At 55.5% G+C, this 57,671-nt stretch carries 46 protein-coding genes (1 of these 46 cut by a window edge); 23 read left to right on the forward strand and 23 right to left on the reverse strand.

The window, feature by feature from the left end; translation table 11 throughout:
* Positions 1 to 308, forward strand: partial view of a gamma carbonic anhydrase family protein gene (locus VF639_RS02515; protein ID WP_331144305.1) — the 3' portion only. It extends 211 nt beyond the left edge of the window; 308 of the gene's 519 nt are visible here — the last part of the coding sequence; the start codon falls outside the window, past its left edge; its stop codon occupies positions 306 to 308.
* Positions 309 to 922: 614 nt separating this feature from the next.
* Here VF639_RS02515 and VF639_RS02520 read toward each other — a convergent pair.
* Entirely contained in the window at positions 923 to 2,257 is a 1,335-nt protein-coding gene (locus VF639_RS02520; protein ID WP_331144306.1) for a hemolysin family protein, read from the reverse strand.
* A gap of 210 nt (positions 2,258 to 2,467) precedes the next feature.
* On the opposite strand from VF639_RS02520, the gene VF639_RS02525 reads away from it, so the two are divergent.
* From VF639_RS02525 to VF639_RS02535, 3 genes are all read left to right on the forward strand, one after another.
* Positions 2,468 to 4,681 (forward strand): protein-disulfide reductase DsbD family protein, encoded by a 2,214-nt coding sequence (locus tag VF639_RS02525; protein ID WP_331144307.1) that lies wholly within the window; start codon positions 2,468 to 2,470, stop codon positions 4,679 to 4,681.
* Positions 4,682 to 5,336: 655 nt separating this feature from the next.
* Complete coding sequence (locus VF639_RS02530; RefSeq protein WP_331144308.1) at positions 5,337 to 5,807, forward strand: Lrp/AsnC ligand binding domain-containing protein; 471 nt, start codon at positions 5,337 to 5,339, stop codon at positions 5,805 to 5,807.
* Between the two features lie 203 nt (positions 5,808 to 6,010).
* The gene (locus VF639_RS02535; RefSeq protein WP_331144309.1) at positions 6,011 to 6,976 is read left to right on the forward strand and encodes a TonB family protein; all 966 of its coding nucleotides are present in this window, start codon (positions 6,011 to 6,013) and stop codon (positions 6,974 to 6,976) included.
* Positions 6,977 to 7,163: 187 nt separating this feature from the next.
* Here the strand turns inward: VF639_RS02535 and trxA are convergent, their stop codons facing one another.
* From trxA to dnaE, 5 genes are all read right to left on the reverse strand, one after another.
* On the reverse strand, positions 7,164 to 7,493 hold the full coding sequence (trxA, locus tag VF639_RS02540; protein WP_331144310.1) for a thioredoxin: 330 nt from the start codon (positions 7,491 to 7,493) through the stop codon (positions 7,164 to 7,166).
* Positions 7,494 to 7,686: 193 nt separating this feature from the next.
* The gene (locus tag VF639_RS02545) at positions 7,687 to 8,070 is read right to left on the reverse strand and encodes a hypothetical protein (protein ID WP_331144311.1); all 384 of its coding nucleotides are present in this window, start codon (positions 8,068 to 8,070) and stop codon (positions 7,687 to 7,689) included.
* 68 nt (positions 8,071 to 8,138) lie between these two features.
* Complete coding sequence (locus tag VF639_RS02550) at positions 8,139 to 9,074, reverse strand: TIGR01777 family oxidoreductase (RefSeq protein WP_331144312.1); 936 nt, start codon at positions 9,072 to 9,074, stop codon at positions 8,139 to 8,141.
* A gap of 128 nt (positions 9,075 to 9,202) precedes the next feature.
* The gene (locus VF639_RS02555; RefSeq protein WP_331144313.1) at positions 9,203 to 9,718 is read right to left on the reverse strand and encodes a GbsR/MarR family transcriptional regulator; all 516 of its coding nucleotides are present in this window, start codon (positions 9,716 to 9,718) and stop codon (positions 9,203 to 9,205) included.
* Between the two features lie 602 nt (positions 9,719 to 10,320).
* The gene (gene dnaE, locus VF639_RS02560; RefSeq protein WP_331144314.1) at positions 10,321 to 14,004 is read right to left on the reverse strand and encodes a DNA polymerase III subunit alpha; all 3,684 of its coding nucleotides are present in this window, start codon (positions 14,002 to 14,004) and stop codon (positions 10,321 to 10,323) included.
* A 189-nt stretch (positions 14,005 to 14,193) separates the two neighbouring features.
* Between dnaE and VF639_RS02565 the strand changes: the two genes are divergently transcribed.
* A complete protein-coding gene (locus tag VF639_RS02565; protein ID WP_331144315.1) occupies positions 14,194 to 14,727 on the forward strand; it encodes a hypothetical protein in 534 nt (177 codons plus the stop codon).
* Complete coding sequence (locus VF639_RS02570) at positions 14,720 to 15,391, forward strand: hypothetical protein (RefSeq protein WP_331144316.1); 672 nt, start codon at positions 14,720 to 14,722, stop codon at positions 15,389 to 15,391. The genes VF639_RS02565 and VF639_RS02570 overlap by 8 nt, the downstream gene beginning before the upstream one ends.
* A 144-nt stretch (positions 15,392 to 15,535) precedes the next feature.
* Here VF639_RS02570 and VF639_RS02575 read toward each other — a convergent pair whose 3' ends face one another.
* Positions 15,536 to 15,706 carry a hypothetical protein gene (locus VF639_RS02575; RefSeq protein ID WP_331144317.1) on the reverse strand — a complete coding sequence of 57 codons (171 nt, stop codon included), beginning with the start codon at positions 15,704 to 15,706 and terminating at the stop codon, positions 15,536 to 15,538.
* 192 nt (positions 15,707 to 15,898) lie between these two features.
* On the opposite strand from VF639_RS02575, the gene VF639_RS02580 reads away from it, so the two are divergent.
* Positions 15,899 to 16,969: a fatty acid desaturase family protein gene (locus VF639_RS02580; RefSeq protein WP_331144318.1), complete on the forward strand. Its 1,071-nt coding sequence runs from the start codon at positions 15,899 to 15,901 to the stop codon at positions 16,967 to 16,969.
* Between the two features lie 103 nt (positions 16,970 to 17,072).
* Here the strand turns inward: VF639_RS02580 and VF639_RS02585 are convergent, their stop codons facing one another.
* A complete protein-coding gene (locus tag VF639_RS02585) occupies positions 17,073 to 19,436 on the reverse strand; it encodes a LysM peptidoglycan-binding domain-containing protein (protein WP_331144319.1) in 2,364 nt (787 codons plus the stop codon).
* 283 nt (positions 19,437 to 19,719) lie between these two features.
* On the opposite strand from VF639_RS02585, the gene VF639_RS02590 reads away from it, so the two are divergent.
* The 3 genes from VF639_RS02590 (at position 19,720) to chrA (ending at position 21,397) form a co-directional block, all read left to right on the forward strand.
* Positions 19,720 to 19,830, forward strand: a complete 111-nt coding sequence (locus VF639_RS02590; protein WP_331144320.1) for a chromate resistance protein ChrB domain-containing protein — start codon at positions 19,720 to 19,722, stop codon at positions 19,828 to 19,830.
* Positions 19,831 to 19,856: 26 nt separating this feature from the next.
* Positions 19,857 to 19,964, forward strand: a complete 108-nt coding sequence (locus VF639_RS02595) for an AraC family transcriptional regulator (RefSeq protein ID WP_331144367.1) — start codon at positions 19,857 to 19,859, stop codon at positions 19,962 to 19,964.
* A gap of 101 nt (positions 19,965 to 20,065) precedes the next feature.
* Positions 20,066 to 21,397 (forward strand): chromate efflux transporter, encoded by a 1,332-nt coding sequence (chrA, locus tag VF639_RS02600; RefSeq protein WP_331144321.1) that lies wholly within the window; start codon positions 20,066 to 20,068, stop codon positions 21,395 to 21,397.
* Positions 21,398 to 21,476: 79 nt separating this feature from the next.
* On the opposite strand, the gene VF639_RS02605 is transcribed toward chrA, so the two are convergent.
* From VF639_RS02605 to VF639_RS02625, 5 genes are all read right to left on the reverse strand, one after another.
* The gene (locus tag VF639_RS02605; protein WP_331144322.1) at positions 21,477 to 24,431 is read right to left on the reverse strand and encodes a TonB-dependent receptor; all 2,955 of its coding nucleotides are present in this window, start codon (positions 24,429 to 24,431) and stop codon (positions 21,477 to 21,479) included.
* Positions 24,432 to 24,620: 189 nt separating this feature from the next.
* Positions 24,621 to 25,262 (reverse strand): O-methyltransferase, encoded by a 642-nt coding sequence (locus tag VF639_RS02610; RefSeq protein ID WP_331144323.1) that lies wholly within the window; start codon positions 25,260 to 25,262, stop codon positions 24,621 to 24,623.
* Between the two features lie 62 nt (positions 25,263 to 25,324).
* Positions 25,325 to 25,771, reverse strand: coding sequence for a YDG/SRA domain-containing protein (locus tag VF639_RS02615; protein WP_331144324.1), 447 nt, complete (start codon positions 25,769 to 25,771; stop codon positions 25,325 to 25,327).
* 120 nt (positions 25,772 to 25,891) lie between these two features.
* On the reverse strand, positions 25,892 to 27,124 hold the full coding sequence (locus tag VF639_RS02620) for a M16 family metallopeptidase (protein WP_331144325.1): 1,233 nt from the start codon (positions 27,122 to 27,124) through the stop codon (positions 25,892 to 25,894).
* A gap of 189 nt (positions 27,125 to 27,313) precedes the next feature.
* Positions 27,314 to 28,372, reverse strand: coding sequence for a glycosyltransferase family 9 protein (locus tag VF639_RS02625; protein WP_331144326.1), 1,059 nt, complete (start codon positions 28,370 to 28,372; stop codon positions 27,314 to 27,316).
* 203 nt (positions 28,373 to 28,575) lie between these two features.
* On the opposite strand from VF639_RS02625, the gene VF639_RS02630 reads away from it, so the two are divergent.
* The 3 genes from VF639_RS02630 to VF639_RS02640 all read left to right on the forward strand — a co-directional run bounded on the left by VF639_RS02630 (position 28,576) and on the right by VF639_RS02640 (position 33,556).
* Positions 28,576 to 29,871 (forward strand): aminopeptidase P N-terminal domain-containing protein, encoded by a 1,296-nt coding sequence (locus VF639_RS02630; protein ID WP_331144327.1) that lies wholly within the window; start codon positions 28,576 to 28,578, stop codon positions 29,869 to 29,871.
* A 339-nt stretch (positions 29,872 to 30,210) separates the two neighbouring features.
* A complete protein-coding gene (locus VF639_RS02635; RefSeq protein ID WP_331144328.1) occupies positions 30,211 to 31,674 on the forward strand; it encodes an OmpA family protein in 1,464 nt (487 codons plus the stop codon).
* A 307-nt stretch (positions 31,675 to 31,981) separates the two neighbouring features.
* A complete protein-coding gene (locus VF639_RS02640) occupies positions 31,982 to 33,556 on the forward strand; it encodes an OmpA family protein (RefSeq protein WP_331144329.1) in 1,575 nt (524 codons plus the stop codon).
* A 559-nt stretch (positions 33,557 to 34,115) separates the two neighbouring features.
* Here VF639_RS02640 and VF639_RS02645 read toward each other — a convergent pair.
* The 6 genes from VF639_RS02645 to VF639_RS02670 all read right to left on the reverse strand — a co-directional run bounded on the left by VF639_RS02645 (position 34,116) and on the right by VF639_RS02670 (position 38,387).
* Complete coding sequence (locus tag VF639_RS02645) at positions 34,116 to 34,664, reverse strand: DUF4252 domain-containing protein (RefSeq protein WP_331144330.1); 549 nt, start codon at positions 34,662 to 34,664, stop codon at positions 34,116 to 34,118.
* A 91-nt stretch (positions 34,665 to 34,755) separates the two neighbouring features.
* Positions 34,756 to 36,342, reverse strand: a complete 1,587-nt coding sequence (locus VF639_RS02650; protein ID WP_331144331.1) for a hypothetical protein — start codon at positions 36,340 to 36,342, stop codon at positions 34,756 to 34,758.
* A gap of 256 nt (positions 36,343 to 36,598) precedes the next feature.
* The gene (locus tag VF639_RS02655; protein WP_331144332.1) at positions 36,599 to 37,015 is read right to left on the reverse strand and encodes an EVE domain-containing protein; all 417 of its coding nucleotides are present in this window, start codon (positions 37,013 to 37,015) and stop codon (positions 36,599 to 36,601) included.
* Positions 37,016 to 37,064: 49 nt separating this feature from the next.
* Complete coding sequence (locus tag VF639_RS02660; RefSeq protein WP_331144333.1) at positions 37,065 to 37,457, reverse strand: hypothetical protein; 393 nt, start codon at positions 37,455 to 37,457, stop codon at positions 37,065 to 37,067.
* 60 nt (positions 37,458 to 37,517) lie between these two features.
* Positions 37,518 to 37,913, reverse strand: coding sequence for a hypothetical protein (locus VF639_RS02665; protein ID WP_331144334.1), 396 nt, complete (start codon positions 37,911 to 37,913; stop codon positions 37,518 to 37,520).
* A gap of 78 nt (positions 37,914 to 37,991) precedes the next feature.
* The gene (locus tag VF639_RS02670; RefSeq protein ID WP_331144335.1) at positions 37,992 to 38,387 is read right to left on the reverse strand and encodes a lipocalin family protein; all 396 of its coding nucleotides are present in this window, start codon (positions 38,385 to 38,387) and stop codon (positions 37,992 to 37,994) included.
* Positions 38,388 to 38,614: 227 nt separating this feature from the next.
* Here VF639_RS02670 and VF639_RS02675 point away from each other — a divergent pair, with 227 nt between their 5' ends.
* Positions 38,615 to 40,366: a helix-hairpin-helix domain-containing protein gene (locus VF639_RS02675; RefSeq protein WP_331144336.1), complete on the forward strand. Its 1,752-nt coding sequence runs from the start codon at positions 38,615 to 38,617 to the stop codon at positions 40,364 to 40,366.
* A gap of 86 nt (positions 40,367 to 40,452) precedes the next feature.
* On the forward strand, positions 40,453 to 41,511 hold the full coding sequence (locus VF639_RS02680; RefSeq protein WP_331144337.1) for a glycosyltransferase family 9 protein: 1,059 nt from the start codon (positions 40,453 to 40,455) through the stop codon (positions 41,509 to 41,511).
* Positions 41,512 to 41,615: 104 nt separating this feature from the next.
* Here VF639_RS02680 and VF639_RS02685 read toward each other — a convergent pair whose 3' ends face one another.
* Positions 41,616 to 42,248: an IS110 family transposase gene (locus tag VF639_RS02685; RefSeq protein ID WP_331144338.1), complete on the reverse strand. Its 633-nt coding sequence runs from the start codon at positions 42,246 to 42,248 to the stop codon at positions 41,616 to 41,618.
* Here VF639_RS02685 and VF639_RS02690 point away from each other — a divergent pair.
* The 6 genes from VF639_RS02690 (at position 42,234) to VF639_RS02715 (ending at position 50,912) form a co-directional block, all read left to right on the forward strand.
* A complete protein-coding gene (locus VF639_RS02690) occupies positions 42,234 to 42,422 on the forward strand; it encodes a hypothetical protein (protein ID WP_331144339.1) in 189 nt (62 codons plus the stop codon). The genes VF639_RS02685 and VF639_RS02690 overlap by 15 nt on opposite strands.
* Positions 42,423 to 42,726: 304 nt before the next feature.
* A complete protein-coding gene (locus VF639_RS02695) occupies positions 42,727 to 42,930 on the forward strand; it encodes a hypothetical protein (RefSeq protein WP_331144340.1) in 204 nt (67 codons plus the stop codon).
* A 268-nt stretch (positions 42,931 to 43,198) separates the two neighbouring features.
* Positions 43,199 to 49,678, forward strand: coding sequence for a T9SS type A sorting domain-containing protein (locus tag VF639_RS02700; RefSeq protein WP_331144341.1), 6,480 nt, complete (start codon positions 43,199 to 43,201; stop codon positions 49,676 to 49,678).
* Positions 49,679 to 49,859: 181 nt separating this feature from the next.
* The gene (locus tag VF639_RS02705) at positions 49,860 to 50,171 is read left to right on the forward strand and encodes a phosphoribosylpyrophosphate synthetase (RefSeq protein ID WP_331144342.1); all 312 of its coding nucleotides are present in this window, start codon (positions 49,860 to 49,862) and stop codon (positions 50,169 to 50,171) included.
* Between the two features lie 3 nt (positions 50,172 to 50,174).
* Positions 50,175 to 50,636 (forward strand): OsmC family protein, encoded by a 462-nt coding sequence (locus VF639_RS02710; RefSeq protein WP_331144343.1) that lies wholly within the window; start codon positions 50,175 to 50,177, stop codon positions 50,634 to 50,636.
* Positions 50,637 to 50,648: 12 nt separating this feature from the next.
* On the forward strand, positions 50,649 to 50,912 hold the full coding sequence (locus VF639_RS02715; protein WP_331144344.1) for a UBP-type zinc finger domain-containing protein: 264 nt from the start codon (positions 50,649 to 50,651) through the stop codon (positions 50,910 to 50,912).
* Here VF639_RS02715 and VF639_RS02720 read toward each other — a convergent pair.
* Positions 50,894 to 51,217, reverse strand: a complete 324-nt coding sequence (locus VF639_RS02720) for a hypothetical protein (protein WP_331144345.1) — start codon at positions 51,215 to 51,217, stop codon at positions 50,894 to 50,896. The two genes, VF639_RS02715 and VF639_RS02720, sit on opposite strands and share 19 nt — an antisense overlap.
* 146 nt (positions 51,218 to 51,363) lie before the next feature.
* Positions 51,364 to 52,644: a serine--tRNA ligase gene (serS, locus tag VF639_RS02725; RefSeq protein WP_331144346.1), complete on the reverse strand. Its 1,281-nt coding sequence runs from the start codon at positions 52,642 to 52,644 to the stop codon at positions 51,364 to 51,366.
* Between the two features lie 626 nt (positions 52,645 to 53,270).
* Between serS and rho the strand changes: the two genes are divergently transcribed.
* Positions 53,271 to 55,583, forward strand: coding sequence for a transcription termination factor Rho (gene rho / locus VF639_RS02730; protein WP_331144347.1), 2,313 nt, complete (start codon positions 53,271 to 53,273; stop codon positions 55,581 to 55,583).
* A 78-nt stretch (positions 55,584 to 55,661) separates the two neighbouring features.
* Positions 55,662 to 56,318 (forward strand): DsbA family protein, encoded by a 657-nt coding sequence (locus VF639_RS02735; protein WP_331144348.1) that lies wholly within the window; start codon positions 55,662 to 55,664, stop codon positions 56,316 to 56,318.
* 289 nt (positions 56,319 to 56,607) lie between these two features.
* Here the strand turns inward: VF639_RS02735 and VF639_RS02740 are convergent, their stop codons facing one another.
* The gene (locus tag VF639_RS02740; RefSeq protein WP_331144349.1) at positions 56,608 to 57,612 is read right to left on the reverse strand and encodes an ROK family protein; all 1,005 of its coding nucleotides are present in this window, start codon (positions 57,610 to 57,612) and stop codon (positions 56,608 to 56,610) included.
* Positions 57,613 to 57,671: the final 59 nt, after the last annotated feature.

Below are 57,671 nucleotides of genomic sequence, written 5' to 3' on the forward strand. Positions count from 1 at the left end.
AGAAAGCGCCTCTCACGATTGGTTCACGGGTTAGTATCGGCCACAGGGCTATCGTCCACGGTTGCACCATCGAAGACGAGGTGCTGATTGGCATGGGCGCTATTGTCATGGACCACGCTGTGGTAGGTACGGGCTGCATCATTGCAGCCGGGGCTGTGGTCCTGGAAAATACGCAGTGTGAAGCTGGTTACCTCTACGCCGGCATTCCGGCCCGCCGCATCAAGCCCGTTACCGAGGAGCAGCACGCCAACCTGAAGCGTACGGCGAACAACTATGTATTGTATGCCAGCTGGCTACAATCCAAATAAAAATAGCTTTAGGTTCTTTATTAGGCGGAATTGCCTTCGTAATATTGTATACTGACCGTACGAGTTATTAACGGTATTCTCTCATTTTAACCTATTATTCTCTGTGAAAAAACAGTACTCATTCTTAGCAAAAGGCTTGCTGGTTGCCGCAACTTTAGGTTCTTGCCAACGCGGCGTTTATACTCCAATAAGTAGCACCACTAGCTACCATTCCCAACCGGTACCGACTGTAGCCGAGCCCCTAGTATTAGAAGCCTCAGCCGCTCCAGCGGTAGCCGTTCCGATGATCGCACCAGCTAGGACTGCCACTATTTTGGCGCTACCAGCTGCCCCTATTCATTCGGCCAGTGCAAATTCAGTTGAGTTAGTACAGAGTACTAGCCTGCGACTTGAAACGCACGCGCAGCGTGTTAGCAGCGAGCCGTCTACCCGTCGGCCAACTGTAAAGCGTAAATCAAATGGTAAAACGGTGTGGATTATTGTAGGCGTGGCAGTACTAGCAGCGCTAGTTCGCATTCTAGCTGCATCAATAAGACAGGCCGTAATAGCCCAACAACAAAAAAGCCGTCGATACCGACGGCTTTTTTGTTGTTGGGCTATTCTAGAAAAGACCTTTACAAATCTAAGGTTTCGCTGCTTTCCACCTCCCGGCGCTCAGCGGAAGTCGTTACCCGGAGTTGCACAAGTTCGACGGAGCGGCCGGAGCGTTTCAACACTCGAAACTCGTAGTTGTCAAGCACGGCTACATCGCCTACTTCAGGAATGTTACCGTAGATGACGTTGAGTAAGCCACCGACAGTTTCATAGTCGTCGCCTTCGGGTAGAGGATGGGGCAGGTATTCGTTGGCATCGGAAATGGCGGTGGAGGTATTGACACGGTATTCGGTTTCCGAAACCTTCTCCACCACCGGCACCTCGTTGTCGTACTCGTCCTGAATTTCGCCCACCAGTTCCTCCATGATGTCTTCGATGGTGACAATGCCCGAGACGCCGCCAAACTCATCGCTCACAATGGCCATGTGGGTATGCTTGCGCTGAAACTGGCGCAGCAGCCGGTTGATTTTCTTGGTTTCGGGGACGAAATAGGCCGGCCGCATAATCTTAGCCAACACTATGGGCTCACTACGCCGAATAATTTGCAGCAGATCCTTCACGTAGAGCACCCCCACAATGTTGTCGATGTTACCCTCGTAAACCGGAATCCGCGAAAAACCTTCGTTGTATACCGTTTCCAGGATGCCGTCTTGCGGCGTGTTCACGTCGATGGCCGAGAGCTTGGTGCGGGGCACCATGATCTGCTTTACCATCCGGTCGTTGAACTCGAACACGTTTTCCAGTAGCTCGTGCTCCGACTCCTGAATTTCGCCGCTTTGCTTGCTCTGATCGAGCAACAAACGAAGTTCTTCGGACGTGTGCACTTCGGCTTCATGTGCCGAGCCTACCCCAAACATGCGCAGCACCAAGTTGGAAAGCCGATCGAGCATCCAAATGAAGGGGAACGTAATGAAGGCAAAGCCTCGCAGTGGTATAGCTATGGCCATAGCAGTGCTTTCGGGCTTTTGAATAGCCAGAACCTTCGGGGCCTGTTCACCCAGCACGATGTGCATGGTGGTGATGAGCGTGAAGGACGTGAAAACGGCAATGCCGTGTGCTCCGGATTGGGCCATATCATAGCCCAAACCATGCACAATGGCCAACACAAGCTCAACTACTACCTTCTCTCCAACCCAACCAAGTAGCAGCGATGCTACCGTGATACCTAGCTGCGTAGCCGACAAATAATAGTTCAGGTCATGCAACATGCTCTGCACGAGCCGCGCTATGCGGTTGCCACCCTGCGCCTTTATTTCTATTTGCGAGAGGCGAACCTTTACAAAGGCAAACTCCGCTGCCACAAAAAACCCATTCAGCAACACCAGCAGAATGGTGAAAAATATATTTAAAGCCATAGATGCGGAAGCATGACTCAACCGGCCTGGCTTCCTATGTAATTACAAAAGTACGGGATTCGCGCCAAGCAGTTCGGCATAGTTCGATCGAGAACTAAGTCACGGGGTCTATCTTGGCTCGGAAATCAAAGGAAACCGCTTAAGCAGTACAAGTGTTCCTTTTGTACCGACCTTTGTAGTAGAATCTTTTTTGTTGCTTTCCCCTACCTGATGCTTCGCACTAAAACTGTATTTGTCTCTTTGCTTCTGGTGCTACTCACAGCCCTGGGAGCTGCCGCGCAGGTGCTAACGCCTACCAAGCTTTCCACCGCGCTCAGCCAGCCTACAGCCAAGGTGGGTGAGGAAGTGGACCTTATTGTCAATGCCAGCATCGACGACAAATGGCACCTCTACGCCACTGACTTTGACCCCGACCTGGGGCCGACCACCTTCACGTTTAGCTTCACCAAAAGCCCCGCCTACGAGTTAGTGGGCAAGCCAAAATCCATCAATTCGAAAAAAAAGTTTGATGATGTTTTTAAAGGTGACATCACGTACTTCGAAAAGACCGGCCAAATAAAGCAGCGCATCCGGGTGTTGCAGCCCGGTCCGCTCACGGTGCAGGCTGCCGTGGAGTATCAAACCTGCACTGATATTGATGGGCGCTGCATTCCCGGCGACGAAACGCTGAAGTTTGGTCCTTTAACCGTGACGGGTACCGCAATTCCGGCCGCAACCCCCGGCAAAACGCCTAAAGCCAGTTCGCCCACCGGGGCAGTTGCAGCGCCCGGCGCACCTGCTACCGCCGTAGTTTCTCCCGCCGGCGATAGTGCTACCACAGCTTCTGCAACTGCCAGTACGCCTGCGCCTACTGCTGCTGCGTCAGGTTCTGCCACAACGCCAGAACAAGCCACTATGGCACCCGCAGCGGCCTTAGCTGGATCAGATGAAGCTGGGTCAGGTAAGGAAAGCTTGTTAGCCTTCGCTTTCGGGGCATTTCTTTTTGGTCTGGGGGCTCTTATTACGCCGTGCGTGTTCCCCCTGATTCCCATGACCGTGTCGTTTTTCACGAGCGGTTCCGACAGTCGGTCGCGCGGGATTCTCAAAGCCACTGTGTACGGGCTATCCATCGTTTTTATTTATGTGGTGGTGGGGCTGTTGGTTACGGTGCTGCTGGGGGCCGATGGACTAAATTTGATTAGCACTCACTGGTTACCCAATCTGATTTTCTTCACCGTATTTGTTGCCTTTGGGTTGTCTTTTCTCGGTTTGTTTGAGATTACGCTGCCTCATGGCATGGTCAACAAAATTGATGCGCAGGCCGACAAAGGCGGCTGGGGAGGGGTGTTTTTTATGGCCCTCACATTGGTCGTGGTATCGTTTTCGTGCACTGGTCCCATTGTGGCTACTATCCTGACCATGGCGGCTCAGGGGCAACGTCTTACGCCTATCATCGGGATGCTGGGCTTCTCTCTGGCCTTTGCTTTGCCATTCACGCTGTTTGCTATATTTCCGGCCTGGCTGAAAAGTTTGCCTCGTTCGGGTGGGTGGCTGAATACGGTGAAGGTGGTACTCGGCTTTGTAGAATTGATGCTGGCGCTCAAGTTTCTGAGCATGGCCGATCTGGCTTATCATTGGAACCTGCTCCCGCGCGACATTTACTTGGTGCTCTGGATTGCGCTTTCAGGGTTGTTAGGCTTCTACTTGCTAGGTCGCTTCAAACTCTCGCACGATTCAGATTTGCCGCATTTGAGCGTGGGCCGGCTATTGATGGCTGTGTTGGCCTTCAGCTTTATGACGTATCTGATACCTGGTCTGTTCGGGGCGCCCTTGCCCTTGCTGGCTGGCTATTTGCCCCCTCAAACCAGCCGCGACTTCACGCTGGCCGCTGCTAGCCTTCCTGCCAGCTCGACGGCATCAGTGCCCAATGCCTTGTGCGAAACACCGCGGTATGGCGAGTTTCTGGAGTTGCCCCACGGCTTGCCTGGCTATTTCGACTTAGAGCAAGCCAAACGTTGTGCCCGAGCTCAAAACAAGCCGATCTTCATTGATTTTACGGGCCACGCCTGCGTGAACTGTCGTAAAATGGAGGCTACGGTGTGGAGTAATCCGCAAGTACTGAAACGGTTGCGTGAAGATTATGTAGTTGTTGCACTCTACGTCGACGATAAGGCCGATCTGCCTACAGCCGAGCACTACACTTCCAAACACGACGGCAAAATTAAATCTACGCTCGGAAAGAAGAATGCCGACCTCCAATTGACGGGTTTCAATGTCAATGCCCAACCTTTCTATGTTCTGCTGGACCCTAATGCCCCCGCCGACCTGCAGCACACCCTGGCAACTCCCATAGCCTACGAACCAAACGCCGAGGCATTTCTGAAGTTTTTGGATGCTGGTCTGGCTACTTACCGGCAGCAGGGGCAACCTGTAGCAACTCGGTAGCAAATGGTCGGGCTCGTCTGTAAAATGGTGTTTTTCACCACTTGTTCTAATGACTTGCTTTCGTTTAATCTATAATTGCTGGCAGTAGAATAAAGGCTGCCAAAGTAAGCCGGTAAGCCTTGCCATGTGGACTTAACAAAGAAGGAGCAGCTTTGCGATTTTTATCACAAAGCTGCTCCTTCTTTGAAATTTAACGTAGTCTCTGCCGCAGGAATTCTGTTTCTTTGCAGCCAATTCAAAAGTGGGGCGTCTGTGAAGCAGGCAATTCTTTTCTCCACCATAAATGTATACAAACAAAAAGGCGGCACCCACCCAGATGCCGCCTCCCGAAAAAGGAACGCACCCACCCAGATACGCCCCGGTTTCCCTCATTGCTGTACTTCTTGTTGCTGTAGAAGAAGGATTCGAACCTCCACGGTGCAGTTAGCCGGCCGCCGGACCAGTTTTTCCCGAATCACCACCCCCGAGAGAGGAGGGTATGTCTGCCAGTTTCATCATTCTACAAAAAGAATCCTTTGCCGATTGCATCGGATTATGACAAATGTAGTAAGTTGATTTGAATTGTAAAAATTTAGCAGACATTTGCCTAAATATTTACAATTCTTTTTGATAACACTCGTTCTGATTTTAATATATATAATCAAGCTCCCTTAAGATGGCCAAGAATTACGAACTTGACGACACCGACCGCAAAATACTTGATCTGTTGATGCAGGACGCCAAGATGCCTTACACCGAAATTGCGCGCAAAGTGCACGTTTCAGGAGGTACAGTGCACGTGCGTATGGCGCGGCTAGAAGAGTTAGGCATCGTAAAAGGAGCAACCCTACAAATTGATTATCAAAAGCTAGGCTACGGAGTTAATGCTTTTCTAGGCATTTATCTCTTGAAAAGCTCGGTGTATAATAGCGTGGCCGAGCAATTGCGCGAGATTCCGGAAGTGGTTAGCATCCACTTCACTACTGGTGCCTACGGCATCTTCGCCCGCATCGTGTGCCGCGATACCCAACACCTCCGCGATGTGCTTCACGACCGGATGCAACTCATAGAAGGTATCGAGCGCACCGAGACACTTATTTCTCTGGAAGAGACTTTAAATCGTCCGATTCAGTTGCTGCCCTCCTAAAGCTGTCCTATTTAGAGAAAGTTAATTCCGTTTAATGGAATCGGCTTTTTCTTGATCGTTTGTGTGTAGAAACAGAAGCGGGAGAACTGAATTAGTAAAGGTATAGTACTATTATCCGAATTTTTCTGAACTATCGTGGAAGCGCTTGGGCAACTGCCGGCGGGGTGCTATATTTCCAGAACCCTCACGTAGCGTATCCATTTATGAAAGCCTATCTTATTGTGTTTTGTGGATTGCTACTGGCTTTGCCGGCTAGTTTATGGGCGCAAAGTATGCCCGCTATTTACTTAAACGAGCGAGATGAGGAGTCTGTGCCGGATAGTGCCACCCATTACCGATTGATCGATCAGAAGAACGAGTTGCTTGGGACCTACGCCATGCGCGAATACTCACTTACTGGGGCGCTACTACTACGTGGTACCCTATCTTCTATCGACCCACCCGTACGCGCTGGCATACTAACTTGGTATCATCCCAACGGCAGCAAAGCCGCCCAGGTACACTACCGGGCCGATGACGCCGATGGCATTTATGTGGCTTGGTACGAAGATGGCCGAGTAAGCCAACGCGGCGAATATGCGCAAGGCCAGCGTATAGGTTCCTGGATCAGTGTGCACCGCAACGGGCAGAAGCGCTCGAAAGGCACGTACACCAGCGGGCAACCCACGGGCGAATGGCGCTACTATTATGATACCGGGCAGCTCAGCGCCATCGAGCTGCTAAGCCGAGAGAAGGGGCCGGCGTTGGCGTTCTTCAATGAAGATGCTTCCCCTTACGTAGGCAAACTCCACAAGCGGCAATTACCGGAGTTTCCAGGTGGGGAGGAAGCTCTGCTAAATTTTGTGGCTCGCAATACCATCTATCCAAAAAACACACGGCGCAACGGCATTACAGGCACCGTGTACGTGCGTTATACGGTGGGTGAAGATGGCCGCGTGGGACAGGTAGAGGTAGTAAGAGGGCTGGCGCCTGAAGCCGACCAAGAGGCCCGGCGCGTAGTAGCCAGCTTGCCCGCTTTTCAGCCTGGCCGCGAGTACAACGTGCCTACGGCTATGACGTTTACTGTGCCCATTAACTTTGCGCCAGGCTTCTCTTTGCTAAGCGGAGTGCGCCCGCCGCAAATACCGCCCACGGAGGCTCGCGCTGCCAATCCCGATGAGCTATACTAGGTAATTCTGATGAGCGATTTCCAAGACTGCTACGCGCAAAGCACAATAAATTTCTGCTACGAAATAGCGTCTACTGCAATGGCAGAGAGGCCGTTGATTTATGAGCGACCCTAGCTCAGCTGCAAGCCAAAAAGCCCGTCCTTTTCGAAAAGGGCGGGCTTTATTATAAGCTCAACGGCTATTTAGCTTAGGCCGTTACCTGGGCGTCCAGCTTCTGAGCTAGCACGTGCTTTGGTACGGCACCTACCTGCTTGTCTACAATCTGGCCGTTTTTGAACACCAGCAGCGTCGGAATGCTGCGGATGCCGAATTTGGCGGAAGTTTGCGGGTTGGCATCCACGTCAACTTTGCCAATCACGACCTTGCCTTCATATTCGCCGGCTAGCTCTTCTACTACCGGACCTACCATGCGGCAAGGGCCGCACCATTCGGCCCAGAAGTCCACAAGCACGGGCTTATCGGAGTTGATGATTTCGTCGAAGTTAGCATCGGTAATTTCGATGGCTTTGTGTCCCATAACAGTAGGGGGTTGGTTGAAATGTGTACGCTTTTTACGGTCAAGCGGGCCGCAAGATAGCAGATTGGGTGTTCAACAAGACCCGGGCCGGAAAGTTCAGTTCGGACAGGTTGGCAGATTATTGATTCTGAATTCAACAAGGCCTTAAACAAAGGTGGCTGCGCTTAAACCACTTATCGAGGCCTATAAAAATTTACTGCTTGTTAACTACGAACTCCAAGTCCCGAGCTTCGTTTTTGGCCCGATTGCGGAGCTTATAGAACACGTAGAGGTTGAAGAAGTGCATCCCGCCTAAGATTAAGATGATGGTGCCAAGCTTGACACTCAAGGTTTCCACTGTCTGCTGGTAGTTTTCAACCGGAAGGTCGCTGCGAAGCATAAGGGTGGCGTAGCCGATGTTGATGAGGTAGAAGCCCGTCAGCAGAAGCTTGTTTACCGAGTCGGCCAGTGGCTCGTTGCCATGAAAAATGTCGACCAGGAAAGTCCGGCCGTTTGTGAATAACGTGCGCGCCACCCATACCGTGAGCAACACCGTGACGGGCAAATAAACTCCGTAAACCAGCAGAAGGTAGTTCATGATTTAAAGAAAGAAGAGGTGAGAAAAAGGAAAATAAGCGCGTTAAATCGAAGTAAGAAGAGTTGCTGCTATGCCAATTGCAGCAGGTCGGCTACCGCCCGTTCACAGGTAGCGTAGCGGAATCGGAAACCGAGATTCAACAGCCGCTGAGGCACCACTTTGCGGCTTTTCAGAATCAGTTCGGTTTCGGTGCGCAGCACGAAGGCGCCTAATTCTAGCAGCCACGTAGGCTGCGGAAGGCGGAGCAACGGGCGCAGCTCCCGAGCCAGCAGGGTATTGAAGTCGCGGTTGGTAAGTGGGGTAGGCGCGCAGACGTTGAAGGTGCCTGCCTGGTCGGTTTCATTGATTAAAAACTCTATGGCACGACAGAAATCCTCGATGTGGAGCCAGCTAATCCATTGGTAGCCGTTGCCTTGTGGGGTGCAAAGCCCGCGTCTGGCCAGTTTCGTCATTACCGGAAATGCGCCCCCATCAGCGGCCAGTACGATGGAGGTACGGAGTGCGATCCGGCGGGTGTTGGGAGTTGCAGGAGCCCAAAAAGCAGCTTCCCAGGCTTGGGCAACATCCACTGAGAAGCCAGTGCCTATCTTCCCGTCCGTTTCGGTGTTGGCTCGCTGCCACCCGTCGGAGTGGGCATAAATGGTGGCCGTTGACGAGTTCAGCCACACCCGCGGCGGATTCACACAAGCCGCAACAGCTTCTCCCAGGACCCGGGTGCTATCTACTCGGCTGGCTACTATTTCACGCTTATTTGCTGCGGTATAGCGGCAGTCCACCGTGCGGCCTGCCATATTAATCAAGGCTGCTGCGCCTTCTAGCTCAACTGCCCAGGCGCCCAAATTGCGGGCATCCCATGGCACCTGATTGGGGCGACCAGTGGCACTCCGGCCAATAATAACCACCCGATAGCCTAGCTCCTGGAAGTGGGCCGCCAGGTGTTGTCCTAAAAACCCGTTGCCCCCGGCAATAACAATTTTCGGCTGATTTTCAGGGAAGCTATGCATGATCAAAAAATCTTTAAGGCGGACAAGAAAGCCAAGGGCCGAAAGCATAAAAGTGAATTATGTTGCGTGTTTATAGAAATTTCAAAAAATATTGAAACATGTTTACAAAAAAATATCAAAGGCTCTAACTAGGGGCGCATCAGCTTCATAAACGTGCTCAGAAACCAGTTCTCATCGGCCTTGATGATGGTAGCGGCCGTACGGTCGGCGAGTTCGGCGAAGTTCTGGATGTTGCCAATGGTTTCGGAAAAAGCCCTGGCTTCGGCCTCGGAAACGGTAGCCGAAGGCTCTACCTGCTTGATTTCACCGAGCACACGCATGATGGGCTCCAACTCCCGGCGGCGCCGCTCCTTCATAATCAGGGTAGCTACTTTGTGGATGTCTTTTTCGCCTGAGAAAAACTCCCGCCGCTCCCCGGGCCGCAGTTCCTTGCGCACCAAACCCCAGTCCATGAGGGCCCGCACGTTCAGGTTCACGTTGCCCCTCGAAATCTGCAGCTGCTCCATAATGTCTTCGGTGCTCAATGCTCCTTCCGACACCAGCAATAACGCGTGCACCTGCGCCATCGTCCGGCTCACACCCCAGGCCGAGCCCAGGGTGCCCCAGCCTTCAATGAACTTACGCTTGGCTTCTTCGAGTTGCATGGCGTAAATGTAGTAGATCATTTTAAACTTTCAATAAAATTTGAAAGTTTATTTTCTTGATTGATGGCTATTGTTTTGTCTTCTCTGTGTGGTAGGTCTTCGTGAGGAGACGTTTATAGGCAAGATAATTTTCAACGAAAGTTGAAGAGTCCATACGTGTGAACTTCCCAAACCCCGGCTTTAATATTGAAAGCGTGTCTGGGCCTTTATCTGGAACTACTCGCAGAGTGATAGGAAGTAGGTAAACCATACAACCCTGTCGAAGAGTTAGTGAATCACCTGTTTCATTAAGCTCTGCTCTGTGATGGCCATAATAGGTTGTTAATAATAGAAGATTGCCGCGTTTATAAACAATGATATCATCAGGTGGGTCACTCACTTTATGTGTGTTGATACTGCGCCATGCCCCCACCAAATTAGATTCGGTAACACACACTTTATTCTCGCAGCCACTTGAAAGCAGTAGTCCTCCAAAGATGAAACACAAGTAACAGCGCATAACAGAGGATTAATGGAGACGTGTAAAAACTGATAACGCAGTTACAACCCCTTATTGGTAGTAATATCTGCGTTATCAGTACTAAGTCAGGATAGCATGCAATCTAAATCAGCTGGCAGGCGTCGATTTCCATTTCCCGCATCCGGGCAATGAAGGCTTTCGGCTCGATGCGGTAGCGGCGCGAGTAGGTGTCGACGGCGAGGTGCTCGTGGGGCTCGGCGAACTTGATTTCCAGCTTCTTGCTGCCCTGGCTTTCTTCCACGGCCAACATGAACCGGTCCATGAACGGCTCGGTGATGGTGCGCAGGTCGAGCTGCACCCGAACGCCGTTGGAGAGCTTTTCGGCCACGTGGAAGAGCGGCTCCATGGTCATGATTTTGAACTCGAACTGGTCGGAGTCGCGGAAGCGCTGCTGGAACTTGCCGCGGATGAACATGGGCGGCACCTGCTCTTTGTCGTAGTTGCGGGGGTTGATGAGGGGTGAGAACTTCGAGTAGTCGTCGCGGAACAAGGCTAAGTTCAAGCTTGACTCGTAGTCTTCCACGTTGAAGCTAACGAAGGGGTGGCCGGTCTTGGTGGTCTTGAACAGGACGTTGGAAATCAGGCCGGCCACTGAAATGTCGCGGTTTTTGTAGTTCTCAATCTTGTCGAGTCCGCAGGTGCAGTACGAGTCGATTTCCAGCTTGAAGTCGTCGAGCGGGTGGCCAGACAGGTAGAAACCGACCACTTCTTTCTCGCGGCGCAGCTTTTCGGTGGGGCTCCACAACTCCATGTCCTGAATCTTGGGCATCGGAATAGTCATCATGTCGCCGCCGCCGCCGAACAGGCTTTGCTGGGCCGATTCTTTGGCGGCCTGGTGCTGCTGGCCCACTTTCATGGCCTTCTCGATGACGTTCTGGTCACCGCTCAGGGCCTCGATGTACTGGCGGCGGTGATACCGCTCAAACGAGTCGAAGGCGCCGGCCTGAGCCATGCTCTCGAACGTTTTCTTGTTCACGGCCCGCAGGTTCACGCGGCGCGCAAAGTCGAAGATATCGGCGTACGGGCCTTTTTTAGCGCGCTCCTGCACGATTTCCTCTACGGCCGCCTCGCCAGCACCCTTCACGGCCGCCATCCCGAAACGAATCTGACCCTGCTTGTTCACGTTGAACTTCAGGATGGATTCGTTGACGTCGGGGCCGAGTACGGCCACGCCTTGCTTGCGGGCTTCCTCGATGAAGAACGTCACCTTCTTGATGTCGCCCATGTTGTTGGTGAGCACCGCGGCCATGTACTCAGCAGGGTAGTTGGCCTTGAGGTAGCCGGTCTGGTAGGCCACCACCGAATAGGCGGCGGAGTGGGAGCGGTTGAAGCCGTAGGCCGCAAACTTCTCCATCACATCAAACACCTCGTTTGCCTTCTTCGCGGGAATGTTGTGCAGCTTTTTGGCGCCTTCCGTGAACTTGTCGCGCTCCTGCGCCATCTTTTTGAGGTCCTTCTTACCCATGGCCCGGCGCAGCAAGTCGGCGCCGCCAAGCGAGTAGCCGGCCAGAATCTGCGCGGCCTGCATAATCTGCTCCTGGTACACCATAATGCCCTGCGAGTAGTTCAGAATGGGTTCCAGCAACTCGTGCGGGTACTCTACGGGCTCCTTGCCGTGCTTGCGGTTAATGAAGTTCGGAATGAATTGCATCGGGCCGGGCCGGTACAAGGCGTTCATGGCAATCAGGTCCTCGATGTTGGTCGGCTTGAGGTCCTTGAGGTACATGCGCATGCCCTCGGATTCAAACTGGAACGTCCCGATGGTGTCGCCGCGCTGGTAGAGCTCGTAGGTTTTCTGGTCGTCCATCGGAATCTCATCAATGTCGATTTTGATGCCGTGGTTTTGCTCGATCAGGTTGATGGCGTCTACGATGATGGTGAGCGTCTTCAGCCCCAGGAAGTCCATCTTGAGCATCCCGGCACTCTCAATCACCTTGCCATCAAACTGCGTGACGAGCAGGTCCGAATCCTTGGAGGTGGAAACGGGGATGTACTTGGTGATGTCGTCGGGGGCGATGATAACGCCGGCCGCGTGGATGCCCGTGTTGCGCACTGAGCCTTCCAGCTTCTCGGCGAGACGTAGAATATGGCCGCGTAAGTTGTCGGGCGCGTCGTCGCGCCGGATGCTGTCGAGCTCCTGGTTTTCGGCAAAGGCTTTGGCCAGCGTGGTACCTACCTGATCGGGCACCATTTTCACTAGGTCGTTGGCGAGTGGCAAAGCCAAATCCATAGCCCGGGCCACGTCCTTGATGCTGGACTTGGCGGCCATGGTACCGAAGGTGATAATCTGGGCCACCTGCGTTTTACCGTACTTATCCACCACGTAATCAATGACTTTCTGACGGTTCACGTCGTCGAAGTCGATATCAATATCGGGCATGGACACGCGCTCCGGATTCAGGAAACGCTCGAACAGCAGTGAATACTTGATCGGGTCGATGTTGGTGATGCCAATGCAGTAGGCCACCGCCGAACCCGCCGCCGAGCCCCGGCCCGGCCCTACGGCCACCCCAATGTTGCGGCCGTGGTTGATGAAGTCCTGCGTGATAAGGAAGTAGCCCGCAAAGCCCATTGTTTCAATTACGCGCAATTCAAAATCGAGGCGCTCCTCGATTTCGGGCGTCCGGTCGGAATAGCGGCATTTCGGCCCTTCGAAAGCGCCTTTGAACGTGAGGTAACGCAGGAAGGCATCGGCGGTGGGGTGCTCGGGCGGCAGGGGAAAGTTGGGGAGCAGAATATCGCGCTGCAGCTTGGGCGGCGTAATTTTATCAACGATTTCGTTGGTGTTATCCACACTTTGCGGCACGTCGGCGAAGAGCGCATTCATCTCCTCCTGGCTCTTGAAATAGAACTGGTCGTTGGCAAAGCCGAAGCGGGAGCGGGGCCGCGGACCTTGTGCCTCCTCGTCGATGCGCTGGAGCTGGCGACGCATAACGGCATCCTGGCTGGCGAGCGGGCGCAGGTTGTCGAGGTGGTCGTAGTGCACCTTGTTGTCCTGCGAAATCAGGCGGAAATACTGCGTCTGGAAGTCGCCAACGGGGATGCTGTGCTCTTCCCCAGTATTCACGCAGAGCAGAATGTCGTGCGGCGCAAAGTCGGTTTGGTCGACGTAGTGCGAGTCGTTGGTGCAAATGACTTTTACATTGTGCTTTTTGGCTAAACCAAGCAGCACCTGGTTCACGTCTTCTTGGCTTTTGCCAGTGCCATCAAAGTTCATCAGCCCGTGCCGCTGAATCTCGATGTAGTAATCGTCTCCGAACACGTCGAGCCACCATTTCAGCAACTCTTCGGCTTTGGCCTCACTCTCGAACAGAATAGCCTGCGGAATCTCGGCGCCAATGCAGCACGAGGTAGCAATCAGGCCTTCGTGGTACTTGAGCAGAATTTCCTTGTCGATACGCGGAAACTTGGAGTATACGCCCTCGATGAAGCTCATGGAGCAGAGCTTGCTCAGATTATGGTAGCCGGCTTGGTCTTTGGCTAGCAGCAGCTGGTGGTAACGCTTGTCTCGCTCGCCTTTCTCGCGGCTGAAGGCCTTCTTGTGGCGGTCGGCCACCATGTAAAACTCGCAGCCCACAATCGGCTTCACGTTGTACTTATTGGCTTCGGCCACAAAGTTGAACGCCCCGAACATGTTGCCATGGTCAGTAAGAGCCACCGCGGGCATGCCATCGGCCTGCGCCTTTTTCATGAGGGCGGCTATGCTGGCCTGGCCGTCGAGAAGAGAGTATTGGGTGTGGGAATGCAGGTGCGAGAAGACGGGCATGGCAGGGAATTCTGAATTGATAACACTGAATTAGAAGGTATCGGTTAGCTGTTGAATTCAGCATTCAGAATCTCTAATTCAGAATTAGACAAGGGTAAAGTTACCACAGAACAAAAGTTAATGAGACACAAATTGCTCGCTATTGTATATTGCATATCGCAATACGCAATATGAAATTCGCGTTATTATATGGCAGTACATAAAGGAATGCGCCCGCAAGATGTTGTGGTGTTGCTGAAACTCATAAGCTTACAGACCAGCAAAGACGATTTTATCCGTCTTTCTGCACAGGCACAGATGGCAGTGTCGTTGGGCTTGAGCCAATCGGAGGTGTCGGCTTCGTTACAACGAAGCCGAATTGTACGCTTGGTAGGGGAAGATAAACGCGAGGTTTACAGAAGTAATCTACTGGACTTTCTGTTTTACGGCCTGCGCTACGTATTTCCTGCCGAGCCGGGCCCCTTGGTAGTGGGCTTGCCCACCGCTCATTCAGCCCCCCCGTTGCGTGATTTGATTGTTAGCTCGGAACCTTACGTATGGGCTGATTTGCAGGGCACAGAGCGAGGGCAGGCTATCGAGCCCTTGTATGTCAACCTGCCGTATGCTGCCCGCCAAGACAAGCTATTGTATGCGTTACTGGCCCTGACGGATACACTACGGGTAGGTCGTGCCCGAGAAATAAAATTAGCGCAGGAAAAACTCAGAGAATACTTTGATGCATAACCGGCGGAACACAGTTGCCATACAAGTAGTGGCTAATGCTTTGCGCGACATGCGGCAGGAAGTGGTTTTTGTGGGTGGCGCTACTATCGGGCTGTATGGCGATGAAAAAACGTCTCCTGAATCACGCCCTACGGAAGATGTAGACTGCATCATTGAACTGGCTTCGTACGGGGACTTCACAGAATTGGAAGAAAGACTGCGGAGCCGGGGTTTTCAGAACGATTTAGAGAGCAACGTGCAAATACGGTGGCGGTGGCAAGAGTACACTGTAGATATAATGCCAACAAATGAGCGTATTCTGGGCTTTAGCAACCTGTGGTATAAAACCGGGATGCAAACGGCAATGGAATATAACTTGCCGGACGCCAGCACAATCCGGATTTTAGATCCGCCGCACCTGCTCGGTACCAAGTTTTGCGCTATGAAGGACCGAGGCGAAGACCTGCGTTACGACTCCGATTTCGAGGATATTCTGTACGTGTTGACCTATCGGCCGCAGGTAGTGGAAGAGGTGGTAGGCAGTTTGCCGGAACTTCGGGCATACTTGGCAGCGGCCGCCGCCGAGTTGGTGGGTCGAAAAGACATTCGCGCCATACTCGATGCTGCCAAAGACAGAGATATTACTGTAGAGATACTATTGAATCGGCTGCGCCAACTAGTTTAGGTGGAGCTAAGTGAGCCAGGTCTATCGAAGCTACCAGCTTAATTATTGCACCTCAAGTAGTTTCGACGACTGGTGGGCATTTAGTCTTGAAGTGGTGGAACTGCTCGTTTCGGCCAATATTTCCACGCTAATGCTAACGCCGCGCTAGGCTTCGCCTTCTTCCTGCAAGCCCGGCCCATAGGAGTTCAGGCCCGTTAGATACAGGCTTTGGTTGTCAATACTGGTTTTTTCGTGGGTAGGCGGCATCAGATGGGCTGAGCGCCGGAACCTCATCCGCCGCAAACTGCCTACCTTGCGTACCTCAAGTATACGCATCGGGAGCAAGGCTACGTTGGTGTAGTAACATCTTGGGGCAACTTGGTCTTTTATGTTCGCTCCCATCCCTTACTTACTCAATAGCTTACGCCAATAGACGCTGCACAGCGTCTGGAAGGACATCTATAGCTGTGGCCGCTATTTAGCTTTTACATCACCGTCCGACCGAACCCACCGGTCAATATTCACTCAATGAAGCATTTGGTTGCCCTCACCGATCCGGTCTACGACCAGACGGCCCCCGTCTCTCGTTTTGGCCGGTTCCTGCTACAGTTCATTCAAGACAAGCGCGACCTGCCGTTTCTCTATCTCATTCTAGAAATATCGGGCACGCTGCTGCCCCTGGCGGCCTTGCTGTTCTGGCCGTCTCTCGATAACCGAGTTTGGTGGGGCGCGCTGGGCGTGTATATGTTCCTGACCACCTTCTACTTCAAGGGTCCGTTTGGGCTAATGCTGCACTGCACCAGTCACCGCATCCTGTTCAAGAAGAAGTACGCGCAACTCAACCACTACATTCCGTGGGTGATAGGGCCGTTGTTCGGGCAAACGCCGGAAACGTACTTCACCCATCACCTGGGAATGCATCACCCCGAAAACAACCTGGAGGACGATGAAAGCTCGACCATGGATTACCAGCGCGACTCGATAGCTAGTTTCGGCCGCTACCTAGGGAGCTTCTTTCTGATCGGGATTCCGCGGCTGGCGCAATATTTCACCCGTAATCAGAAAAGTAAGCTGCGGCACCGGCTGCTGCGCGGCGAGGTGCTGTATATCGTGGCATGCGTAGTATTGGCCTTCGTGAACCTGTCCGCCACGTTTGTGGTGTTGGTGCTGCCGGTGTTTGTGACGCGGACCGTGATGATGCTGGGCAACTGGAGCCAGCACTCATTCATTGATGCTTCGGACCCTGCCAACTGCTACACCAACAGCGTGACCTGCATCAACACCAAATACAACCACAAGTGCTGGAACGACGGCTACCACATCAGCCACCACCTCAAACCCGCTCTACACTGGACCGAGCACCCCGCGCATTTCCTGCGAAACGCGGACCACTACGCGCAGAACGATGCCATCGTGTTCGACGGCATCCACTTCCTGCACATCTTCGCCTACCTCATGACTCACCGCTACGACCTGCTGGCTAAGCATTTCGTGAACCTCGGCAACCGATACACCTCCGACGCCGACGTCGTTGCCATGCTGAAGTCGCGTACGCAGCGCATTGTGCCCGTAGCCGCGACGGAGCGGGTGGCAGCTTGACAGGTTGAGTATGGCGTTTCAACCCAGTATCGGGGGCAGCCCATGGTTTAGACGAGAATAAAAAAGGGGCCAGCTGCTATAGCTGGCCCCTTTTTTGTTGGTACTACTTCGTCTGTGGCTGTTTCGTTGATTTGATAATCAGCACATCACCGGGGCGCACGTTGAAGTCGGGTTTGTTGTTCCACTCCATAATCTGCTTGATGGTAACTTCGTATTTCCGCGAAACCGCATACATCGATTCGCCAGCAGCTACGGTATGCCGCACGATAACGGGCTCAGACGCAGGAGCAGTTGATGCGGGAGCCGGCGCCGGCTTGGGAACTGGCACTGAACTGGCTGGTTTGGGAGTGGCCGCCGGCGCCGGCGTCGAGGCTGTGGTAACTGAGGCCGAAGCTTGCGGAGCCGTGAGACGCAGGGCCTGGCCTAGCTGGAGCGGCGCGTTTGGCGGCAGATTATTCCAAGCCATTAAGTCGGCTGGGCGGAGGCCGTAGCGCCGGGCCACGGAATAGATTCCTTCTTTTGCTTGCACCACGTGCAGGCCGTTGGCCGGTATACGCTCCATCGTGCCAGCAGCTGGTGCTGCGGGAGGCACGGTGGTAGAAGCCGCCGGGGCGGGCGTAGTGGGCTTGGGCGCCGTGGTGGTAGCGGCAGGAGTGGTTTTAGCTGAGGCTGTGCTTGGAGTAGGAGCGGGCGTGGTTTTGGACGGCGTCGTTACTGGTGCGGCGGGTTTAGGGGCTGGCTTGGCTGGGGCAGGCACTGCTTCGGCTATAACTTCCGGCTCAGTGGTTGGTGCAGTTGTCGTCTCGTCGGCTACGGGAGCGGGGGCAGGCACTGCCTTTTGAGGAGGCTGGGCGCTGTATACGCTGCGTGGTTTGGCCGGAGCAGCAGGCACTGGTACCGGTGCGGAAGCAGCAGCGGTGTCAGCAGGTTCCGACGCTGGGGGCAGGCTGTTTAGGTTTTCGGTGGTAGCATCGGTGGCGCTGTCGGGCTGCGTTACGAGGCCTTGCGTGGTGGCCGTGGTATCGGCGGCTTCTGAAGCATCTTCGAGTACGCGGCTGGTATCGGCCGTTTTGCCTCGGTAGGGCTCTGTCTCGTCGATACGGCGCTTTTTAGGCGCTGGTTGAGCTGCTGGTGCTGGAGCTGGGGTAGGTTGTGCGGAGGGCGTCGAGCCAGCCGGGCGCTCGAAGGCCGCTAGCGCCGTGGCGTTTTTGCTGTCGGCATACTCAACTGCTACATCCCGGGGGCGCGTGTGCTGCAGCCATAGGATGCGGCCGGGCCGCAGTTCCTCGTTGCGGGCCATCCGGTTTTTGCTGAAAATGGCCTTGGCCCGAATGCCATACTTCTGCGACACCGTGGCCACATTCTCGCCGGGCTGCGCCACGTGGTATTCGCTGGCAGCTTTGTCGCGCTTCTTTTGCACGAAGTAAGGCTGGCCGGGCACGATGTTGTCGAAGGCAAACAGGTCGTTGTACTGCATGAACTTGCGCATCTTCAGGTTCGCCCGTTGCGCTAAGCTTTCTTTGGTGTCGCCGGGCAAGGCTATCAGCGCCCGGATGCCGTTTACGCGTACGTATTCGGCATTCTGTGGGTCCGCCTGGGGTTTGTTGAGCAGCTGGCCGGAAGTAGCGTTTTTCTGCTGCGCGGCAATGGCCGTTCGTTGAATTTCGTCTACTACAGGCACCAGAATGGTGTAAATCTTGTCGGTGGGCACCGTGGTTGTGAGCAGCCACCGGTTGTGGCGGGCCATTTCGGCGGGGTTGGTTTGCAGGGTCTGGGCAATGTTAACCAGGGTGAAGCCGGCGGGGGCCGGGAATTCCTGGAAGGCCAGCGGCGGCTTGGGGTTGAGCCCCACAGCCGGTTCGTAAGCTAGCTTGTGCGCCAGCATGGTCAGGATGTAGGGGTGCGTCTGCTCGCTGATTTCCAGCTCCGTGGCGTCGAAGTCGGTGGGCAGCGTGTAGGACTTCACGCCGCCGGAGCCGAGGTTGTAGCTCAGCAGGGCATCAACCCAATTGTGAAGCGCGGTGTTGTTGCGCTTCAGGTACTTGGCCGCCGCGTGCGTGGAGGCCACAATGTGCTTACGCTCATCCACCGCATCGTTCATAACGAGGCCATAGTCCATGGCGGTTTCGCGCTTGAACTGCCAGTAGCCCACCGCGTCATGGATGCTTTGGGCATCACCTTGCAGCCCACTTTCCTGCACGGCCAGGTAACGGAAATCCAACGGTACGGCCTCTTCCTGCAACACCCGGTCGATGATGGGGAAGTAGGCGTCAGCTAGGTTGACACGGGCCTGGAAGGAGGTGGGGTGGCTGCGCAGGGCGTCCACTTTTTGCTGCACTGCTTTGCGCCCGCCATCAGTGAGGCGCAGGTGTAAACCCGCAAAATCTACTTCAGCCGGCACGGGTACGCTTTGGGCGCCGGCCAGCAAAGGCCAGCAGCAAAACAGCGTGAAAAGTATACGTTTCATAGGAAGGCAAACGCGAAGCCTTGGTTGCGCGACTGTTGCTCATCCAGGCTCCAACACCACAAAGTAGGCGAAAAAACAGCGTAATTGGCAGTTGGGGCCCGGAAAAAGCCTATTACAGATATCTTTGAACCTGCATTTTACAGCCCGAAGTCTGGTCTCGGTACACTTAGCTACCGGGTGGGAATAACGTCCGCACCACCGCTAACAGAACACATACCCGCCAGCGGTTAGCTGGTAGCAAACCTATCGGGGTTGAACCTGCTTCTGTATCTTCACGGGCCAAGTGAGTAGCAACCTTATGCAGTCGGTAACCCGTGAACACCCCAAAATCGACCGTCTGGCTTGTCCCTGGCTGATTATCCGGTTTATTGACCCCGCCGTTGAAATCTGTTAATATGCCCGTCGGGCACACTATCAGAAATTGCTTACCTGACGGGCTTTTCCGATCAAAGCCATTTCACCCGTATTTTCAAGCAGCATACTAACTTAAGTCCCTTGGGCTACCGTAAAAAGCGGCAATCTGGGTAAAGACTATAGCAAGCGTAAATCCCGTTCTATTTTCCGACGGCTGTCGGCCGTAGCATCGCAACTGATGGCCCGGCAAGCAAAACGGCTGGAGTCGCAACTATATGGCTCAACTTCTGATACCCGTTGTTAAACCCACCTTTGCGGAAGCCCTGCGCTTCTGGCTGAAGCTAGGCTGTATCAGCTTCGGCGGGCCAGCCGGCCAGATTGCCGTCATGCACACGGTGCTGGTAGAGCAGAAACGCTGGATTTCCGACGCCAAGTTTCTGCACGCGCTTAATTACTGCATGTTGCTGCCCGGCCCCGAGGCGCAGCAGCTCGCTACCTATATCGGGTGGCTGCTGCACGGTACGCGCGGCGGGCTGGCAGCCGGCATTCTGTTTGTGCTGCCTTCGGTATTTATTCTGCTGGCTTTGAGCTTACTGTACGTTACGGTGGGTACTTTGCCCGCTTTGCAAGGTGTTTTTGGCGGACTGAAGCCGGCCGTGGTGGCGGTTATTCTGCTGGCGGTACTCAAAATTGGCCAGAAGTCTTTGCTTGGGCCGCTGCACTACGCGGTGGCGGCTGCCAGCTTCGTGGGCATTTTCTGGCTGAATGTGCCTTTTCCACTGCTTGTTGTGGGGGCGGCCGTTGTGGCCTTGCTGGCCCGGCGGTTTTTTCCCGCCCCCGTTGCTACGGCCGCGGCGCAGGTGCGGGCCGCCCAAGCCGAGGAAGGCTATTACCTGACCACGCAAACCGTGGTGCCTGGCACCGGATTTTCGGGGCCGCGCCTGCTGCGCCAAGTAGTAGCGGCGGTAGTATTGTGGGCGCTGCCGCTAGGAGGGTTGGCGGTGCTGGGCCCCGATTTCTTTTTTTGGCGCACGCTAAGCTTGTTCTTCACGCAAGCTGCCCTTGTAACTTTTGGCGGGGCCTACGCCGTGCTGCCGTACGTGGCGCAGGTAAGCGTCGAGAAGCTGCACTGGCTTTCGCAGGGGCAGATGCTGGATGGGCTGGCGCTTGGCGAAACCACACCGGGGCCGCTTATCATGGTGCTGGCTTTTGTGGGCTTCATGGGCGGTTACACGCACTTTGGTGGGTCGTTGGGCCTGGGGGCCCTGGGCTTGCTGGCCACCACTTACTACACTTTTCTGCCCTGTTTTGTCTTTATTCTGGTGGGCGCGCCGCTTATCGAGCGGACGCAGCACAACGTCCAGTTAAAGGCCGTGCTGAGCGTTATCACGGCGGCGGTAGTGGGCGTGGTGCTGAATCTGGCGGTGTATTTGGGCCGGGCCGTGCTGTTCCCGGGCGGACGTCTGGCGCTGAATGAGTTGCACCTGCCTAGTCTGCTCTGGTTTTTGGTGTCGGTGGTGGCGCTGTACCGGTTCAAGCTAAACTTGATTCTCTGGATTGGCATCAGTGCCGGGGCTGGGTTGCTGTATTACTGGTTGGGCCTCTAAGCGTAACCCACCAACCAAAAAGAGGTCCGGCAACACTGCCGGACCTCTTTTGCGAGTAGATAACAAACACCTTAAAAAGTTACAGGTCGCCACCGGGCCGGTCGAAGCCGCCTCCGCCGGGAGGGCCCCCTCCCTCACGCCGGAAGTTGCCCGGTGGGCGTTGCCCGTCGGTGGGCCGGTTTTCGCCGGGTAGCGCGTTGGGGCGGCCGTTGGCGCCGTAGCTGCGGATGTTGTAAGTGAACATCAGCATCAGGTAGCGCTGCAAAATGTTGGTGCGCACGTCCTCGGTGTAAGCCGCCGTGTTGTTCACTTGAATACTATTGTTCTGTCCTAGCAAGTCGAAGGCATACAGCTTGATTTCAGCCTGTTGCTTGGCCATAAACTTCTTGCCGATAGAGGCATTCCACAGCACAAAGCTCTGGTTGTAGCCCGCCGACAATCCGGTGTAATACTGATGGTTCACATCCGACTGTACCGTCACACCCTTCACAATAATCCAGGAGAAGCGCAACGAGGTGTTCTGCCGGAAGTAGTTCCGGTTGAGTTGCTGCTGCAAGCTGTTGCGCACGTAATTCTGGCTGGAATTCGACGAAACGGTGAAGTCCAGCTCGGGGCTGATATTGCTGCTTACTACCACGCCTAGCCCGCCCGAAGGCGTGCGGCTGTAGTTCAATTCGCCAAACACCAAGCCGGGCGTTTGCGAGTAGCCCACGTTACCGTTCAGGTTCAGGTTGGATTTCATGAACGTCAGCGGCAAGCTGTAGTTGGCAAAAGAGCGCAACGAGTACTGCTGGTCCAGGTTAACGGGCCGGGTCAGCTGGCCGCCTACCGGAATTACCACGCCCGACACCGTTAGCGGCTCATCGATGGCGTAGATAGTGCTGTTGGTGATGTAGTTGTTGGTAAGCGAGCCATTGAGGGTCACAAAAAACGAAGTCGATTTCTCGGGTACCGCCGACGAGTAGCGGATATTAAAATTGTGCTGCGTAGCCTGGCGCAGATCGGGGTTGCCGGTGGTTAGCTGCAGTGGATTAGAGTTGTTTACCACTTCCTGCAACTGGCTGATGCTCGGCGGATTGGTGTTCACGCGGTAAAAAATACGCAGGTTCTGCTGCCGCGAAAAATTATAGCGCAGCATGGCGTTGGGCAGCACGTTCAGGAAAGTGCGCTCGGTAATGGCTGGCCGCGGAAACTCCTGGTCGCTGCGCAGTTGGGCGTGCTGCACCGAGGCGCCCACCATCCACTGCAGCTCCTTGTTCTGGTAGCGGTAAGTCAGCCCCCCGGCGTTAGTCAGGTAACGGCTCTTGAATACGCTGCTAAGCGTGTCGTTCAAGGAAGTATAGGCCTCTTCGCCGGTCACGTAGTCGTAGGTGCGCTTATCGGATTGGTTGGGCGTGTAGGAAATCCGGTACTCGGCCTGTAGCTGGCTGTACTGGCTGATGGGCTCGGTGTAGTTGAGGTTGCCGTTCCAGGACCAGCCCGTTTGGTTGAGCTGCGAAAACTGGTTGAGCGCCGTTGTTTGCGTAACCGAGTCGCGGGTAGATTCGGTGTTGGAAAGTAGGTTGTTGTCGCCTTCACGGGTGTTGTAGTTGGTATTCACTCCCAACGAAATCGTGCGGCCGCGCTTGGCGAACCGGTGCCGGTATTGCAAGTTGTTGCTGGCGTTGATGCCGGTAAAGGCCGAGCGGTAGCTGCTGTTGTTGCTGCCCTGCGTGAAGTCCGGCTCCCCTTCATTCACCTGGAAGGTGCGGCCACCTAACACGCTGTTGCCGGTGTTGCGCTGCACCGACAGACGCGGCTGCCAAACAACCGAGTTGGTTGAGTCGAAGCGGTGCTCGAGGCGCAGGTTGAAGCGGTTGTTGATGTTGCGGCTCGTTGAAAGCGAGTTTTCATTGTAGCGCTGGTCGAGCGGCCGATCCACGGGCGCCACGTAGCGCCGCAGCAGGCTGGTGCTGGCCGTGTTGTCGCTGAGGTTGAAAAAGTAGCTGCTCGTTACGTCGGTGTTGCGGCCCCACGAGTTAGAGTAGTTCAAGCCAATAGCGTGGGTTTTCGAGATACCCCCCGATTGATTGACCAGAAAGTCGCCTGCGTTGTTGCCCTGGCCACCCTGACCGCCGCCGCGGCCACCCCGGCCGCCGCCACCGCCTCCCGAACTGCCCACCACGCCAAGTAAATCCTCGGTCCCGAAGTTTTGCTCGTTGATGTTGTTGCTCTGGGCCACAATCGACATGCGCTCCTTGCCCTTGAACGAGTTTAGGTTGCCACTCAGCCGGTACCGGTCGTCCTGGGGGCCGTAGCCAGCCAGCACCCGCCCAAACTGCCCGTTCCGGAACTGCGGCTTGGTTACGATGTTGATAGTTTTCTGCTGATTGCCGTCGTCGAAACCCGTGAACTGCGCCTGGTCGGAAGCGCGGTCGTACACCTGAATCTTGTCGATGACCTCGGCCGGAATATTCTTGAGGACTGCGTCGGGGTCGTTGCCGAAAAATTCTTTGCCATCCACCAGCACCCGCTGCACCTGCTCGCCCTGGGCCTGTACCTTCCCGCTGGTGGGGTCTACGGTCACCCCGGGCATTTTGGTGATGAGGTCCTGCGCGTTGGCATCAGGATTGGTTTTAAACGAACCAGCGTTGAACTGCGACGTATCGCCTTTCTGAACGGCCGCGGCGGCTTTGCCCACCACTTCCACGCCTTTCAGTGCTACCCCGCCTGTACCAAGCGCTAGGGCTCCCAGGGCCAGTGGCTGGGTTGTGAGGGTAAGTGAGCGTTGTAGTGTCTGGTAGCCCAGAAATGAAATCGTGAGCTGGTAGCGGCCCGGAACCAGGCCCGACACCGTGAAATTGCCGCTCACATCGGCCGCCGCGCCACTCTTCACGGAGTCGGCGGCCAGGCCGCGCACCAACACGTTGGCTCCAATAAGCGGCGACTGATTCGAGGCATCTACAATGCGCCCGCTAATCGAGCTCGTTTGTGCCTGGGCAACTCCTATGCCTGTGAATATGAGTAAGAAAAAGAGTAGAAAACGAAGATGCATAAGCCAAGAGTAAAGTTCACTTTGGCATAGACGCGAGTTAAGCTTAAACGTTTAATCAACTATTCAACATATTTTAGAATTGTCCTCAGTTCGCAGCTTTCCTCCTTGTTCATTGGCATTTAAAGCTCTTAAGCCTTGCATAAATGCCCCCGCGCGGCGGCGCAAAAAGAGAATGTGCTGAGACAGTAGTTAAAGCTTGCGCACTAGCAGCAACCCGTCGCGCAGGGGCAGAAACACATTTTCAACCCGCGAATCGGCCTGTACTTTGTCGTTGAAGGTCCGGACGGCCAGCGTGTCTTTGTCGGAAGCTTTGAGTTGATGAGCAGCCAGCACTTTACCGCCCCAGAGCACATTGTCGATCAGCAAAAAGCCTCCGGCACTCACCTGTGGCAATACCAGTTCGTAGTAGGTGTCATTGTTAATTTTGTCGGCGTCGATAAATACCAAATCCCAGGGACCAGCCAGATTTGGCAGCACCTCCGCTACCGGGCCCATGTGCAGATGCAGGCGTTTTGCCAGCCCTGCCGCTGCGATGTAGCGCCGTATCCGGTCTTCTAGCTCCAGGTTGAATTCTATGGTGTGCAACTCACCATCGGGCGCCAACCCCTCGGCCAGGCACAAGGCTGCGTAGCCCGTAAACGTGCCCAATTCCAGCACCCGCCGGGGCCGTATCATATGACTGATCATGCTCAGCAGGCGGCCCTGCGCGTGCCCCGAAAGCATCCGGGCGTGTAGCAGCTGCACATGCGTTTCCCGGTTGAGCTGCGCCAGCAACGGCGGCTCGGGGGTGGTATGCTGGTCGGCGTAGCGTTGGATTTCGTCTTCGGGCATCAGGCAAAAATAAGGTTCTAGCACCAACCTCACCCCTAGCGCCCTTTCCTCGGAAGAAGGGGCTAGTCCGCGTCAACAATGGGCACCAGCCGAAACAACAGCACCTGAAAACCTGACTTACCGCGAGCGAATTGATGGTTGACGATGCGGTACAGCCCTTCGTAGCGGAAACAGTCGCCGTCTAAATGGGGCACCCGTTGAAATACACGCACGGGCAGGCCAGTTTCTTGGCTGCGGCGCAGGGCCAAGTTGCGGCCAGTCATTTCTTGGTCGGTGACTTGCTTGCCGGTTTGTAAGTCGCGCCCGCCGCTGCCCGAGTAGATGATTTCAACTTCACTAAAGGTATCGTCTTCGTAGGCACCGGCCAGCACAATAGAATCGGCGCCTTCAGCTTGGCTGCCGCTCACGCCCGCACGCCGGGGCTTGTGCAGCCCCGTCAAGCTCAATTCCAGCCGGTTCGCAAAAAGGTCGCCCGGTCGGTACGTACCCACGTGGCCGAAAACACGCATAAGCGGTGAATGAGTAAGGGAGTGAATAAGTGAAGTACTATACGGAGCGAATGGCGCGCACGTCAGGTGACATAAGCTCCGCAGGCTACTTCACTCATTCACTCCCTTACTCATTCACCGCTATTCCGGCACGTACTGCAGCACGCTCAGGTTGTCGTCGCGCAGGATGTCATTGGCCAGTTCCAGTAATTCGGAAGCCGTAACGGCGCGCACCCGGTCGAAGATTTCGTTGATGGACTCCACGCGGCCGATGTCGAGGGTGCTTTTGGCTAGTAGCTGCATCATGCCGCCGTTGCTTTCCTCGGCCATGGCCATCTGGCCCATCAGCTGCTCTTTCGAAGTGTGCAATTGCGCTGTGCCGAGGGCCTGCTCGCGCAGGCGCTTCAGCTCCTTCTGTACCAGCGCAACGGTGCGGTTTACCTGCTTTTTCTCGGTACCGAAATAGATGCCAAATAAGCCCGTATCGGTGTAAGGCGAATACGTGGCGTCGATGCTGTAGACGAGACCATACTTTTCGCGGATGCCCAGGTTGAGGCGCGAATTCATACCAGGGCCGCCGAGAATGTTGCTGAGCATGAAAAACGGAATCCGACGGGGGTCGTTGATGGCGTAAGCCGGGCCCCCAATCAGGCAATGGGCCTGCGAAATAGGTTTGCGCTCCAGCTTCTCCACCCGCAAGTTGCCATCAAAAGCAGTGCGGGGCCGGGGCCCGAGCCGGGCGGGTAGCGGCGCCAGAAACTTATCAGCCAGTCGCTTTACCTCCTTGAATGGCAAGTTGCTGACCGAGCTAAACACCAACCGGTCGGTGCGGATATTTTCGGTTAGAAACTGCCGGAAGTCAGTTTGTTGGAAGCTGCTTACACTTTCGCGCGTGCCCAGAATATTGTGGCCTAGGGAGTGTCCACCGAAAACCACATCATCGAAATCATCGATAATGGCATCTTCGGGAGTGTCCTGGTACATGGACATTTCTTCCAGAATCACGCCCCGTTCTTTCTCGATTTCCTTGTCCGGGAAAACCGAGTTAAAGGTGAGGTCGGTGAGCAGTTCAAAGGCCCGCTCGAAATGCGTGCTGAGCAACGACGCGTAAAAACAGATTTTCTCTTTGGTGGTGTAAGCATTCAACTCACCCCCTACCGTTTCGAGGCGGTTGAGGATGTGGAAGCTTTTGCGCTTCTCAGTGCCTTTGAAAGCCATATGCTCCCAGAAGTGCGCCAAGCCCTGCTGGGCTGGCTTTTCGTCGCGGGAACCAATGTCGAGCAGAAAGCCCAGGTGTGCGATTTTAGTGTGTATGACCTGCTTGTGCAGTACTCGGATGCCGTTGGGCAACTCGTATAGGTCGTAATCAGACATCAAGATAAGGGCTTAGAAACGCCGGAACCCGTGGATGCGTCCCGGTCTTGTATAACCAACTAGCTAGGCCATTGGGTTTCCAAGAATTGCAAAGGTACTCGCTTGAAAGAAGCCGCAAGCAGAAGAGAGCTGTAAGCTACAGGCTGCAAGCCATGCGCTTTAATTGAACATCAGCTTGCCGCTTGTAGCTCAAAGCTTGTAGCTCAAAGCTTGCGGCTTACAGCTTGCGGCTTGCAACTCGGCTTCCGCTAGCACGACCAGCAGCTGCGACGTCTCGATGCCGTAGGCGCAGTGGAAATGGTTGAGCGGGCACTGTCGATAGCCGTGCAGCCCGCACGGCCGGCACCGTAAAATGCCTTGAATTTCGACTACCCGGGCAAACGGACTCAAAGGACCAAAGCCGAAATAAGGTACCGTAGAGCAGTACACGGCACAGGTAGGCGCACCCACGGCCGAGCACAGGTGCATCGGCGCCGAGTCGTTGACGTAGTTGAGCACAGCCCCGCGCATGAGGACCGCCGAAGCCAGCAAAGAAAGCTTACCAGCCAAATTAACTGTGTTCGGACGGTTGCTGGCGCGCAGCAGTTCTTCGCAGGCCTCTACATCGGGAGGGCCACCAAGCAAGTACACCCGGTAATGAGTTGGCAATGCGGCCAGTAGCTTCACCCATTGGTCTTGCGGAAACTGCTTGGTAAACCAGACCGAAGTGGGCGCGATGCAGAGGTAGGGGCCCTGCGTTGTATAGGGCGCGGCCGCGGCTTCGTCGGTAGGAGAGGGGTAGAGCCGCGGGGGCACAACGGGGCCGCGGTATTCGGGGTCGAGCAGGTTGAGGTTGCGCGAAACCTCGTGTACCCCACCCTCAATAACGTGCGGTAAGGCCCGCGTGAAGCGGAAGGCAAACGGGTTTTTCTGGAAGCCTATCCGTTCGGGTGCGCCCGAAAAGGCCGTTAGGAAGCCGGTAGAGGCAAAGCGCTGGAGCGTGATGACGCGGCCGTAGTGGGCTGCTCTAATTTGCTGCAGCAGGCGCCAGAGGCCTTGATATTTGCTGTTCTTCTTGTCCCAAACCAGCACCTGCCGCACGTGTGGATGCTGCTGCAACAAGCTTTCGTTGCCTTTGCGCACCAAAAAGTCAACGGGCGTATCGGGCTCGGTCTGATGTAGGTGGTCCAACAGAGCCGTGGCCAGGATTACGTCGCCGATGAAAGCAGTTTGGATAAGCAGGACAGCACTGGGGGGGGCAGTGGACATACTAACTCTAGAATAGCAGAAGGTTAGTAAAAGTACAAAAGAGCAGCCGTAAAAGTTGCTGGCGTAAGAATATAGAAAATACTATACAAGCACAAATAGAGGCGGTGCCCAAGACGAGGAAAGCAGTGGGCACTCCAACCAAAACTCTAACTTGCGACCGAGGCGCCGTGGGTGCTTCCTTTCCTCCCTTTTAAGTTCTGCTTATGCGCTACGGTTCAATTTCCCCCGAGCTTTTCATCCAGAATCGGCACAACTTCACCCAGCTGCTGCCGCCCGCGTCGTTGGCAATTTTTCAGTCCAACGACGTTATGCCGACCAATGCCGACGGCACCATGGCCTTTCGCCAAAACAATGATCTGTTCTATCTCTCCGGGGTCGATCAGGAAGAAAGCATCCTCGTGCTCTTCCCGGACGCGGTGCTGCCGCAGTATCGCGAAATCTTGTTCCTAAAGGAAACCAGCGAGCATATTCTGATTTGGGAAGGCTACAAGCTAACTAAAGACCAGGCGCGCGCGCAGTCGGGGGTGCCCACTATTATGTGGCTGGAGTCGTTCGATTCGGTGCTGCCCGCCCTGATGAACGAAGCTGAAAATGTGTTTCTGAACACCAACGAGCACATACGGGCCGTGGTGGAAGTGCAAACCCGCGACGCCCGCTTCATCAAGAAAATCAAGGAAGCCTATCCGCTGCATACCTACCGCCGCGCCGCGCCGCTGCTGCACCAGCTGCGGGCCATTAAGAGCGCCGAAGAAATTCGACTGATGCAGCGCGCCGCCGACATCACCGAGAAAGCCTTCCGCCGCCTGCTTGGCTTTGTGAAGCCCGGCGTGATGGAATACGAGATTGAAGCCGAGATTTTCCATGAATTTATGCGCCACGGCTCCCGCGGCCCGGCCTACGGCAGCATCATTGCCTCCGGGGCCAATGCCTGCATCCTGCACTACGTCAGCAACGACCGGGAATGCCAGGACGGCGACGTAATGCTGCTCGACTTTGGGGCCGAATTCGCCAATTACGCGGCCGACCTTTCCCGCTCCATTCCCGTCAACGGCACCTTTACCAAGCGCCAGCGCGACGTGTACGAGGCGGTATTGCGAGTAATGAAGTTTGCCACTTCGCAGCTGATTGCCGGCAACCAGATCGAGGAATACCACGCCGCCGTGGGCCGGACCATGGAGCAGGAGTTGATAAAGTTGGATTTGCTGAACGCCAACGACGTTAAAAACCAGGACCCAGCTGCCCCGCTCTACAAGAAGTACTTTATGCACGGCACCTCTCACTACTTAGGCCTCGATGTGCACGATGTGGGGGCGAAGTACCGGGTGTTTGAGCCGGGCATGGTTTATACCTGCGAGCCCGGCATCTATATTCGGGAAGAAGGCTTGGGTATTCGGCTCGAAAACGACATCCTCATTACGGCCACTGGCAACGAAGATCTGATGAAGAATATCCCGTTGGAGGCCGCTGATATCGAGCGACTGATGCAAGAGGCGCGTTAGCTAAGCTTCTAAAGTCAAGATCCCTTGAAAGCCAGCCGATGGTATTGAATGGCTTTTTTTTATGGATTTATTAAGGAAAAAAAATACATCTGAATGTTCAGGTTTATTTATAAGTAATAAGTGCCTCTAGTGCGTTGGTAGGCTGTAAATCAGTGGTAAAAGCCGTTTTGGAACAGTCTGAATGCAGTGTTCGGAACTTGCAAAAAAGGTTCCTCAGGTAGTGCACAAACCCATGGTTGTACAACTTTCCTAAAAGGGGAGAAGTATAGAAGGCAGTTTCTGGTTGTAAGCCGTCCCCCGGCACCTCCAGAATGGTACCCTCACTAATAACTCTCACCTATGAGACACCTGCTTACCATCAGCACAGCGCTGGGACTCACGCTGCTGGCGGCGGCCCCGAAAGCGCATGCCCAAAGCGCCGACCGTAAAACGGCCATCAGCCTTTTCGGCAGCGCTTACCAGTACAAGGGCAACTACGGCTCTGACTTCTGGAACTGGGACCGGAACTACTACGGCCCTGGTATCACCATCAACCGCTACCTTACCCCAGGCCTCGACCTTGGCCTGACCAGTAGCTATGCGGAGTTGAAGGGCAGCCCTAGCGGGACGGTCAATTCGCCGAACGTGTTCAACACCAACGTGGTGAACGTGAATCTAGCACTAAAATTGAAGCTCAACAACGGTTGGGCCCTCAAGGAAGATGCCGTGATTCAGCCTTATTTATTGATAGCGCCTGGCTTAGTGCATACCAGCATCGAAGGCAGCTTCAACGGGGCTGCGCTGAACGATGATGAGAACCTCTTCGACATATTTGGGGCAGCGGGTATCAACTTCCGCATCAGTGATGCCGTGGGTATCTTCGTGCAGACGGGCCAGCATGTTCCACTCCAAGCCAACATTGATGGCAACACCGGCCGCGACGCAGACAGCTTCGATGACCGGTACCTGCAACACACGGCGGGCCTGACCATCGGCTTTGGCAAACCCAAGGACGAAGACGGCGACGGTGTTCCGGACCGCAAAGACAAGTGCCCCGCTACTCCTGCTGGCGTAGCCGTAGATGCAACCGGCTGCCCACTTGATGGCGACAAAGACGGTGTTCCAGATTACCAGGATAAGTGCCCAACCGAAGCTGGTACGGCCGCACTCGAAGGCTGCCCTGACAAAGACGGCGACGGTGTACGTGACTCGGAAGACGAGTGCCCAGACCAGGCTGGTACAGCTGCTCTCAAAGGCTGCCCAGATGCTGACGGTGACGGCGTAGCCGATAAGAACGACAAGTGCCCTGATACCCCTGCCGGCACGCAAGTTGATGCCACGGGTTGCCCACTCGTAGTTGACGCCGACGGCGACGGTGTACCAGATGCACAAGATACCTGCCCTAACACGCCAGCTGGCACTCGGGTAGATGCCAACGGTTGCCCGCTGACCATCGACCCAGCCGTGCAGAAACTGGAGCAGCCAATCCGCTTCCAGACCAACAGTACGGTTATCACGACCAGCTCGTATCCGAAGCTGAACAAGATGATCCAGGCGCTGAAGGACCACCCCGAGTATAGCATCCGCGTAATCGGACACGCTGACAGCCGTGGTACGGATGAGTACAACCAGGCTCTGTCGGAGCGTCGGGCTAACTCGGTGAAGCGCTACTTCACTGGCAAGCAAGTTGATCCAACCCGTGTAGTAACGGAAGGCCGTGGCGAAAGCGAGCCAGCCGCTCCGAACACGTCGAAGACCAACATGTCGCAGAACCGGCGTGTGGAATTCAAGTTCGAATTCTTCATCCCAACCCAAGCTCAATAAGGGCGGCACGGGTTTTCCAAGAGAAGCGGCGGGCCATTTGGTCCGCCGCTTTTTTTGTGTCCGGTTCTCGCTATTAATAAGCTGAATGCAGAAACTTAAGATTTTAGAACTGATTTCATATATAGTGAATACCCTTATAAATCAAGGGGTTAGGTAGAAGCAAGGGGAAACTTAGTACTAAATTTAGATTGCCGCGAAAAACTTAAGTTCTAAAGCACAACTTTAAACTGGCTAGATAGGTATAGCAGGCTGTTTTAGAAGCCCAACAATAACGCTTCCCTCTGCTATCTCCTAACTTCACTTTACCATGAAAAACTTGTTACCTGCAGGCGCTCTGCTGGGGCTTACGCTACTGGCGGTGGCCCCGAAAGCGCAGGCTCAAAGTGCCGACCACAAAACGGCCATTAGCCTATATGGCAGCGCCTACCAGTACAAAGGCAACTACGGCACCGACTACTGGAAATGGAGCCGGAACTTCTATGGTCCGGGCATTACCATCAACCGCTACATCGCGCCCGGCTTTGATTTAGGCTTGCAGGCCGATTACGTTGAACTCAAAAGCGAGGCCCTTGGGGGACCTACCTACTTCACCAATAACTTGGTGAACATCGCGCTACCCCTCAAATTCAAGCTCAACAACGGCTGGGCTTTGAAAGAGGATGCCGTTATTCAGCCCTATCTGTCGTTGGCTCCGGGCCTGACCCTGACCAGCCTGGAAGGCGGCTACAACGGTACTGTTCTCAACAGCGACAGACGGTACTTCTCGCTGAAGGGCGCTGCGGGCATCAACTTCCGCCTCAGCGACGCCGTGGGCATCTTCGTACAAACCGCGCAGGTAGTGCCCTTTGGCGCTAACATCGATGGTGTGCCGACCCGCGACGAAAACAGAATCGACGACCGGTACCTGCAGCACACAGCCGGCTTGACCATCGGTTTTGGTAAAGCCAAAGACGAGGATGGCGACGGCGTAGCTGACCGCAAAGACAAATGCCCCGGCACTCCTGCTGGCGTAGCCGTAGACCTCACCGGCTGCCCACTCGATGGCGACAAAGACGGTGTACCGGATTACCAGGATAAGTGCCCAACCGAAGCTGGTACGGCCGCACTCGAAGGTTGCCCTGACAAAGACGGCGACGGTGTGCGCGACGGCGACGATAAGTGCCCAGATACCCCCGGCAAAGCTGAACTGCAAGGCTGCCCCGATGCCGACGGCGACGGTGTAATCGATTCGGCCGATAAGTGCCCTAATACGCCAGCTGGTACGCAAGTAGATGCCAGTGGCTGCCCACTCGACCGTGACAGCGACGGTGTGCCTGACTTCCAGGACCGTTGCCCTGACCGTGCTGGTCCGGCCTCTAACCGTGGCTGCCCTGAAATGAAGGTGGAAGAGAAGAAAAAGCTTCAGGAAGCCACCAAGTTCATCCAGTTCGAGTTCAACAAAGCCACGCTGAAACCATCGTCGTACCCCACGCTTGATGGCTTGGTAGAGCTGCTGAACGCTTATCCGGATTACAACCTGGGCATTTCGGCCCACGCCGACAACAAAGGTGACGACAACTACAACCTGCGTCTGTCGGACGAGCGCGCTGCCTCGGCCCGCACCTACATGCTAAGCAAAGGCATGCCAGCCAGCCGCATTGTATCGCACGGCTACGGGGAAAGCAAGCCTATTGCCGACAACGCCACCGAAGCAGGTCGGACCCTCAACCGCCGCGTAGAATTCGACGTGTACCTGCCCGACGATCCGAACCCTGCTGAAACCAAATACGGTCCGGCTCCGGAAATTCCAGCAGCGCCCGTGAAGGCCGCGCCGAAAGCACCGGTGAAAAAGGCACCCGTCCGCAAGGCTCCCATCCGGAAAGCTGCTCCGCGTAAGAAGTAAGTGAAGCAAGCAGCGCGGCTCCTGAGCCGCGCTGCACTGCAGCCAAAAACGGTCTGCTCTTCTGAGCAGGCCGTTTTTGTTTTTTGCGGATCAGCCAGGAAATTCGTCTGGTGCCTTCCTCTTAAAGCATTATGCGTATCACGCAGCCAGATTGAGGAGGAGGCCAGGCTGCAGCTCACAAAACCTATTTAGGAACCCGGAAAATGTCACTAAACTGTCTTGCTAAGCACGTTCTTCTGTAAGCTCAATGAAGCGGTAAAGGTGCTTCCTGTCGTCAGTTTGACACTGTTTTGGCAACGCTATAGCAGTTTCGTGAACGGTGTAGAGATGCATCTTTGCGTCTCATCGTTGAACGATGATTATGCAGGCGGCGCGGATGATTAGACGCAAAGATGCGTCTCTACACCGTTCTACACCGTTCACGAAACTGCTATAATATGCGCGAGGCGTCAACTTCGCTTAGCGAGACGGAAAAGCAAATTCCTAAACGGCTTAAAATAGAAAGGGCCCTATCCATGCGGATAGAGCCCTTTCTATTTTAAGCCAGAGGCCAGAAGCGTTACTTGGTCATATCTGCCACATCGGGCAGGATTTTGACGAGCTGGTCGAGTTGGGCCTGGGTGAAATTGCCGCCGATAGACATGAGCATAAACGACTCAGGAACGCCGGATACGCTGCTGGTGGCTACTACCTCGCTTACTCGGTCGCCCTGCTTGCGGGTGGCGTAGCGGACGTTGCTGTCGGGAGAAGTGGCGAGGGGCGTGTACTGTTCGTTGGCTAAGAGGCCATTCACTTCGCTTAGTAAGCCCTCGGCTACTAGTTTCTGGGCACTGTTGCTGGTGGGCGTGAAGGTGAGCACCCTGAAGCTACGGACCGAAGACAGCGCTTGTGTGAGGTCGTTGCCGCCGCCAAGCTTGCCTAGGCGCCCCAAAAGCAGGCGGGTGGTGAGGCCAGCAGTCCAGTCAGTGGCTTTGAAGCCGGAGCGCGACTCGTATTTGTTGAAGAACTCGGCTACGGTGCGGGCAGGCTTTCCGGGGCCCGCGGCGCGGCAACCGGCCATTATCAACAACACAACCAAGGGCACCCAAGTCAGCAAACGAAATTTCATATTAAGGAGAAAAAGTGGATGATGGCCTTATACGGCGGCGACGAGCGAAAGGACCAGCGAATAGATTGGCTAGATACGCTTTGCTTCCGACTCATTCAAATCCAACAACGTTCACGAAGAACACTTCCCGGTTAGGTGCTTTTTCGGTACGAATGCTTTGGTAGCCGAAAGCCAGGAACCGGCTGCCATACCACGCTACCAAGCCTTCCTGGCTGGTGCTGGTAGCTTTTTCCTTCACCGTGGGCAGGGCTGTCGTTTGTAAATCGACATGCAAATCGTTGGGCGACGGCAGGGTGTGGTCGATGATCTTGTAGTTGAATTTTTCTTCGTCGAGGTAAGCAATGGCTACGCGTTGGCCATCGGGCAGCGGACGCAGGCGCACCGTTTCTATCAAGCTATTGCTGTACACATCTTTCAACACAAAAGTGTTGTCCCAGAGCAGGTTGCCGCGCTTATCGAACCCACATACCAGTGCGTGCGTGATGCGGTACCCTTCAGCCTGACGGTTGCCGCCATACCAGTTGGCATTGTTGTAGCCCCCGTAGCGGTAGGGGCCATTGGGCAGATAAGCACCGCCGAAGGGGCTGTAGGCGCTTTGGCGATACTGCGGATAATACACTTCGGCTACCATTACATAGCCATCCTGAAACGGAATCAGGTCGTGGATGAGGGTGCGGTACCGCAAACGTAATACCCGATCGGTGGCGCGATACCTCTCGCTCCGCTGCCGGAGCCGGGCGGCCCTGGTTGGGCTCATGAAGTCGAAAAAATGCTTGAGATTGGCAAAATCGTAGAAGCGCAACGACCGCCGGGAGCCAGTAGGCGTGACGCCTGCCGAGAGGTCGGCGGCAAACAAGCCTTGGGAATAGCGGGCGTCGCGCAAGGTGTAGGTACCCGCCAGTAGTCGCCCGCTGGCCGAGTCGCTGGCCGGGCTTATCTGAGCTGAGATAAGGCCCCGCTCGCTTTCGGCTTGCACAAATTCCGAGCGTAGTAGCTGGCCCTGCGCCGAAAGCTGCTTGAGTTGCAGTCGCGTCTTAAAGCCATTGGTCTGGCTGAGCACAAACTCGGCGCGCCGGGCCGCCGAATCAGCCAAAAACGAGAGCTGAGCGGGCAACGGCTCATAAACTGAAGGCAAAAACTGAAACTTGTTGGCCGCCAGATCCAGGAGCAGAATCGTCAGGTGATTATCCACCAGCACCGACACGAAGAGGTTGCCATCTAGGGCTTTCAGGTCGTAGATGCTGCGGGCCAGCTTGGTGTCGAAGGTGTAGGTGCGCACCTGGCCGTTGGTGCCGTCGATGGCCGCCACATACAAGCGGTGCTCCACCGATTCGGACTGAAACAGCGCGTATGCATTGGTTGCTTCCCCACAAAGCTGCCGAAACTCAAATTCCCGGGGTATTTCTATTGGCTTAAGCCACTGAGACTGGAGGCGGTGATTGTATTTCTGTAGCTCGTAGCTTGTATTCTTACGCCCTCCAAAAAGATCTTTGTTTACTAGCAGAAGCAGACTGCTGTCCTGCGGCATCGGCAGTACCTGCACGTCGCTGGAATATCCTTCCAACGGTAATTCCAAGCGCAAACCTTGCACAGGCGTGGGTGGAGCCGGTTGCGCCAGCCCCAACTGTATGCAACCAATGGTAAGTAAAATGCAGAGGTAAGAGTATATGTAGTTCATAACCAAAGCCAGATGCCCGCCTCAGCGTCTATGCCTGGCTTAAGATACGAGAAGTAAGGGATTAGGTGAGGGAGTGAGGTGGTGAGGGAGTGATTTAGCGACTTAGTTGGTTTGACGTTCGGGTGGCGAAGCGGCATGATGCCCCGAATTGCCCGGAGGGCTTTGTAGTATCCTCATCATTAAACAACTCACCTGTGCAGGTAGCAGCAACGATAGGGATACCACTTAGCCATTCCAGCACTAAGTCGCTAAATCATTAATCCACTGCCTCACTCATTTCCAGAATAGCATCGAATTCCTCGGCTTTCAAGGGCATGACCGATAGCCGAGACTGGCGCAAAAGGCCAATCTGAGTCAGGCGCTGGTCTTGCTTGATGGCCGCCAACGACACGGGCTGCGTGAGGGGCTGATGCGGTTTGAGGTGCACGGCCACCCAGGCGCTGCCCGCTTCGGCGGTGGCATCGGGGGCGGCAGGGTGGGCTACCTCGGCTACTCCTACTACCTCTTTGTCGGTTACGCTATGGTAATACAGGACCAGGTCGTGGGGCTGCATTTGCTGCAGAAAGTTGCGCGCCTGAAAGTTGCGGACGCCGGTCCAGTCGGTGCCACCGTCGCGGGTGAAATCCGCCCACGAGTAAGCGGCGGGTTCTGATTTAACGAGCCAATAGTTCATAGGGCGCAAGCTACTACCGAATGCGCCGGGATTGAAAACTCAACGGCAACTACTGGGTTCTGCGCGCCTTCAGCGAACTAGGGTGCACCGAGTAAATAAGGATGTTATAGCCCGAGGCGGCGTCCGTGGTTTGCTTGATATGGAAGGTCTGACCGTCTTCCGTCGTCCAGACGCCGGAAACATTGAGCGGGGCATCATTCGGCCCCTGGGTATACAGGGTGAACTTGCCATCCGAGTCGAACCGAAATCCGTCGCGCCAACCTGGCGACGTGAAGGTGCCTTCCGGCTGGTAGAGGTAAGCTCCGGCGGCATCCTGCTGGCCCGTATTAAGCCAAACCTTGCCGAACAGGGCATCAGGTACTGCTACATCACTGTCCTTCTTGCAACTACCAAGGAGGAGAATAGCAAAGAAAAAAGGGGTAAGTAGGTGTGAGGGGCGCATAGCAGGGCAGGTAAAAACAAAGAACTTAGTAGTACAATAGAGACCTGCTCCTTGTGTCTACTAGTAACGCTCTACTTTTAGAACGTCATTTTTCTTAGAAATTATATGTAATTTATAATTTATCTTGGGTTGATCGTCAAGTGTAATAAACAATATATCAGTGCCTAGAAGAACCCATTTTCCTGGGCGTGGCCAAATGCCATCAGCAGGAGCAATGTCAAGTTGGGTGAACGAGTTGTTTGCGTCAAGCTTAAAGCCCGTACGGCCACGAGAAGGCGGAAACACATAGGTATCAGGCCGGTACACCTCCACGTTGCCTTGGCTTTCCTCGTATGAAAGCAGCCAGGTGCGTCCGGTCAACTCACTGATTGGCGTTGGGGAGTTATCGTCTTTCTGGCAGCCGCCGAGCCAGAAAGTAAAGAGAATACAAAGCGCGAGAAAGTGGGGGTAGCGCATAAAAAGGGTGGTTAACATGAAAAAGAAAGGCCTCCTGCGTACACAGGAGGCCTTGCGGGTGGTGAAGGTTGCAAAGTGCTACCGTTCAATCCGGCGTACTTTCAGCACGTTATTCTCTATTGAAATTATTTCGAGTTTATAGTCGGGGTCTTTTTTGTCGTCGAGGGAAATGGCCAGTGTGTGGTCGTTTTCGGTGGTCCACTTGCCTTTGCGGCTTTCGAGGCCGTCGGTGGGGGCAATGTCGAGCTGCGTGAACAGGCCATTGTGGTCGAAAGTAAAGCCGGTGCGGCCCCGTGAGGGTGGAAACGCGTACGTGTTAGGCCGGTATACGTGCACGTCGCCTTGGTCTTCTTCGTGTGCATGCAGCCAGGTGCGTTCCAGTTGTTTCATAGGAAGGGCAGATTTGCCGCCGGGTTGGCAGGTGGCGGCCAACAGCAGCACGCTCAAAGAAGCCAATAAAGTGAACAGACGCATATAGTGAATGTTGATGGCTGGTTGTTGATGGTTGGTGGGCAACTGCCTGTACGCCCTGCTAGATGCGCTGGAGTAGGTAGAGGCCTGATGGTTCAACGCACCAAAATGCTTTCGTGTGGTGAAGGTAGAGAATTCAAGACCGGGATGCAGATAGCCTTGTTCAGAGCATAGCTCGTTAAAGAACAATCACTCGTAACAATCCGCTACCAGAAATTACCTTTGTCGCTATGGACAACCGCGCCCTCACGCGTGCTTTTCGGCTGGCCGCCCAACTGCTGGAATTGCATGACGAAAATCCTTTTAAAATCCGGGCCTACGAAGGCACGGCCAGCGCCCTCGAAGCACTGAGCTTTCCGGTAGCCGATGTAGAACGCCACGGCCTACCCGACCGTACCGGCCTCAGCAAAACGGCCGCCGCCCGCGTAGCCGAAATGCTGGATACCGGCACTTTCGAGGAACTGACGCGCCTGCTCGCCGCTACGCCGCCCGGTGTGGTAGAACTGCTTGGCGTGAAAGGTATCGGCCCCAAAAAAATTAGGGCGCTGTGGAAAGAGCTTGGCATTGAAAGTCCGCAGCAGCTACGCGAAGCTGCCGAAAACGACCAGGTAAGCAAGCTGAAGGGTTTCGGCCAAAAAACGCAGCAAACTATTCTGGAGGCCCTGGAGTTTTCGGCTGAAAGCCGCGGCAAATTGCTTTACCCGCAAGCCGAAGAGCTAGCCAACGACTTGCGCGAGCGTTTGCAGGAAACTTTGTTCACCGAGCAAGTGGCGGTGGTAGGGGAGGTGCGCCGCCGCCTCGAAACCATAGAAACGGTGGCCCTGGTAGCGGCTACCGCGCAGCCCACCAAGGCGCACACCCTCCTCAACCAGCTTGATGGCCTCACGGCCGATCCGCTGCGCTCCGGTCCGTTTGCATGGCGGGGTATGGCTACGGCCTCCGGGGTAAAGGTGGAAGTGCTGCTGGTAAGCAAAGAAGATTTCACCAACGAAGTCTTCCTGCACTCGGCCGCCGAAAACCACCTTTCCGAGCCGCTAGCCGACACCCCGGCCGGGCCGCCCACTACCCTGCGCCGCCTGCTGCATCAGGAGCGGTTCTATCAGGAAGCGGCCATCTATGAGAAGGCCGGCTTGCAATACGTAGAGCCCGAAATGCGCGAAGGCTTGGGTGAACTGGCTTTGGCAAAAGCGCACCAGCTCCCCAAACTGCTCGAAGATTCGGATCTGCGGGGCTCGTTGCACAACCACAGCAACTACTCCGACGGCAACCACAGTCTGCGCGAAATGGCCACTTTCCTGCAAGGTCAGGGCTACGAGTACCTTGGCATCTGCGACCATTCGCAGGCCGCACACTACGCCAACGGGCTCAGCACGGAGCGGGTGCGCCAGCAGCAGCACGAAATCGACGAGCTAAATCAGGAACTGGCGCCGTTTCGCATATTCAAAGGCATCGAGTCGGATATTCTCTCTGATGGTTCGCTCGATTATCCGCCCGCCGTGCTCGAAACCTTCGACTTCATTGTGGCCTCGGTGCACAGCAACCTGCGCATGGACGAGCGTAAAGCCACTGCGCGCGTGCTACGGGCCATCGAAAACCCGTATTGCACCATGCTCGGCCACCCCACGGGCCGGCTGCTACTGCGTCGCGAAGGCTACCCCCTCGACCACAAGGCCGTCATCGATGCCTGCGCCAAGCACCACGTTATCATCGAAATTAATGCCAACCCCTGGCGCCTCGACCTGGATTGGCGGTGGGTGCACTACGCGTTGGAGCAGGGCGTGCAGCTCAGCATCAACCCCGACGCGCACCACACCAATGGCTACGCCGATATGCGCTACGGCGTGTTTATGGGCCGTAAAGGGGGCCTGACCAAAGACATGACTTTCAATACCAAGTCGGTGAGCGAAGCAGCCGACTACTTTGCCAAACGCAAAGCCGATATCAAGCCCCCCTTGGAATTCAAGGATTCCCTGTTTGGCTAGGAGTGAGGAGATAGGAGCTAGTAGTTTATGGATTCTCATTCCTAGCTCCTGTCTCCTGTCTCCTAGCTCCTGTCTCCTCGCTCCTCATGAAAATCCTGATCCTGCGTTTCTCTTCTATCGGGGATATAGTGTTGACGACGCCCGTTATCCGGGCTGTGAAGCAGCAAGTACCGGGCGCAATCGTGCATTTCTGTACCAAGCCTGCTCATCGGAGCTTTATGGAACCCAATCCATACCTCGACAAGGTGCACTACCTCACCGGCTCGTTGAAGGAGCTGGTAGCCGAGCTGAAAACCGAGAATTTCGATTTCGTCGTCGACTTGCACCATAACCTCCGCACCACCATGCTGAAAGCACGGTTGGGCGTGAAGTCGGCCAGCTTCGACAAGCTGAACCTGCGCAAGTGGCTGCTCGTGCAATTCAAAATCAGTACCATGCCCCGCGTTCATATCGTGGATCGGTATTTGGCCGCGGCGGCGCAGTTAGGAGTGAAAAATGATGGAAAAGGGCTGGATTATTTCATTCCGAAAGCCGACGAGGTAGATCTAGCAACCTTGCCTGCCGGCTTTCAACGCGGTTATGTGGCGTTTGCCATCGGGGCACAGCATGCCACTAAGCGGCTGCCGGTGGAGCGCATTATCGAGTTGTGTGGGCAGTTGCGGCGCCCCGTAGTATTGCTTGGTGGTTTCGAAGACGAAAGCACGGGCCATATAGTGGAACTGGCTTTCGAGAAGCAAGCGGCCACCTCGCCGCCCGCTCCGGCGCGCATCCCGGATAGTCCGTATTACTTCTCTGGCACGCCCGCGCCTCAGCTGCAAACCACTATTTATAATGCCTGCGGCCGGTATTCGCTCAATCAGTCGGCGTCGCTGGTGCAACAGGCGCAGCTGGTAGTTAGCCACGACACGGGCCTGATGCACATAGCGGCGGCGTTCCGCAAGGAAATTTTCAGCGTATGGGGCAACACGGTACCGGAATTCGGCATGTATCCTTACCGCACCGAGTTTCGGGTGCTGGAAGTGCGTGGATTGCCCTGCCGTCCGTGTTCTAAAATTGGCTACGAGAAATGCCCTCAAGGCCACTTCCGTTGCATGCGCGACATCAAGTTTGACCTGGATTTGCCTCAGACGCAGGATGGGCGCTGAGCCTAAGACAGAAGCAGGAGTGCACTAGAGATTTTATTCTATGCCTCAGGTGAAAAGGTGTTACCACCCTTGGACTGCTACGCCACTACTTCGATTTCTATGGTTCAAACAAGGGCAGGCGCATAATTTTTGTCATAATTTCGATCTTGCTGGACGCAGGCAAAAATGAGATGGACGAGTTTATTGCGCACGAGTAGCTTGTTTTTGCCTTCGGCTACTTTTCGGTCATAGTAGGCTTTGAGCGCCGAGGAAAAGCGCACGGCCGTGAGGGCGGCCAGGTGCAGCAGCGTTTTCACCTGCTTGTTGGCCTGGGTGCTCACGCGGGGCCGCCCCTTGTACTGGCCAGAGCTGCGCTCGAAAGGCACCACGCCGACGTAGGAGGCGTAGTGTTTGGGGTCGGCTCTGTCTTGGAACTCATTCGTAGTGAGCAGGATTTCTACGGCCGTGACTAGGCCCACGCCCGGCACGGAGGTGATGCGCTCGTAGCGGTGGGCTAACGCTGTATCAGCGGCTATCAGGGCCTTGATGGCCTTTTCGATGGCCGCCAAGTCTTGGCGCAGGGCCCTTAAAGAGGCGGAACAGCCCTGTTGCTCTGCCTGCTGCTCGGCCGGCGACAAGAAGCCCTCGCTGCTGCTCAAGGGGGGCAAGACTTGGAGTACGCCCACCAGGCGGCGACGGCGGGCTATGAGCCGGTCGAGTTCGGCCAGCACTAGGCGTGGCGCTTGGTAGAGGCGCACCCAGTCCACGAAGCGGGCGGCGTAGGCGTCGATGCGCCAGGCATCGACGGCATCGGTCTTGCCACGCCGAAGTCCCGTGGCGGCATTGATTTGGGCGGCGTGTGTTCCCGGTCAACCGCTGTTCGCTACCTCGCTACCTTGTTCATGGGCTTTGCTGCCCGAATTTCTATTTGAGGTGGGCGCACAAGCCCCGACGGGTCCTGAATCGGACTGTAGGCTCGGAACCTGGCAACTTGGTTAGGGTAGCCCGTCGGGGTGGTTGTCCGAAAACAACGTCAAAGGTGCAGGACCGCTTCTGGGTTTTATCCTGCCGCACAAACCTAAAGGCCACTTGGGTTAGCTGGCAAGCATTGCTTTTGGTACCGCATCAAAGCAAAGTAAGTTTCTTGTTCTTGGCGTAATAGGATAGCCACTAAGCTGATTGGTTACTGTAGAGCCCGCTGCGGATACAAAACCGACTTCTTGAACAGCTTCTTAGTTGAAACTGGCGACACAAAATAAGTGGCGCTTGACACTTGGTAGTTTTGCCAGAGTCCAAATTCCAGTTGCAAGCCGAGGGATGCAGTATGGCAAGTGGAATTTTGTTGTCATCACCCTGATGGCCGGTTCTGCTGTGGAAATCGAACACTTAGATGCTGAAAGTAAACAGGTCATAATGAGTTGGATAGAATTAACTGAATAAGAGTGTTGAATACGAATGAAGGATAATTCCACTTAATATATAAGAAAATGGATGTTATATCCAGCTATAGTGTTATTCCTGATATGAGAACTAGAGAGTGCTTTAAAGAAGGATAATGAAGCATTTATATTACTATAAGCGCATTTTATATGTATTTTTATGTAATATTTCTATATATTAGACAATTTCATAATCTTGTTCCTGATTGGGAAAGTCAACATCTCAATTATAGTTGTTGCTTGATTTTTTATAATTCTACCTATCAGAAATGACATCACTTTTACGGCATACGTTGGGGCTGCTACTTGTGGCTGCAGCCAAACTGCTTGTTCCGGATTTGCTACTCGCGCAAGCCGCTTGTAGTAGCACCTACAACACCACTACCGTTCCTACAGCAGGCGGTACGTCTGGTCTCTTCGCAGAATACTATGCCGGAGATTTCCGAACAGGGCAAAACGAAGCTAATCCCAACACATTCTTCACTGCCAACACAGCGGGGCAAAGTGGAATAGCACCACAGCTGAACTACCGCAGTCCGTCGGCAAGTAGCTATGTAGTGTTTCCCGTGACTTCCCCTCCCGCAACCGGAGCAACTGACCCTGACCTATTCAGCGCCCGGTATCGGGGGAGTATCTACCTGGAAGCTGGTGCTCCTTACACCTTCTACATGAGTCGGGATGATGCCTCGTACTTATTTATAGGGCGCGAAGCGGCATCAACGACTCCTACGGCTAGCCGGGCCCTTATCAAAAATGATGGTACCCGGCAGTACACCGCTTCCGCGACGGGACTACACGACATGCAGGTGCTTTTTTGGGAAAACACCGGCACCGCCATACTCCGCATGGAGTATTCGGGTGGGCCACGCAACTTGGCCCGGCAGGTGATACCCCAAACGGCCTTGTGCGCCGGCCCGTCGGGAAAAACCTATGCTATTAACGAAGCGCCTAGCGTTGACGATGTTACCAATGCGCAGTTGCTTTCCAACGGTACGCGCGCCGCGCTGAATCCGGGCTTCTCGGGCTTTGATGCAGACGGTAGCATTGATTCTTACACCATCACCTCCTTGCCAGCCCAAGGTACGCTGAGCTACAACAACAGCACGACCACTACACCCAACTACGTAGCCATTTCCGCTCCCTTTCCGGTGTCGGTGGCTAACCTAGGCCGGCTGGCCTATACCACGCCAACCAGCGCCACCGGTACGTTCAGCTTCCAATACCAAGCCACCGACAATCAGAACGCGGTGAGCGGAAACACGGCCACTTACAGGTTGCCTGTAAACACAGACGTAGCCGACCTCTCCACTACGCTGGCCTCACCGGCTACCGCGCCGCAGGGAAGCTTGGTGTATTTCACGGCTACCATCAGCAACGCAGGGCCGGCCAACGCTACGGGTATTATTCCGGTCATCTATCTGCCAGCCGGCCTGACGGGTATCTCCCTCTCGAATAGTGGTACTTATAACAGCAGCAACGGACAGGCAACGTGGGACCCCATCAACCTGAACAACGGCCAGTCAACAACCCGCAGCATCGCTTTCACGATGCCTGCTCAGCCGGTATCGGCCAGTGCGTCGTCTGATGCGCCGCTTTATTCAGATGCCAACACCAGCAACAACGTGGGCACTGCTTACACGGCCCCGACACAAGTAGCCGACGTAGCAGTGGCCATCAACGGTCCGACGCGGGTAGTAACCAATCAGACCATTACCTACACCATTGTAACTACCAACCAAGGGCCTAGTGCTGCTGCCAGTGTCACGCCCTCCGCTAAGCTGGTAACAGGCTTGGCCGGCATTGTGGTATCAAACGGTGGTTCGTATAACGCCACGAGTGGTCAGGTAAGCTGGCCAACGGTTACCACCTTGAACGTAGGCGACTACTTGGCTTACACCGTCCGCTTCAACGCTTCGGCTACGGTGGGCACTACCGTCACGGGGGAAGGATCGGCCACCAGCAACACGGCCAACGGTGACCCCGCAGCGGCCAACAACGACGGCACCAACGGGCAGGCTCGAATAGCCACGGAGATTATCAGCACCACTGCGGCTGCTACTGAATGCGTGAACCCTGAAATTCCAGATCCAGGCTTCCAGGCCACTCCCAACACATACTATTCAACCACTGGGGCGGTAAGCGCGGGTGCCACTACGCTCACACTAGGAACCATTCTGAGCAGTGGTAACCAAAAAGCGGTGCAGCCCGGCGACTTGATTGTAATTATGCAGATGCAAGGTGCCGAGCTGAACACAACCAATACTGATGCATACGGTGACGGTATCGACGCGAATAATGCAGCTATTGGCAACCTACAGAATGGTAATTTCCGGGCCGGTTTGTACGAGTATGCGGTGGTACGAAGCGTTAGCGGCAATAGTGTCACGCTGAATACTCCCCTGATCAATAGCTACGTTTCGAGTGATGCTACGGCTATCCAAGGACAACAGCGTTACCAAGTGATTCGGGTGCCGCGCAACGGCACTTTGACCCTAACAGACAATATAAGGGGTGCACGCTGGGACGGCCGGGCTGGCGGCGTGGTTGTGCTGGATGTTAGCGGGACGTTGAATTTCAACGGCAAAACCATTGATATGGCGGGTAAAGGCTTCCGTGGTGGAGCTGGACAGCAATTCGGAGGCAATGGTAGTATCAACGACAGCAACTACCGGCACAGCAATACGCTCAACACTAGCTCCAACAAAGGAGAAGGAACAGCTGGTACGCCCCGCTACCTTAACGACGCGGATAATTTCGCGGCTTTCCGGGCGGGCACGGCCACTACACCATTCCTCGACACCCAGGCCAGCGGCCTGCTGCCGGCTTCCGTAACCGATGGCTACCCCAACGGTGACCGGGCGCGCGGCGCACCAGGCAATGCCGGCGGCGGCGGTACCGACGGTAACCCCGGCGCAAACGACCAGAACAGCGGCGGTGGTGGCGGTGGCAACGCCGGGCGTGGTGGCAATGGCGGCAACGCCTGGGACTCCAACGACCCCAGCGGCGGCTACGGAGGGGCCGACTTTACACAAGCCACCCCAAGCCGCCTGATTATGGGTGGCGGCGGCGGCGGCGGCACCAACAACAACGGGACAATTGCCAGCACAACCACTTATCCGGCCAACACCGGAATTCCGGCAGCTGGTGCCACCAACGCAAATGGGGTGCCGCTAGGAGGCTTTACCAGCTCGGGCGCTGCCGGTGGCGGTATTGTGCTGGTGCGGGCTGCTAACCTAACCGGTTCCGGCACTATCAACGTAACGGGCGCCGATGTGCCTTACGTGCCGGCCAACGATGGCTCGGGCGGCGGTGGTGCCGGCGGATCAGTATTGCTGCTGATAAACGCCGCTAATGGTAACCCCAACAGCACCATCCTGCAGAATATTACAGTACTGGCCAACGGAGGCAAAGGTGGTTCGAATACGGGCGGCGGCTCACCCCACGGCCCAGGCGGCGGCGGGGCCGGTGGTGTCATCTTCGCTTCGTCGCGGCTGAATGCCGCTACGGTTTCCAATCCGGGGGCTAACGGCACTACGTTCAACTTTGAAACCTATGGTTCGGGTGTAGGTGCAGCCGACGAAGGACAGGCCCAAACGGGTGTAACCCGCGCCGACGTGCCCAACCAAATTTCGGGCTGCCCCGCCGACGTAGTAACTACGCTTACGACATCGGCCGCAACTTCCGCCCCAGGTACTACAATTACCTTCACCCTGACCACTGTTAACAACGGTCCGGGTGTGGGTTTGAACGTAGTGCCGACCCTGACGCTCGTACCTAATCTGCCGGCTTCAGCCTTCACCAACCTCGGCGGTGGTACTTATGACGCTGCTACGGGAGTTGTAACCTTCCCAACTACCAGCCAGCTTAGCACCAGTACCACTCTTACCTATGCCGTTACGTTCAGGATGCCCACGGAAACGGTTATCGGGCAGGCAGCCTCAACTGCCGATGGCGACCTAGACCCCCGTACGGCCAACAACGATGGTACCAGTACCAATGCTCGGGTGCGGGTAGAGCCGATCTTTGCTATATCCGGGCGGGTTTTCGATGATGTAAACTACGGCGGCGGCCGGGGCCGTAACTACGCCACCGCAGAAGCCAGTGCCTTAAATTCTGGCGTACCTGCCGGTGTCAGTGGTTCGGCTACCGGTAGTGCCGGCGTCCGCGTAGAGCTTTATGACAGCAATGGGGCGCTGGTAGCTACTACCACCAGTGGTGCCGATGGCTTGTATGGCTTCTCGAATATTATTTCCAGCAACCGCACCAGCTACACCCTGCGCGTAGTCAACAGCACGGTACGCTCGGCTCGCAACGAGCAGGCCAGCGGCGTATTGCCAGTGCAAACATTCCGCGTAGACAACGGCAGGGCCGACCTGGAGCGGGTAGGGGGCGAAGCACCCGAAAAAGTGGATGCCGCCGCTAACCCCGGCAACCAAACCCTGACCGAGCTAACCCAGGGCAGCAACACGCCTCAATCTATTGCTGTGATAATATTCGGCCCCTCAGGGCGGGAAACTGGCGTGGATTTCGGTTTTAACTTCAGCACTATCGTTAACACTCGGGATGCTGGCCAGGGCTCGTTGCGGCAATTCATTGCCAACACCAATGCCCTGCCCAATTTGCAACTCGACCAAGCGGCGGCTTCCAGTGGTGGCTCTGACCCAGTGGCTGGCGTTGAAACCAGCATCTTCATGATTTCGGACGGACGAGCACACAACGGTCTGCGGGCCGGGCTGGTTAACCAGCTCACCATTGGAGTAGCCAGCATTGTGCTCAACACGGCCACCAATGGCGCCCTGCCTGCTCTGACGGATTCTCGAACGGCCTTGAACGGTACCACCCAAACTCAGAACGTAGGCAACACTAACACCGCTACTTTAGGTACGGGCGGTACTGTGGGCGGTTCTGCGTCAACGGCTACGGCACTCAGCCAAGTAAGCGGCCCCGAAGTTCAGCTGGTAGGCACACCCGGTCAGATCAACTCCGAGTACGGCCTGACTTTGTCGGCTGCCAGCCTCTCGGTAACGGGTTTCTCGGTGTATGGCTTCGGCAAAACGGCCGGTAGCACCACGGGCGCCGACATCTACGTTACGGGCGACGCTATTACCGGCACGGTAATTACCGGCAACGTGTTGGGAGCTGCCGCTACCGTCACTTTCCAGGACCCAGGCGCTAGCCTGCGCAGCCCTGGCAGCGGCATCTACCTCGCCAATTTCAACAGCACCACACTCGGTAGCGTAGCCGCTACCATCACCAACAACCTGATTGGCTTCCACGGAGGCAGCGGCATCGAAAATCTGGCTAGCGGTTCTCCAACCACGCTGCTTGTTCAGAACAACGAAATCCGAAGCAACGCGCAAAGCAATGCCAGCGCCGACGGTATTCATATGGGCAGCTACGGCGGCACGGTAAGCGGCAACTTATTGATAGCCAACCAGGGCACGGGGCTGGATCTGCAAGGCACCACGGGCAGTGTAACCATGAGCGGTAATACGGTACAGGCAAATGGAGCGAACGGCACAGCCACTGCCGGTATTCGCCTTGATGGCGCGGGCAACGTGGTACTTCAGAACGTACTCAGTTCCAACTCCGGGGCCGGCGTACTGGCAATGGCTACCACCAGCGTGAGCACCATCAGCCAGAACAGCACCACCCAAAATGGCACGTTAGGTATCGACTTGCTGACTTCTTCGGATGATCAGCAACGAGGCACTAGCTCCTACGTGACGCGCAACGACGACAACGACTCGGATACTGGCGCTAACGGCCTGCTTAACATTCCGGTGCTCACCCAAGCCGTGACGGATGCCACCAATTTGATATTGACTGGCTTCGCGCCTACCGGCGCTTCCCTGGAGTTTTTTGTTCCGAGCGTGAGTGGCCAAGGCTTCGGCCAAGGGCAACTGTATCTGTTCACACGCACTGAGGGCACAACCGGCGCGGCAACCAACACCAATACCGACACCGATACCGGACGCAGCAACTACTACGGCCGCGTCAATGGGTTCGACCACGGTGCTGAAAGCGCTGCCAGCCGTTTCACGTTCCGCATTCCGTTGAGCAGCTTAACGGCCGACCAACGGACTGCCATCAACGCAAGCAATTTTTGGCTAACGGCAACTGCTACCACTGCTACCGGCAGCAACAGCTCCACGTCCGAGTTTTCAGGCAATATCCAGGTGATGCCAAACCGGCCACTGCCCGTTACGCTGGTTGCTTTCACAGCCCAAGCAACTGGCAACGATGCGTACTTAGCTTGGCGCACTGCCCAGGAGGTTAACAGTGATTATTTCGCAGTAGAGCGCAGCTTAGATGGCCTCACCTTCCGGGAGGTAGGCCGGGTAGCTGCTCAGGGAACTACCGCGCAGTCGCAGAGTTACATTTTAACTGATGCCGGCGTGAGCCAGCAGGCACAAGGCCGGGTGGTATACTATCGCCTGCGCCAAGTAGACAAGGATGGTACTAGCGTTACGAGTGCCGTACAAACGGTGCGTTTCACTGCTTCAGCAACTCTGGCGGTATACCCTAACCCCACCAGCGGCTCCGCAATGCTTGATCTGACAAGGCTGCCGCAAGGTGAATACAAGGTGCAGGTGCTCGACGCTGTTGGTCGGGTGCTGTACAGCACGCAGGCACCCGGCGCGGCCGAAACGCTGCTACCCGCCACGCAATGGCCCCAAGGTACCTACCTGATCCAGGTAACCAACTCCACACTAACCCCACAAACGCTGCGGCTGATACGTCACTAGACCGATGCTGTAGGCAACAACCAAAAAAATGGCCACCCGATTTTCGGGTGGCCATTTTGGTTTAGAACTCCTTTGCCAGCCTGCCAAAGATGCCTGTTACCAAGCAGGCGGTAGGTTGCCCGGCAACAAGGGAAACAGAACAGGAAGTTGTACCTTTTCACCTCACCCTCTCCTCCGTCTTATGAGCCAGCAATCCTACGACGCCCTGGTACAGGCTATCCGGGACCTGCAAAAGCGGGGCTATCAGCACGATTTTAAGGTCGTGGAAGGTGGTCTTCATTGCACCGACCTGGACCTGCGGCTGCATCCAGCTGAATTCCAGGTGCGCGCGGTGTACCGCTTTGAAGGCCCCACCGACCCCGGCGACGAAAACGTGCTGTATGCCATTGAATCCATGCAGGGCGTGAAGGGCTTGCTGGTGAGTGCCTACGGGCCTTACTCGGAACCACTCAACGACGAGCTAATCCAGAAACTAAACATGCCTCAAGCTTAAGCCATGACAGACACGCCCGATAAAGCAGTACTAGTGAAAGTAGGCCCGGATGCATTGGTGGCTGATGTGCAAGCCGGCCGGCATACCTGGTTCATAGACGAACCCGTTGCAGTTGGCGGCCAGGACCGTGGCCCCACCCCCTACGACTTATTGCTCTCGGCCCTTGGCGCGTGTACCGCCATTACGCTGCGCCTCTATGCCAACCAGAAAAAGTGGCCGCTCGAGGCTGTTGAGGTGCGTTTGCGCCACCAGCGCGTCCACCGCCAGGATTGCGAAAACTGCGAAAAGCCGGGCGAAATGCTGGAAGAAGTGCAGAAGGAGCTGCGCCTGATCGGGCCACTCACCGAGGAGCAGCGCCAACGCCTGGAAGTTATTTCGCAGAAGTGTCCGGTGCAGAAAACCCTTATGAGTGGCCTGCACATCGTCACCAACCTAGTGCCCGCCGACCAATCCTTCGCCAATTAAACCGCCCGTGCCATGGCTATTTGCACTCACTTATCGGCCCTCGAAACCCTGATTCCAGCCTCCCAATACGCCTGCCCCGAGTGCATAGCCCTCGCGGATACGTGGGTGCACCTGCGCGTTTGCCAGACCTGCGGCCACGTCGGCTGCTGCGACTCCTCGAAAAACAAGCACGCCACCAAGCACTTCCGCACCACCCAACACCCCGTAGTTGTCTCCGCCGAGCCGGGCGAGCAATGGGCCTGGTGCTACGCCGATACTCAAATGGCGGAGTATTGAAAAGAAAAATTCTTTAGTCTTAAACTATCTAAGACATTTAAAAACTGCACTTCACTGAGCGGACGACTTATAGCAGCTTCCACTCTAGGATCCCCTAAGTATGATGGTATATCCTTGGCTCTGATGATATAGTAAAAGTTGCCTTCTGACTCTGCGAAAATAAAATCATTTGTATATCCTACTCGCTCTACATTTGTAATTCTTTCCACCATGACAGCTTCTGGTAGCTCGTAATAAAGCGTTTTATACGGAGCGGCAGGGTCAGATGAAACATAATATGGGCCAGTTATTTTCTGCTCGCTCATGTCAATACAAGAGGAGAAGAACAGAAAAAGACAGTACAGCATTAAAGTATTGCTCCTCATATAGTAATTTAACTAAGCCGAAAGAAAGAGGTGCTTGTTTGGTTTCCAAGATCAAACAAGTACCTCTTTTGACTAGATCTTACAAATTACCCGATCTTGCTGAACCCGCAATAAGTGTGCAACGCCTCTGGCAAATGAATGCTACCGTCTTCCAGCTGGTTGTTTTCCAGCAGCGCGGCTACAATGCGCGGCAGGGCCAGCGCCGAGCCGTTGAGCGTGTGCAGCAGTTGGGTTTTAGCTCCTTCCTCGGGACGGTAGCGTAGCTTCAGGCGGTTGGCCTGGTAGGTTTCGAAGTTGCTGGCCGAGCTTACTTCCAACCAGCGGCCTTGGGCGGCACTCCACACTTCCAGGTCGTAGGTGAGGGCGGAGGTGAAACCCATGTCGCCGCCGCAGAGGCGCAGCACGCGGTAGGGAAGCTCCAGCTTTTGCAGTAGGCCTTCGATATGGGCCACCATTTCTTCGAGAATGGTGTAGCTCTGCTCGGGCAAGGCAATCTGCACGATTTCCACTTTGTCGAACTGGTGCAGGCGGTTGAGGCCGCGCACGTCGGCACCCCACGAGCCGGCTTCGCGGCGGAAGCAGGGCGTGTGGCCCGCGTTGCGGATCGGCAACTTATCCACAGGCACTATTTCGTCGCGGTAGAGGTTGGTGATTGGTACTTCGGCTGTTGGAATCAGGTAGAGGTTGTCGCGCTCGTCGTGGTACATCTGGCCTTCCTTGTCGGGTAGCTGGCCGGTGCCGTAGCCCGACGCTTCGTTCACCAGAATGGGAGGCTGAATCTCGGTGTAGCCAGCGGCGCGGGCTTCGTCCAGAAAAAAGTTGATGAGGGCGCGCTGCAGGCGGGCCCCCTGGTTTTTGTAAACCGGAAAGCCGGCGCCCGTAATCTTGTTGCCTAGCTCGAAGTCGATAATGTCGTGCTTCTTGATTAGGTCCCAATGCGGCAGGGCTGTAGCCGGCAGCTGCGGCTTTTCGCCTATCTCCCGCACCACTTCGTTGTCTTGGGCGGAGCGGCCTTCGGGTACGCTGCTGTGGGGTAGGTTAGGAAGCTTGTAAAGGGTTTGCTGCAAGGCAATTTCCACTTGCGCCAACTCGTCGGCGTGGGATTTGGTTTGCTGCTTGATTTCGGCAGTGCGCACTTTCAGGGTTTCGGCACCGCCTTTGTCGCCTGCTTTCATGAGGCCACCAATCTGGCGGGCTAGCTCGTTGGCTTCGGCCTGAGAGGCATCGTGGGCAGTTTGCAGGTCTTTGCGGCGTTGGTCGAGGCTAAGTATGGCCTGTACGTCAGCTTCCGCCGTTTTATAATGTTTCTTGGCCAAACCGGCCAGCACCAACTCGGGGTGCTCTCTGAGAACGGAAACTTGCAGCATAAGGCAAAAAACACGGATGAAGATCGGCGTAAAAATAGACCCTAGATTTTGCAGATTAAACGCTTCCCGTAGATTACCTTAAATTCAGTTAACCAAACGCCCACTAAGCTGCGTAGAAATAGAAACTAGCAGCCCAGGGCAAGAAGAGGTAAGCTGCCAGAACGGAGCGAATAAGGAATTCGCGCAGGCGCAAAAAAATTTTCGTTCGGTAATCCAGTGATTTTTGGCTTGTACAAGCACCGGATCCTTGCGCCATCCTGGCGTAGTGATGAGCTAGCTTACTTGGCCATCATTCTAAATTTCAACGATAATTAGCATCCATGACCAATTTTTCTGCGTAAAGGAGCTTATTCTGCAAAATATGCGTTCCGATTTGGCAGTTCATCTGTATTAGATTAACATTGCGCTAACAAGTCGGCAGCTGATGTCGGGTTTTCGGTAGTTATTCAACGTCCGGCCCGCGGTTATTTTCCAGCGCTACTCCCGTTACCACTCCCTCAGTTTCGTCCTGAAATCCCCGTGCTGTATGCCGCTTCTGCGGCTCCGAGGTGTTGCCCGATGTTATTGGCAATGTACCACTGTTGGTTGTGCTTCCGCTTTTGATTTTTTCTCCCCTCATTGCCTCTATGTACACTATTGAAGAGTTGAAGGACCGTCTGCTTTCCGACTTAAAGGAAATTGCAGAAGAACTCAACGTCGGTAATTTTAAGAAGCTCAGCAAGCAGGATCTCATATATAAGATTCTTGATCAGCAAGCCGTTATTCCCGCCGATAAGCTCCCCCCTAAAATTAAGCCGAACGGCAAAGCTCGTCCGGAACAGCCATTTTCTGATGTAGCCGTGGCAGATGAGCCTGTTGTAGCAACGCCCGAAGTTGCCAACCAAGTAGTAGCCGCTGTGCGCTCCGCGGCACCGGCCCGCACGGCCGCTCCGGCCCGTACGGCGACGGCCACCCGCACGGCTGCTCCAGCCCGCAACGCACGTACCAAAGCTGCCCCAGTTGCTGCCGTAGCAGCCGCTGCGCCCGCCGAAGCTCCCGCTGCGGAGGTTCCGGCAGCCGTAGAGGCTCCGCCTGCTCCCGAAGCGCCTACCGCTGTGGTAGCGCCGGAAGCTCCCGCTGCCGTAGCACCCACCGAAGTGGCCGCGCCAAGGTCGGAAACCCCCGCCGAGCGCCCAATCAAGGCTTTTCAGCGCCCTGAGCGTCGCCCTCGCGAGGCTACTGGCCGTGGCAACCGTGGCGCGGCAACCGAAGCTGCGCCCGCCGTCGATGGGGCTTCTGCCGATGGCACTTCTTTGGAAGCAGCCGTAGACAGAGCGCCTTTCCTGCCACCTGCGGCAGTTGAAGTCGCGCAAGATGCTCCCGAAGCTTCTGCTCCTGATGCGCCCGCCGCACCCGTGACCACCCCAGTTCCCCGCATTTTCCGGCCCGAGCAAAACGGCGTTCCACGCACGCCGCGCGATCAGCCTCGGGAGCGGGAGTACCGTACTGGCGACCGGGACCAAACCCCGCGTGACTTGCGCGGCGACCAACCCCGCGAAGCCCGACCCGTAATTGCGCCTGAAGTGGCGCGCAACGGCGACGGCCGCAGTGCCGACGGCGTCCGCGACATGCGCGACTATCGGAACGAGCCGCGTACGGGCGACCAGCCGGCGCGCGACCAGAACCGTTTGCCCCGCGACCCGCAAGGCCGCCCCGACCGGGAGCAACGCCGCGAAGACCGGTATGCCGCCCGCGAATTGCAGCGCCAGCAGCGTCAGGAGGCCAACGGCCAGGCACGCCCCGAGAGCAACGGCCAGCAACAGCAGCGCCCCCGCAACGATTTTGACATCACGATTCCTGGCGAAGGTACCCTGGAGATGATGCCCGACGGCGGCTACGGCTTCCTGCGCAGCCCGTTCTACAACTACATGGCCTCGCCCGACGACATTTACGTGGCGCCGGCGCAGGTGAAGCAGTTCTCGTTGAAAGCCGGTGACACCGTGAAGTGCACCATCCGGCCACCCCGCGAAGGCGAGAAGTACTACGCGCTAGTCGGAGTGGACAGCATCAACGGCCGGGCTATGGAAGAAGCCCGCGACCGGGTGCCTTTCAGCAGCCTCACGCCCTTGTTCCCGGAAGAGCGCTTGAAGCTGACTACGAAATCGGCACTCTACAGCACCCGCATTCTGGACTTGTTTGCCCCGATTGGTAAAGGACAGCGCGGCCTGATTGTGGCGCAGCCCAAAACCGGTAAAACGGTACTGCTGCAGGAAATAGCCAACGCCATTTCCGAAAACCACCCCGAGGTGTACCTCATGATCTTGCTGATCGATGAGCGTCCCGAAGAAGTAACGGACATGACCCGCTCGGTGAAAGCCGAAGTGCTCAGTTCCACCTTCGACGAGACCCCCGACCGGCACGTAAAAATCACGAGCATTGCCTTAGACAAAGCGAAGCGCCTGGTAGAGTGTGGCCACGACGTAGTGATACTGCTCGATTCCATTACCCGCCTGGCCCGCGCCTACAACGCGGTGCAGCCCGCTTCCGGCAAGATCCTGTCGGGTGGTGTGGATGCCAACGCGTTGCACAAGCCGAAGCGCTTCTTCGGAGCCGCCCGGAATGTGGAAGACGGCGGTTCGCTCACCATCATTGCCACGGCCCTCATTGAAACCGGTTCCAAGATGGACGAGGTTATTTTCGAGGAGTTCAAGGGCACTGGCAACATGGAATTGCAGCTGGACCGCAAACTGGCCAACAAGCGCATCTTCCCGGCCATCGACGTACCCGCTTCCGGTACCCGCCGCGAAGATCTGTTGATGAGCAAAGACGAACTGAGCCGGATTTGGGTGCTCCGCAAGTTTATGGCCGACATGACGCCTTCGGAAGCCATGGAATTCTTGAAGGACCGCATGAAAGGCACCCGAGACAACCTGGAATTCCTGGTGTCGATGAACGGATAATCCCGGTTTTATTTCTTGTTAAAGAACGTCATGCTATATCAGGCATGACGTTCTTTTTTACGTGTTATTTTGCTTCCCATGCTTCAACCTGCTGCCTCCGACCGACCTGAACTGCTCTACATCTTCGATCCGCTGTGCGGCTGGTGCTACGGCATGAGCCCGATAATACAGCGCGTACAACAAGAATTTGCTGATGAGGTTGATGTGTCGGTGCTGTGCGGCGGTATGGTAACGGGGGAGCGGGTAGAGCCGATTGGCGAAGCCTGGAGCTACATTAGTGGCGCTTTACAACAGGTGGAAACAGTAACGGGTGTTGAATTTGGTGCTGCGTTTCGGGCGCTGGGGGAGGAGGGAAGCTACGTGCAAGACTCCGAGCCGCCAAGTTGGGCCATTAATGCCTTCCGCCAACTCAACCAAGCTCAAATCGTCCGCTTTGCCCATGCCGTGCAGTATGCGCATTTCCACGACGGCGCCGACCTGAACGAGCCTAGTACTTACGTGCCCCTGGCCATAGCCCATGGGGTAGATGGAACTGAGCTTCTACGGCGCCTCACGCTCCCCGAAACCGCAACGGCTACCCGCCAGGAGTTTGCTGCCGTAGCTAAAATTGGTGTACAGGGTTTCCCAACCGTGGTTTTGCGCGTTGGCAGCCAAGGCTACGTACTCACTCGTGGCTATCAGCCCTACGAGGCCTTTGCCGAGTCTGTGCGGCAGGCGTTAGCGCAGGTCGAGTAGGTGCCCATATTCTGCGGTTACATAGTCAACTGCCTGGTAATGCCGTCAGCGCCAGTGTCTGCTTCAGATTCTTTACCGCGAATCACTGCCATCGAAAAACAGCAAAAGCAATTACTTGTGTTGCAATTCTCGAATGCAGGGCATCTTTGCTACTAGGCTGCAATGTCACAACATCCTCTTCATGCGAGGTATTGAAGCTCTCTTTTAGCCCACCCAAAGACTTCGACTAAAAACAAGCCCCGCTGCGTAGAGAAGCTACGCAGCGGGGCTTGTTCTCTTATTGCCAAGATTAAGCCACTAAATAGGCTGCTCCGAATACACCGGCGCTGTCGCCGAGCAAAGGCTTCACAACAGGCGCTGCAAACTGATGGTCAATGACATGCTGACTTATACTGGCAACTCCAGCCGTATAGATTTCCGGAATGTTCCCCACGCCTCCCCCAACTACAATCACTTCCGGGTCTAGCACGTTTACGATGGCGCTTATTGCCAAACCAAAGTAGTGCGTAAGCCGGCTTAGAGTTTGCACGGCTACCGGATCGGTGCCGGCTGTGGCGCGTTGCATTATTTCCTTCAATCCTAGTTGTTCGCCGCTTTTCTCAGCGTAAAAACGTTCTAGCGATGGGCCCGCTAAGATGCTTTCAATGCAACCGGTTTTGCCACAGAAACAAAGATTGCCGTCTGTTTCACTCAGGTAGTTGTGGCCCCACTCGCCGGCAATACCGTGGAAGCCTTCGATTATCTGCCCATTCACAACGAGGCCACCGCCTACGCCCGTACCAAGGATTACTCCGAATACCACCCGCGCATTAGGAAACTGTTGCTTAACCACTCCCAAACGCGCTTCCGATAAAGCAAAGCAGTTGGCATCGTTGGCAATAAATACCTGTTGGTTCAGTAGCTGTTCTAAATCGGATTTCAGCGGCTGCCCATTCAGAGCGGTTGTATTGCAGTTCTTCATCAGACCCGACTGCGGAATCATGGTGCCTGGCGTGCCAATGCCAATTTTGTCGGGGCGGTAGCCGGCGGCTTGCTCCATGCGTTCCACTAGCCGCTGAACCTGCTGAAGCATGTGGTGGTAGCCTTGGCCAGCTTCCGTAGGCACTCGGTTGCGGAACAGTACCTCCGGCTCGGTAGCCGACCGTAAAATCACGCCCTCTATCTTGGTTCCGCCTAAGTCTAAGCCCCACAAATTTTGGTTTTCATCGAAATTGCTTGCTGCATGCACACTTGGCGCAACAGAGGCCTGCTGCGTTGCGAGCGGCGCCGGGGCTACGGGTGTATAATCTCTCATGTTGTCGGCTCTGTGGATGAAGGCCTTTCTCCTTCGTGAAATGTCAGACCAGCGCTGAG

The organism is Hymenobacter sp. (genome assembly GCF_036387835.1).
GTDB lineage: Bacteria > Bacteroidota > Bacteroidia > Cytophagales > Hymenobacteraceae > Hymenobacter.

Coding starts and splice junctions, on each gene's coding strand:
- VF639_RS02555 (WP_331144313.1), bottom strand. CDS start 9,718: ATGCAACTCGAAGAAGCCAAGCGTAAGTTCATTGAAGGCTGGGGCACC.
- VF639_RS02700 (WP_331144341.1), top strand. CDS start 43,199: ATGACATCACTTTTACGGCATACGTTGGGGCTGCTACTTGTGGCTGCA.
- VF639_RS02545 (WP_331144311.1), bottom strand. CDS start 8,070: ATGAACTACCTTCTGCTGGTTTACGGAGTTTATTTGCCCGTCACGGTG.
- VF639_RS02680 (WP_331144337.1), top strand. CDS start 40,453: ATGAAAATCCTGATCCTGCGTTTCTCTTCTATCGGGGATATAGTGTTG.
- VF639_RS02565 (WP_331144315.1), top strand. CDS start 14,194: ATGGCAGTACATAAAGGAATGCGCCCGCAAGATGTTGTGGTGTTGCTG.
- VF639_RS02610 (WP_331144323.1), bottom strand. CDS start 25,262: ATGCCCGAAGACGAAATCCAACGCTACGCCGACCAGCATACCACCCCC.
- VF639_RS02525 (WP_331144307.1), top strand. CDS start 2,468: ATGCTTCGCACTAAAACTGTATTTGTCTCTTTGCTTCTGGTGCTACTC.
- VF639_RS02585 (WP_331144319.1), bottom strand. CDS start 19,436: ATGAAACGTATACTTTTCACGCTGTTTTGCTGCTGGCCTTTGCTGGCC.
- VF639_RS02615 (WP_331144324.1), bottom strand. CDS start 25,771: ATGCGTGTTTTCGGCCACGTGGGTACGTACCGACCGGGCGACCTTTTT.
- VF639_RS02605 (WP_331144322.1), bottom strand. CDS start 24,431: ATGCATCTTCGTTTTCTACTCTTTTTCTTACTCATATTCACAGGCATA.
- VF639_RS02720 (WP_331144345.1), bottom strand. CDS start 51,217: ATGAGCGAGCAGAAAATAACTGGCCCATATTATGTTTCATCTGACCCT.
- VF639_RS02520 (WP_331144306.1), bottom strand. CDS start 2,257: ATGGCTTTAAATATATTTTTCACCATTCTGCTGGTGTTGCTGAATGGG.
- VF639_RS02530 (WP_331144308.1), top strand. CDS start 5,337: ATGGCCAAGAATTACGAACTTGACGACACCGACCGCAAAATACTTGAT.
- VF639_RS02535 (WP_331144309.1), top strand. CDS start 6,011: ATGAAAGCCTATCTTATTGTGTTTTGTGGATTGCTACTGGCTTTGCCG.
- VF639_RS02665 (WP_331144334.1), bottom strand. CDS start 37,913: ATGCGCTACCCCCACTTTCTCGCGCTTTGTATTCTCTTTACTTTCTGG.
- VF639_RS02645 (WP_331144330.1), bottom strand. CDS start 34,664: ATGAAATTTCGTTTGCTGACTTGGGTGCCCTTGGTTGTGTTGTTGATA.
- VF639_RS02660 (WP_331144333.1), bottom strand. CDS start 37,457: ATGCGCCCCTCACACCTACTTACCCCTTTTTTCTTTGCTATTCTCCTC.
- VF639_RS02715 (WP_331144344.1), top strand. CDS start 50,649: ATGGCTATTTGCACTCACTTATCGGCCCTCGAAACCCTGATTCCAGCC.
- VF639_RS02550 (WP_331144312.1), bottom strand. CDS start 9,074: ATGCATAGCTTCCCTGAAAATCAGCCGAAAATTGTTATTGCCGGGGGC.
- serS (WP_331144346.1), bottom strand. CDS start 52,644: ATGCTGCAAGTTTCCGTTCTCAGAGAGCACCCCGAGTTGGTGCTGGCC.
- VF639_RS02705 (WP_331144342.1), top strand. CDS start 49,860: ATGAGCCAGCAATCCTACGACGCCCTGGTACAGGCTATCCGGGACCTG.
- VF639_RS02575 (WP_331144317.1), bottom strand. CDS start 15,706: ATGCGTATACTTGAGGTACGCAAGGTAGGCAGTTTGCGGCGGATGAGG.
- VF639_RS02630 (WP_331144327.1), top strand. CDS start 28,576: ATGCGCTACGGTTCAATTTCCCCCGAGCTTTTCATCCAGAATCGGCAC.
- VF639_RS02650 (WP_331144331.1), bottom strand. CDS start 36,342: ATGAACTACATATACTCTTACCTCTGCATTTTACTTACCATTGGTTGC.
- chrA (WP_331144321.1), top strand. CDS start 20,066: ATGGCTCAACTTCTGATACCCGTTGTTAAACCCACCTTTGCGGAAGCC.
- VF639_RS02620 (WP_331144325.1), bottom strand. CDS start 27,124: ATGTCTGATTACGACCTATACGAGTTGCCCAACGGCATCCGAGTACTG.
- VF639_RS02735 (WP_331144348.1), top strand. CDS start 55,662: ATGCTTCAACCTGCTGCCTCCGACCGACCTGAACTGCTCTACATCTTC.
- VF639_RS02570 (WP_331144316.1), top strand. CDS start 14,720: ATGCATAACCGGCGGAACACAGTTGCCATACAAGTAGTGGCTAATGCT.
- VF639_RS02740 (WP_331144349.1), bottom strand. CDS start 57,612: ATGAGAGATTATACACCCGTAGCCCCGGCGCCGCTCGCAACGCAGCAG.
- VF639_RS02675 (WP_331144336.1), top strand. CDS start 38,615: ATGGACAACCGCGCCCTCACGCGTGCTTTTCGGCTGGCCGCCCAACTG.
- VF639_RS02640 (WP_331144329.1), top strand. CDS start 31,982: ATGAAAAACTTGTTACCTGCAGGCGCTCTGCTGGGGCTTACGCTACTG.
- VF639_RS02710 (WP_331144343.1), top strand. CDS start 50,175: ATGACAGACACGCCCGATAAAGCAGTACTAGTGAAAGTAGGCCCGGAT.
- VF639_RS02655 (WP_331144332.1), bottom strand. CDS start 37,015: ATGAACTATTGGCTCGTTAAATCAGAACCCGCCGCTTACTCGTGGGCG.
- dnaE (WP_331144314.1), bottom strand. CDS start 14,004: ATGCCCGTCTTCTCGCACCTGCATTCCCACACCCAATACTCTCTTCTC.
- rho (WP_331144347.1), top strand. CDS start 53,271: ATGTACACTATTGAAGAGTTGAAGGACCGTCTGCTTTCCGACTTAAAG.
- VF639_RS02635 (WP_331144328.1), top strand. CDS start 30,211: ATGAGACACCTGCTTACCATCAGCACAGCGCTGGGACTCACGCTGCTG.
- VF639_RS02580 (WP_331144318.1), top strand. CDS start 15,899: ATGAAGCATTTGGTTGCCCTCACCGATCCGGTCTACGACCAGACGGCC.
- trxA (WP_331144310.1), bottom strand. CDS start 7,493: ATGGGACACAAAGCCATCGAAATTACCGATGCTAACTTCGACGAAATC.
- VF639_RS02670 (WP_331144335.1), bottom strand. CDS start 38,387: ATGCGTCTGTTCACTTTATTGGCTTCTTTGAGCGTGCTGCTGTTGGCC.
- VF639_RS02625 (WP_331144326.1), bottom strand. CDS start 28,372: ATGTCCACTGCCCCCCCCAGTGCTGTCCTGCTTATCCAAACTGCTTTC.